The sequence below is a fragment of the Nitrospirota bacterium genome (genome assembly GCA_016207885.1).
Taxonomy (GTDB): Bacteria; Nitrospirota; Thermodesulfovibrionia; order UBA6902; family UBA6902; genus JACQZG01.
Genome location: JACQZE010000003.1, coordinates 173015 through 229213 on the forward strand (window position 1 = coordinate 173015; position 56199 = coordinate 229213).

The window sequence follows — 56199 nt, forward strand, 5'->3', positions numbered from 1 at the left end:
TAGGCCTCAGAGATGCGATACGCCTCCTCGGAGTAACCCTTTCAGGGATCAAAGGCTCAGAAGACCCGGCGCAGCTTAACCTGCTTGGAGACCATGTAAAGAAGGAGAACCTGCTCAAGACAGCAGACAGCATCAATGACAGGCACGGCGACTCCACCGTCTCATGGGCAACATACATGTCCCACCGCTCCCGCCCCGCCGTGATCTCGCCCGCATGGCGTCCCGCGGGAGTGCATAGGACGAATGTGTAAAAGATGGGAATTTTATGCTTGTAACATTTACAGCAAACTAATATACTTTTCTTATCCCAGCAAATACGGCTGGCTGTATTAATTGTTAATCGTTTAAAACATGACTGCAATCTTTACACAGACTGGAGGAGCTAGACTGGACAGCTTTAACGCAAGCTGGCCATTTGCCACGTTGTCGGTGAGCCAAGAAGAATTGCGACTTTCGTGTTTGGGCCGCGATTATCAATTCCCGCGTCACAGCATCCTGAATTTGCGTCGGCATAGGGGAATCTTCTCTGTCGGCCTGCGTATAGAGCATCAAGTGCCATCGGTGCCTGATTTTGTTGTTTTTTGGACTTCTATCTTTTTTTGGACTTCCGGTTTTAGAATACTCAAGGCCCAATTGGAGAGCCTCGGTTATACACTCCAGGATTAACAAGCCGAACCAGACACTGGCAGCGTACGCAAAGGACCCAATGACTGATGCAACTCGTTAAATGCAAAACAAAACAAAAACATTAACGATCCAATGGCAAAGGCTCATAGACGAGACCGGCGAAACCTGCAATAGATGCAGGGATACAGGCAGCACTGTTGAAGCCGCATTCAAGAAAGTTCAAAATGCGCTGGCAGAGATTGGCATAAAAACAGAATTGGAATCAAAAACAATAGACCCTGAAGCATTTAAAAAAGACCCGCTTCAATCGAACCGGATCTGGATCAGCGGAAGGCCGCTGGAAGAATGGATCGGGGCTGCTGTGGGCCAAAGCCAATGCTGCGATGCCTGCGGCGACTCCGAATGCAGAACGATAACGATCAACAAGGATACGTTTGAAACCATACCGGAAGAATTAATTATCAGAGCCTGTCTTCTGGCAGCAGCAGAACTATTTAAAGATCAAAAAGAGAAATAACAGTTTCCTCTTCTTAAATCCGGCGATGTGATATAAAATATAAATGTCAGGATCAAGCCGACAGGAGGAATAAAAAATGAAACAGATAATTATAGCTCTCTTTTTTTTCTTCGTATTATTTCATACAGCAACTTACGGTGATACTGCCCCTGCGCCAAACGGGATCAACATCCCTGATGGGTACAGAAACTGGAAGGTCATCGCCCCTTCATACCGTTCAGACAACAATACAATAAGGGTAATACTCGGAAATGACATAGCTATCAAGGCCGCAGAGAAACATGAGACAAACCCTTGGCCTGACGGTTCCGTAATCGCAAAAATTGTATGGAAAGCTGAAAAACACGAACAGTGGCAATCCGCAAGCGTTCCCGGTGAATTTGTACATTCTGAATTCATGGTCAAAGACTCCAGGAAATACCCTGACACAGGCGGCTGGGGATTTGCCCGATGGACAGGCATGGAACAGAGGCCGTATGGAAAGGATATCTCCTTTGTGCAAGAATGTTTAGGCTGCCATACGCCGGTGAAGGATAATGACTATATGTTTACCGTACCTGCGAAACTGCCGTAAAAATATGTTTATTCGCCGCAAGTAATGCCGGCAAAAAAGCGTACGGCGCTCCTGAATCAGAGGAAACGCATACCGCTTGATCCGGGACATTTTTTCTTAAAGGTTATATCATCAATGATGAGACTTTATTTTATAGTTATCCTGCTCTCGATCCTGCCTTTGGCCCCTTCAGGCGCATATGCACAGAATGCCTCTACGATAGATGAACTGGCTGAGATGTACAGCATTAAAAAATGTTCAGTATGCCACGAAGAAAAACACAAAGAATGGAAGGACTCCTCAATGGGCAACTCCGTTATCGACCCCAGGGTGCTGAGGGGATGGAGGACCTTTATAAAGCTGGAACTTGATGCAGATGGCACGATGAGCAGGAAAGACCTGCGAATATGCATGGAATGTCATGTGCCTCAGATAAAGGACGCTACAGATGAGCTTGTTGTACATATAGCCAACCTTGTCATGACATCGGTTGAAGATGCTGACGAAGCAAAAAAGAATGCCGCCGTCAAAGAGCTTTCAAAACTTAACCTCAACTGCCTGGGATGCCACAACCTCAGGGCATTAGGTTTGAACGGCGATCCCAAGCCGGATACTATTTATGTCCCGGATGAGATAGACGACTCGGCGCATAAAGAGGCCGGATTTCAAACTGTTACATCGAGCCTTTTAAAGACCTCCGGGTTCTGTGCACAATGCCACCACTGCCCGCCAAACGTGCCCTGGGAGAAATGCCCGACATTATATACGACCTATGTCGAAGGGTTTTTGAGCAAAGGAAGAACAGAGACCTGCCAGGGCTGCCACATGGAGGGTGAAAAAAAGAGCCACCGCTTCCCGGGCCCTGATGACCCTGATTTAATGAAAGATGCCGTTACTCTCAATATCAACGCAAGGCCGACAAGATACATTGACAACTACAACGGAATGTTTCTGCCCGCGATTGCTGTAGAGATTGATGTCACAAATAATGCCGGGCATGTACTCCCTCACGGATGTGCGGTACTGCCAAAAACAGTATTGGACATAAGCGTGAAAGATCAGGATGGGAAAGAGTTATTCACAAGACAAAAAGAATACTCTGTTAATGATCTCTACTTCAAAGGGGGTAAAAAGGTTGCCATGGCTGAATGGGATATAACAGCCACAGAACATATGGATCTCGGCCTGAAACCTCTTGAGACCGATAAAAATATATTTATCATACCGTTAGAAACAGGGACAAGATTTGTTGAGGTTGAGGCTGTTCTAAAATACCTCTACACCAGAGACAGCTCTTTTACAATGAAAAATGTGATACGGAAAGTTGATATTGAAGATGCGCCTTAGCTGCTATGCCCTAACCTGCTTGCGGTTAAGGTTCTTAAGATAGTCCTTTTTCAGCCTATCAACCAGCTTGTTCCTCTTATTAAGCAGCCCTGACTGAGCACGCGGCTTAGCCTTGTTCAATATATAGCTCACAAACAAAGGCAGCATGAAACTGCAGTCGCCGTATGAGACTATGGTCTTGGAGAGCGCGCTCGGGTCTATCTTGCCCCATGAGACAGCTTCTGAAGGCGTGGCTCCGCTCAGGCCGCCTGTGTCTGGACGGGCATCGGTGAACTGGATAAAGAAGTCATGGCCTGCCTCTTCCAATCCGAGGACTTCCTGTATATGCGGCTCGGTCTGCAATACAAAGTTCTTGGGGCTGCCGCCGCCAAGCAGAAGCACCGCGCTCTTGCCGCCTTTCTGTTTTATGTCATAGACATAGCTTGTCACCTCATTGATATCAAGATGCGTGTCGATATTGACCGCTTTATCTTCAAGCATCAAAGCCGCAACATTCATGCCTATGCTTGAATCCGCAGGTGATGAGGTATGAATAGGAATGCCGCATTCATATGCAACGGCAAGTACGCTCTGATCCTTCATGGATGGCCTTAACTTCGCTATCTCCCTTCCGAGAACCGCATGTATCTCAGCGCTGGAACAGGATTCTGAACGGCCTGAAAATTCACGGCGTATCGTCTCGCGCACAAAATTATCAGTATCCAAAAGAGCATCATAGTCAAGAAAGATATCATAGATCCTGATGATCCCGTCATCCCTGAGCCGGGCATCATCAGCAACAGCGTGCCCTCTGCAAAATTCATAGCCGAGTGATAGATGTATGTCATGATAAAGGTTGGCTCCGGTGGATACCATCCAGTCGATCATCCCCGCCTTCATCATTGGGATAAGGCAGCTTCTGCCTATCCCTGCAGGCACAAGCGCGCCTGCGAGAGAAACTCCGATTCTTACATCCTTCTTTACTATATGGCCGGCAAAAAGCTCACATGCCTTTCTGAATGACCCGGCATTGAATGAGAACATTGAGCTTTCAATTATCTGGTCAGCCGTCATCCCTGCCTTTAAAGGCTTCGGGTTAAGCAGCGAGCGGCATTTAAAATGAGGGCGTTTCTTCTTGTTATTCTTCACTGAACTCTCTTCCTTTTAAAAAGTTTCCCGGTAATTATATCACACCGCATAATAACAAAACCAAGCTTCTTCGCAGCCATATTAATTTTAAACAAGCCGGATAGTTGATGATAAATTCAGAGACATTGCCGGGTGACAATGCCTCTGTCAAAACGCGAAAATATCTTATGGTGGAGGCGCCGGGAATCGAACCCGGGTCCGGAAGCACTACATCGCAGCGTCTACATGCTTATTCTGCCATTTGGAACTTCAGCTTCAGAATCGCCGGCAAAAAGGCTGCTCTGTCACCTATCTCTTTTTGTCTCGCCCAAAGCACAGGAGAAGAACCCCAGGCCAGCCCGCTATCGGCGTTTCTTCCGGCTCGCAGGCATTTACCGGAGAAACGTCACCGCTTATTTAAGCGGCAAGAGCCAATTCAGTGTTGGCGTTTGTGTTTGTTTGCCTTTTAACGTGATGGCACACGGCATGCAACCCCGACTTCGAAACCCCCGTCGAAGCCTGTCGCCCCCTCTGACATTTCCTGATCTATTATAACATTAATACCGAAACCGTTTATCATTCCAGCAATAAACCTTCCCCTTTGATAAAATATTCAACAGGTTAACAATAATGATCTTAATAAGCGCATGCCTTATCGGCATAAACACAAGATACGACGGAAATAACTGCGAAAAAAAACGTTTCAAAGGCCTTGTCGCAGAAGGCAATGCTATTCCTATCTGCCCTGAACAGCTCGGAGGCCTGCCGACGCCGAGGGAAGCTGTTGAGCTTATCGGAGGAGACGGCAATGCGCTTTTAAATAATGATTCAAGAGCGATTGGAAGCAAATCAGGCAACGATTATACACATAATTTCCTGAGAGGAGCCAATGAGGTACTTAAGATCGCTCATATGCTGAAGATTGAAAAAGCCATCCTGAAAGACGGAAGCCCTTCATGCGGAAGCACCTATATTAAAAGAAAAGGAAAGAAGGCAAAGGGCATAGGCGTAACTGCTGCTGCGTTATTAGCGGCCGGGATAGAAGTTGAATCAGATGAGATGAAGAGGCCTGTCGGCAAAAGATGATACCGTATAAAGACGACAACCCTACCAGCACCTTCCCTTTTGTAACGATAATGCTGATCGTTGCGAACATGTATGTATTCTTCTATACGATTACACATATGTCGAACCCTGATGATTACAAGAACATCGTGTATTCCTATGGAGCGATCCCTTCATACCTTCTCTCATTTGATAAGCTGCAGCCCATCCACCCGTCGCTTACAGTCTTTACCTCAATGTTCATGCACGGCGGATTCCTACACCTCGGGAGCAACATGCTCTACCTGTGGATATTCGGGAATAATATAGAAGATACACTTGGCCATTTCATGTTTTTGATATTTTATATCCTTTGCGGCATCGCAGCAGCATATGCCCACGCTTTTACCGCTCCTTCGTCTCTCATGCCGATGATCGGAGCCAGCGGCGCAGTCTCAGGGGTGCTCGGGGCATACATCCTGATGTTCCCCCGGGCAAAGGTCTACACATTGATATTCCTTGGTTTCTTCATCCAGGTCATAAGGCTTCCCGCCTACTTTGTGATCGGCTTCTGGATAATTATTCAGCTGTTAAATGGAGTTGTAAGCAAGGGGGTCGCGGACCAGGGCGGGGTCGCATGGTTTGCCCATATAGGAGGATTTCTTTTTGGTTTGGCGCTGATGATGCTCTTCTTCAGAGGTTATAGAAACAGAAGATATTCTCTTTAGGCACGTTACAAGAATAGGTTACTATCTGCCTCAGTCATTTTTTATATTGCCGATTGCCTTGTAATATTTCCTTGATTTTGCTAATATCTTACTTGTCTTTTGGCACTCTTGATAATGGAGTGCTAACAATACCTGTCAAAGGTATTGAATAGGCAAAAAAATAGTTGTATAACTTTTTTAACTAAAAGAAAGGAGAAACAGAGATGAAGTTCAAACCGCTTAAAGACAGGATATTGGTTAAATATTCTGAAGAACCGACAAGAAGTGCAGGAGGCCTTTACATACCTGATTCAGCTAAAGAGAAACCTCAAAAGGGTGAGGTCATAGCTGTTGGCCCGGGCAGGGTTACAGATGACGGCAAGCTGCAGAAGGTTGATGTCAAGAAGGGCGACGTTGTTCTTTTTGATAAATACTCAGGCTCAAAGATCAGCATGGACGACGTTGAATACCTTATTATCAGGGAAGATGACGTACTCGGCATCTTGGGATAATAACGCATAAAAACAACTTAATAATACCAGGAGGAATAAATGGCTAAGCAGTTACTTTTTAATGAAGAAGCAAGAAGATCATTACTCAACGGCATAACCGTATTGAGCGATGCTGTTAAGGCAACACTTGGACCAAAAGGAAGAAACGCGATACTTGACAGGAAGTTCGGCGCGCCGACGATCACAAAGGACGGCGTAACCGTCGCTAAAGAGATCGAGTTGAAAAACCCGTTTGAGAATATGGGCGCCCAGCTTGTCAGGGAAGTTGCCAGCAAGACATCCGATGTCGCCGGCGACGGCACAACAACAGCTACCGTGCTTGCCTATTCAATATTCAAAGAAGGCATGAAGCATATGGTATCAGGCGCGAATCCGATGGAAGTCAAAAAGGGCATTGAAAATGCCGTTGCCGTGGTTGTTCAGGAGCTCCAGAAGCTCAGCAAGACCGTCAAGGATAAAAAAGAGATAGCGCAGGTAGGCACAATCTCCGCGAACAATGACTCTGAGATAGGCGACCTGATAGCCGATGCCATGGACAAGGTAGGCAAGGACGGCGTCATAACCGTAGAAGAGGCAAAGGGCCTGGCAACAACCCTTGAGGTTGTTGAAGGCATGCAGTTTGACAGGGGATATATATCTCCTTATTTTGTGACCGATGCCGAGAGGATGGAGTGCGTTCTTGAAAACGCGCTGATCCTTATCCATGAAAAGAAGATAAGCGCAATGAAGGACCTGCTCCCTATTTTAGAGCAGACAGCCAAGATGGGACAGCCTCTTCTCATCATCGCAGAAGACGTCGAAGGCGAAGCTCTTGCAACCCTTGTTGTGAACAAGCTGAGGGGAACGCTTCATGTATCAGCAGTAAAGGCTCCCGGTTTCGGCGACAGGAGAAAGGCGATGCTTGAGGACCTCGCAATTCTTACAGGCGGAAAGATGATCACTGAAGACCTCGGCATGAAGCTTGAGAAGGTTCAGTTATCAGACCTCGGCAAGGCAAAGAAGATCACCATTGACAAAGAGAACACCACTATTGTTGAAGGCGGCGGCGATGTAAAAGCGATAAAGGGCCGTGCAAGCCAGATAAAGGCTCAGATAGAAGAGACAACTTCTGACTATGATAAAGAGAAGCTTCAGGAGCGTCTCGCCAAGATAGTCGGCGGAGTTGCAGTTATCAATATAGGCGCGGCAACAGAGACCGAGATGAAGGAGAAGAAGGCGCGCGTAGAGGATGCGCTTCACGCTACGAGAGCTGCTGTTGCAGAAGGCATAGTCCCCGGCGGCGGAACCGCTCTCCTGAGGGCGCTTCCTGCGCTTGAGAAGATGAAGGTTGAGGGCGATGAGAAGATAGGCCTTGATATCATTAAGAGGGCTATCGAAGAACCTATCAGGCAGATCGTGGCAAATGCCGGCCTTGAGGGTTCCATCATCGTTGAGAAGGTAAAATCAGACAAGAACAAGAATTTCGGCTTTGACGCAAATTCTGAAAAATACACTGATATGCTGGAAGCAGGCATCATCGACCCGACAAAGGTCACCAGGTTTGCTATACAGAACGCGGCATCAGTAGCAGCGCTTATGCTTACTACAAGCGTTATGGTGGCTGATATGCCTGAGAAAGAAAGCGCACCGGCAATGCCTGATATGGGCGGTATGGGCGGCGGCATGGGTGGCATGGGCGGAATGTACTAAACCTCATCAACCTGAAACAACTACAAAAAAGGGGCAGGATTCTTCCTGCTCCTTTTTTTATTCTTCCGGAAAAAAGGCGTTACATTTTATTCCTGCTCATCTTCGAATAATATTCCATCTCAAGAAGCCGCACCTTCTTTTCAACGCCTGCGGAATATCCGCCTATGGAGCCGCTTGATTCAACTACCCTGTGGCATGGCAATACTATCGGTACGGGATTCTTTGAGAGCGCCTGGCCTACCGCCCTTACGGCAGAGGGGCTGCCTATCTTCTCGGCTACCCATTTGTACGGCCTTGTTTCACCGTACGGGATATCCTTGAGTGAGAGCCAGACACTCTGTTCAAAGTCAGTCCCCTTTAGAAAATTTATATCCTGATGGAATTCAGTCTCAACTCCGCTGAAGTAAGACGCCAGTTCCTTAATAAAACTCTTGGGCGCAGCGCCTTTTTTATAAGCAGCCTTCAAGGGTTTATGAAAAGAGACCTCGACAAGAGACCTTCCGGAAAAAAGCAAAAAGAGAGTGCCTATAGGAGTTTTAATAATGTCATAGAATATGGAGGGCTTTTGCATTTAACTTATTTTGAACTGGTCCTCTTTGCCTCAAGAACTCCATTCACCCCGGAGAGCTTTTTAATGACGCTGTCAAGCTGGGCCTTGTCCTTTACCTCAAGAGTAAAGTTGAAACGCGCCCTCTTCTCATGAGTTGTTGTGGCATCGATATGGCTTATATTAACGTTGTCACTTGAGATGACCGCGCTCATATCCGCAAGCACACCCGGCTTGTCAACAGTGTACACAACGACCTTTACAGGATAAGTGACCGAATCTTCTCCTGACCACTCAACATCCACAAGACGGTCCACGTCAATCGAATTCACATCAAGGGTTGCGCAGTCTGCCGAATGTATGGAGACCCCTCTGCCTCTTGTGACAAAACCCGCGACCTTCTCTCCCGGCAGCGGATAACAGCATTTGGCGCGGTTGAACATTATGTCATCAATGCCTTTGACGCTTATCCCGGCAGCCTTCTTAGGCTTCTCGTCTGCTGTTTTTCTGGAGACCTTTTCATCCTTCACCGGCTCCGGCAGAAATTTATTTATAGCCTGTACTGCGGATATCTTGCCGTAACCGATGGCGATGAATAGATCCTCATGGGTCTTGATCTTATACTGTTGGGCAGCTTCTAATAATTCTTTTGATTTCAAAAGGTCTTTGCTGAGCCCATGCTTCTTCAGTGTCTTTTCAAGAAGCTCTTTCCCCAGCTCAAGGCTTCTCTTCCTCTCCTCTGTCTGTACCCAATGCCTTATGCTTGTCTTTGCCTTCTGGCTCTTGACAAACTTAAGCCAGTCCCTGCTCGGATTCTGAGATGCGGAGGTCAAAACCTCGACCGAGTCGCCGTTCTCCAGCCTCTGCCTTAACTGAACAATCTTTCCGTTAACCTTGGCGCCGGAGCATTTGTTGCCTACCGCCGTGTGTATGCTGTATGCAAAATCAACAGGAGTTGAGCCCTGGGGAAGCTCGATGATATCGCCCTTTGGAGTAAAGACATAAACAACGTCCGGCAGGATATTGCCCTTGACCGCTTCAAGAAACTCCCTTGCGTCAAGTGTATCCTTCTGCATGCGGACGAGCTCCCTCAGCCAGGCGATATACTCTTCATCCCTCCTTCTTGAAGACCTGGCATCTTTATACCTCCAGTGAGCAGCGATGCCTCCCTCCGCGATCCTGTCCATGTCCTCTGTCCGTATCTGAAACTCTATCTTCTCTCCCCTCGGCCCGATTATGGTTGTGTGAAGAGACTGGTAGAGGTTTGATTTGGGAGCGCCTATGAAATCCTTGAACCTGCCGGGAACCGGAGTCCAGAGAGAATGTATGAGCCCCATTATCGTGTAGCAGTTCTGCTTGGTGTCGGTTATGATCCTGATAGCGATAACATCATACACGAGCTCAAAAGGTATCTTCTGTTTCTGCATCTTTGAGAATATCCCGTAAAGATGCTTCACCCTTCCAAGCACCCTTGCCGGTATCCCCGACTCTTTGAGATGGGCCTCAACTATCTTGGCTATCTCATCAAGATACTCTTTCTGCTCCTTGCCTTTTTTGGTGACCTTGCGTTTCAGTTCCTTATATGTATCAGGCATAAGGTACATGAAGCTCAAGTCCTCAAACTCGGTCTTGAGCCCGCCCATACCGAGCCGGTTCGCAAGCGGGGCGAATATCTCAAGCGTCTCCTGCGCGATGCTCAGCCTACGCGCTTCCGGGAGGTGCTCGAGCGTGCGCATATTATGAAGCCGGTCGGCAAACTTTATAAGCATGACCCTGATGTTCTCAGCCATTGCGAGGAACATCTTTCTGAAGTTCTCAGCCTGCGCCTCATCCTTATTCTTCAGCTCCATCTTGCCGAGCTTTGTAAGCCCTTCAACAAGAAAGGCTATGTCATCGCCGAAGAGCTCCTTTATATCCTCAACAGTGGTCTCCGTGTCCTCAACGGTATCATGAAGAAGTCCGGCTGCGATGGTGTTGCTGTCAAGGCGCATGTCGCTTAATATGGCTGCGACTGCAAGCGGGTGCTCGATAAAAGGCTGGCCGCCTTTTCTCTTCTGTTTCAGGTGTGCTTCACAGGAGAATGCGTACGCCCTGCGCAGGATATCAAGGTCTGCCTCAGGGTTATACTGAAAGACCTTATCTATGAGGCCGTTGATAGTGCTTACTTCCTTTGATGCGGTCATGGTCTTATTATACAAGATGAGCCTGTTGCATCAGTAATGCAGCTCACTCAAGGCCGTATCTCTTGAGTTTCCGCCATAAAGAGACCCTGTCTATGCCAAGCGCCTGCGCAGCAGCCGTCCTGTTGCCGTGCACCTCTTTCAATGTCCATTTAATATATTCGATCTCCTGGTCCTCAAGCGACGGAATTACATTGTCTTTTTTTCTGAAGGTCTTTACGCTCAAGGTCCTGATATCTTCCGGCAGATGCCTCTCATCTATAACGTTGCTGCTGGAGAAGGCAACCCCCCTCTCTATGATATTTTCAAGCTCTCTTATATTGCCGGGAAAATCATAGTTCATAAGTATCGAGATCACCTCAGGCGAGATCTCCGTGACATTCTTCTTCATGAGCGCGGAGTACCGCTTCAGAAAATAATAGCTCAGCATGGGGATATCATTCCTTCTTGCTGAAAGAGGCGGGATATTAAGGGCAACAACATTGAGCCTGAAGTACAGGTCTTCCCTGAATTGGCCGGCCTTTATCACATCCTTGATATCCCTGTTGGTTGCCGCGATAAACCTTACGTCAGCCTTTATCGGCTCTGTGCCTCCAAGCCTCATGAATTCCTTCTCCTGTATCACCCTCAAAAGTTTTACCTGCATGGCAGGCGTCATCTCTGTTATCTCGTCAAGAAAAAGAGTCCCGCCGGATGCTGTTTCCACCAGCCCTTTTTTAAAAGTGTTCGCGCCTGTGAACGCCCCTTTTTCATGGCCGAAGAGTTCATTGGAAAGAAGCTCCTCTGTCAGGGCTCCGCAGTTTATGGCTACAAAAGGCCTTTCCGCCCTGCCGCTGTTAAAATGTATGTATCTTGCGACCAGTTCTTTTCCCGTACCGCTTTCACCGGAGATGACCACATTGCAGTCGGTCGGAGCCACCTGTCTCGCTGTTTCGAGAAGCTTCTGCATTAAAGGGTTCTGGGTTATTATCTTTGCCTTGCCTTCGAACTTCTCTATCTGCTCTCTTAGCAGCGCATTCTCTTTCTTAAGGTTCACCTTCTCCAATGCGTCCTTTACAACTTTTCTGACCTCATCCAGCTTGAAAGGCTTTGCTATATAATGATATGCGCCTTTCTTGATCGTCTCCACGGCAGATGTAATGGTCGCGTATGCCGTTATCATAATGACCTCTGTGTCGGGATGCGTCTCTTTGGACTTCTCAAGTATCTCTATGCCGTCAACCTTCTCCATCTTCAGGTCTGTCAAAACAATATCGAACTCCTCACTCTGGAGCAGCTTGATGCCCTGAGGGCCGCTTGATGTCGCGACAACCTCGTATCCCTCTTTTTTCATTATATGTTCCAGATTTCTCAGGGCAACCTTTTCATCCTCAACGATCAATATCCTGCCGTTATTCGCCATATCCTTCACTCCTTGGGAAATATTTCAATAATGAAGCTCGTGCCGTATCCGGGCTCGCTCTCAACAATGATAGAGCCGCCGAGCTCCTTGATAATGTTATGGACTATAAAGAGCCCAAGCCCGTAGCTCTTTTTTGTTTTCTTGGTTGTAAAGAACGGGCTGAAGATATTCTGTACCATCTCTTCGCTCATGCCTGAACCGGTATCGGATACAACGATCTCTATCCGTCCGTTCTCAGGGATCTTCTTCGCGGCGATAACTATCTTACCCTCATCGCTGATAGAGTCCACACTGTTCTTGATCAGGTTTATGAATACCTGCTGGAGCTTCTGCTTGTCAGCGACAAACTCGATGTTCCCGGGTATCTTTATCGAGAGCTGGACCTTTGTCGGGATATCGCCCCTGAGAAAGTGAAGTGTCTCGTCAACCGCCTTTTTAAGGTTCACCATCTCCTTGTCGCTCTTCCTTGAGTAGCCGAGCATGGAGTTGACGATATTTTTCGCCCTGTCTGTTTCATCTTCAATCTGCGTCAGGAGCTCTTTCTTGTATTCATCATCGCCGCTCTCTATCTCCTCCCTTAATATCTGGGCTGAAGTGGAGATATTGGAGATAGGGTTATTAAGTTCATGTGCGACCCCGAAGAGCAGCGTGCCGAGGGACGCGAGCTTTTCCGATTGCACAAGATATCCCTTCCTCTCTTCAAGTTCATGCAGCATCCTGTTAAACGCGCTGTTGAGCGATATCATCTCCTTGTCCCTGGTCTCGATCGGAACAGGCGAGAACTCGCCCATCGAGACCCTCTCCATATGCTCTTCAAGTATCCTCAGCGGCTGTATCATTTTTTTATAAAACAGTATCGCGCCTATTGAGCCGGCAGCCATAAAGAACATTATTGAGAGAAGCACCTTATGCCTGGCTGACCACAGCGTTTCCTGCATGATCTCCCGTTCAGTCTTTGACAGCTTCTCCGCTGCCGTAACAAGCCTCCGTCCGACTTCCCGCAGTATCTCCTCACTGCTGCTGATATCTGTATCTATGGAAGGCAGCGCTTTCAACAGCTCCTTGTACCGCTGCAGGTCTTTTCCGATCTCAAGCAGCTCATCATTTTTTGCAAATACCCCGAGCGAGCTTCTGTTGTTTGCCAGAAGGCCTTCAGCCTTGTTCACATAAATAAACAGCTCACTGTAATCCTCATCTTTTTTATATAAGAAATAATTTTTCTCAAATCTTTTTATCTCAAGGGTTGTATCAAAGAGATCCGAGACTATCGCCCCGGACTCCACCATCTTCTCGACTTCACCGAGGCTTGTACGGTTCACAATGATGACCACTGCCATCAATATCAGGGCAACAACATAGAACAATGCCAGTTTCTGTTTAATGCTGCTGGGCGCGCGAACCATAAAATTATAATAATAATAATCGTTGCAAATTGCAATCAACAGACACTTATCTGCAACACTTGCCTCCCGCATTAAATACATAGGCGTTTTAAAAAAATCATAAAAAATTATTGCATTATGCAACAAATCAAAAAAAGGCCATTTTTACACACTGTCAAAATTGCTTTAAATACCAATGGGTTACAGACTGAAAAATACTGGCACGGAAAGTGTAATAGATAATGCAAAAGCTTTTTGAAAAGGAGGAAGGAATGAAGGGTATATCAAAGAAATTTGAACAGATATTTTCAGCCGCAGCCTTTGCGGAAGAAGGGGAGTTTGAGACTGCGAGGGAGATTTCAAGAGGAGGGCAGACATTGGCCGGCAAGATCAAAACCCTTAAAAGTGAAGTTGAACTCTCGGTTGATAACCTCGTGGCAATGGCTGTCACATTTGCAGAAGCAGGGGAGCATGACAAGGCGCTGGAGATCATGAAAGAGGCAGAGGAAAAACTTGCGGGTTTAAACCAGGAACTGCAAAGAGACTTTGTATCTTTATCCACATCAGCCGGTTCAGCCCATGTTTAACAGATCTATAAATATCAAAAAAGGAGGAAGGCAATGAAGACTATCGCAGAAAAATTCGAACAGGTATTTGCCGCTGCGGCGTTTGCGGAAAGCGGAGAGCATGAGACAGCGAGACTCATAATGAAAGAATGCGTGCCGGCGAAAACCGGGAACCGGAAGCACATCCCGGCAAAAGACAATATCCTGACCCGGCCTGTAAAGGCGAATTAAGCACAAAGGGAATATGAAAAGATTACAAAAAAGATTCGAAGACATCATGTCAGCAATAACCTTTGCTGAAGAAGGCGAGTTTGATACGGCGAAAGAGCTTCTCAACGAAGGCAGAAGAGTGCTGTTCGCGGTAAAGGAAGGACAGGACGACGGCAGGGCGTTCAGGTACGCCCTCAATGTGTGCAGCAGGATCGGAGCAAGCCTTGACATACTGTATGTCTCTCCAAAAAAGATCGTCAGCCCGCTCATAGACCAGTTTGTCGCCGAATTAAAGAATCAGGGGATCAGACACAGCTTATTTCACACGAACGGCTGCCTGAAAAACCAGATAATCGATTATACGGATAAAAAGAAAGGTATCCTTTTTGTAATTGTCGGGTCATCAGAAAACCTTGCGGTTGACTGCAGAAGAAAAAATAAAAAACTGTCAGATGCGTGGGACAACCTGAGATGCCCTTTAGTGGTGGTCTCTGATCTTGAAACAGCTTAATAAAAAATAAGGAGAAAATATGGCAAAAAATTATCAATCAAAGAAGCCGGTCGGAAAGATGCTCTTTATGGGCATAATTTCCACAGCGCTTTATGTCGTGCTGCTTTCACAGCAGGACATGCTTAACGAGTATTTCGGAAAGGGCGGGGTATACGCGTTCCTTCCGATAATCACGGCTTTTCTTTTTTCATTTATACACGGTACATTCACGGGCGACTTCTGGACTGTCCTTGGGATAGAGGCAGCCAGGAAGAAAAAGGAGGTGAAGTAAGATGCACGACACAGTTAACGCAGTTGCCAATTTCATCAATCTTGATACAGCAAATATTATCTATCTCTTTCTTGTAGGATTCGTCGGCGGACTTGTAAGCGGATTCATAGGTTCAGGCGGAGCATTCGTTCTCACCCCCGGCATGATGAGCCTGGGTGTGCCGGGGCTCGTAGCGGTGGCAAGCAATATGTGCCACAAATTCCCGAAGGCGCTTGTCGGAGCGATCAAGCGCGCAAAATACGGGCAGGTGGATGTCAAGCTCGGCATCGTACTCGGCATCTCAGCGGAGGCCGGAGTCCTTTACGGAGCGCATATACAGGAGAGCATTAAAAAGTCATTTGGAGAAGCCGGGTCAAACCTGTATGTCAGCGCGGCATTTGTAGTGATCCTTGCCGTTGTCGGCGGATTTGTATTGCTTGACGCATGGAAGACTTACAGATCTGGCAACGCTCATGAAGAGGAAAAGGTCACCAAGCTCGCGCGCTGGGTGCAGTCAGTCAACATCCCGGGAACAATGGTCTATTTCAAAAGCATCGACGCAAAGGTCTCCATACTCTTTACTATTCCGCTCGGTTTTGCAACCGGAATGTTAGCCGCAACGATCGCGGTCGGAGGTTTCATCGGAGTACCGTCAATGATATATGTATTAGGCGCGCCAAGCCTCATGGCATCAGCGACAGAGCTTGTCATCGCATTTGTAATGGGATTGGGCGGTTCATTTAAATTCGCGATGCACGGGCTTGTTGACATCCGCCTCGCGATGATCATACTCGGAGGTTCCCTTTTCGGCATCCAGTTAGGCGCGATAGGAACAACCTATGTAAAGCCTTTCATGATTAAGGTCGTCATGGGCGTGATCATGGTAACGGTGCTCTTCAGCCGCGCCCTGATGGTTCCGGTCTATATGTCACAGCTCCATCTTATACAGGAGATCAGTGAAGGCACGGCAAAATCATTAAAGAATGTAAGCTTCGGCATTATGATTTTCGCCCTCGCGCTCGGCGCCTTTATCGTCCTGAGGGCCATGTGGCAGGGGCGCAAGGCTGAGAGGCTTCAGCATGCGGGAGAGGTTTTAGGACACGGGAAGGTATAACACTATGGGAAGATATAGAAAACTCCTGGTAGCGGTTGACGGCTCGGAATCAAGCATTCATGCCTTAAAAGAATCCTTTAAGCTTGCGACAAATGAAGGAAGCTGGATAACCGTTGTATCTGTGGTTCCGCCATACATGGGCGACCTGGACCTGGTTGCCGTGGGAAATGTCCTTGCATCTGCCGGAAAGCCATGTGAAGAAGCGCTCGCGCAGGCAAAAAAGACCGCAGAGGCTGAGAGGGCGCTGATAAAGACGGTCTGTGAGGAAGGAGAGATACACGAAAGGATAGTTGACCTTGCGGACGCGGAAAACTGTGATCTCATAGTCATGGGAAGAAGAGGAATGAGTCGGCTTGAAAGGGCGCTCCTCGGCAATGTCACTGCGAGAGTTATCGGTTACAGCCATAGAGATGTCCTTGTTGTGCCGAGAGACACCACGGCAGGATGGCAGAAGATACTCGTTGCGACCGACGGTTCAAAATTCAGCAAAGCCGCCGCCGAAAAAGCGATAGACTTTGCGAAATCATACGGCGGAGAACTCATGGCCATATCGGTTGTGGATGTTCCCACAGAGTTTTACGGTGAAGCGCCTCAGATCGTTGAGGATATGGTCAGGAAAGCAGCGGGCTATGTGGAAGACATAAAAAAACAGGCGGATTCAGCAGGTATAAAAGCAGAGGGTTTTGTCAGAGAGGCGGAGGCATATCAGGCAATCACAGACATGGCAAGGGAACAGAACGTGGATACTATAGTGCTGGGCTCACACGGCAGGACCGGATTAAAGAGGCTTCTTATGGGGAGCGTCGCGGAGAAGATCATAGGACATTCCCCCTGCCCTGTGCTTGTGGTTAAATCCTGATTCAATTAGAATTTCGGATAATAATACCCGGTAAAAAAGCCCCTTGGAATATCTTAAGGGGCTTTTTTATTTATTCGTTGAGTTAGAATAATAAAATTATGTCATTAAAGAAAAAGATAATCCTGAGTTTTCTGGTCAGCGGATTTATCATCACACTGCTCTCAATATTTTTATACCTGAATTTTATAGAAATAAAAAAAGAGACCGCCTTTCTTGAACTTACCGATACCATACGAAGCAAATCGCTGCAGCTAAGGCGGCATGAGAAAAATTACTTTCTTTACGCGCCCGCGAAAGCTGAAGAAGAATCAGAAGCTATCTATGAGTATCTCAGTGAGCTTGATGACATTCTCAAAAGCATTGACCCTTCTTCAATGGATCGGACAGCCTCCCTGAAGACGCTTGTGCGTGAATACCGCGAACAATTCGGCAAAATAGAAAGATTGCTGGGTACGGCAATGGCTGAATCGGAAAGATTGAAAATATCTTCCCCGGCATACTTGAAGATCAGCCGTCTAATAGAGTCTAATTTCCTGGATAAACCGCTTGAAGATGTGAATTATCTGCAGGAGGTCTTTGCGCTGAGATCAGACCATAACCTCATATCCTGCCTGAATGAATTTGACGCTGAGATCAGCGCCCTCAGAAAGACCGGTGAAAACATCCTGGCGAGTTCCAAAGAGCTCGATAAAACAGCAAGGGAAAAGGTAGACAGCTTTATCAATATGTCCCGGACTGCCATTCTCGTATTCTTCCCTCTCTTCCTGATCGTGGGATTCGGGGCCATTCTGTTCATAATCAGCAATGTTGTAAAGCGGCTGCAGCTGATCACGGATCTCATAGAAAAGACCGGAAAAGGTGATTTTACCCATACCTCCGAGCCTGCATATAAATGGGGCAAGGATGAGGTGGGGCATCTCATCAGGAAGTTCAACGATATGGAAGAGCTGCTTTCCCATAGGGAAAAGGAGTTGCTCCGGAGCAAGAAGCTTTCAGCGATAGGCATGCTCGCATCAGGAGTCGCGCATGAACTCAATAATCCGCTGAATAATATCTACACCACTGCCCAGCGGCTTACGAAAAAGTCAGGTGATCAGATCCCGTTATCTGTTAAAAACGGGCTGGACGATATCTTCAGCCAGTCCTTGAGAGTCAAGGGCATTGTCAGTGATCTCCTTGAATTTGCAAGAGGCAGGGAGCCGCATATTATGGCCGTAGAACTGCGAAGCTTCATATCCGGAGCATATAAACACCTCGGCAGCACAATAAGCACGGGAAACGTACGGTTCACACAGGAACTGCATCCGGATGAGATAGTCATGTACGCAGACCCGGAACAGCTGGAGCAGGTCTTCATTAACCTTTTCACCAATGCTGTTGACGCCATGTCCGGAGAAGGGGCCCTGACAGTGAAAGCAGAGGAAGAGGACAGCCTTGTAAGGATAAGGGTATCTGATACGGGAAAGGGGATATCACGTGAAACACTTGAAAAAATATTCGAGCCTTTCTATACCACAAAGGATAAAGGCACGGGCCTCGGACTTGCCATTGTTTACAATATTATCCAGAAACATCACGGCGAGATACAGGCCGAGAGCGAAGAAGGCCGAGGGACGACATTCATCATAACTTTGCCAAAGGAGAATGCATAGCTATGTCTTTCAACATACTTGTCGCAGAGGATGAAGAGATAACACTCAACAACATTATCGATACCTTGCAGGAAGAAGGCTACAGCGTTTCCGCGGCAAAGGACGGAAGAGAGGCGCTTCAGAAGATCGAAGGCGGATACTTTGATGTCCTTATCACTGATATAAAAATGCCTTACATCAGCGGCATTGAGCTCCTTGAAAAGATCAAAGAGAAGAACCTCGATACAGAAGTGATCATAATCACCGGGTTCGGGAGCATCGGCTCGGCGGTTGAGGCCATGAAGAAAGGAGCCCATGATTATATTACAAAGCCTTTCGACCTTGATGAACTGTCGCTTCGGTGCAGAAAACTCTATGAGCAGAAGACGCTCAGAAAAGAGAACATCGCGTTAAAGACCTTCCTGGGAATGAACAAAGAAGTTCCTATCATCGCAAAGAGCGAAGGCATGAAGAAGGTATTGTCTGTCGTTGAAGGGATGAAGGATTCGGATTGCAGCGTCTTTCTCACAGGGGAAAGCGGGGTCGGGAAAAATCTTATCGCAAAGATAATCCATTCAAGCAGCAGGAGAAAGAACATGCCCTTCCTCTCCATAAACTGCGCGACCCTGACAGAAGAACTTCTTTCCAGTGAATTGTTCGGGCATGAAAAAGGAGCCTTTACCGGAGCTGTGATGACAAAACAGGGGCTTGTTGAGATAGCTGATACAGGAATACTTTTTCTTGATGAGATAGCAGAGCTGTCGCCGAGCCTTCAGGCAAAACTTCTGAAGGTTGTCGAAGAAGGGGAGTTCTACAGGGTCGGAGGGACAAGGCCCAAAAAGGTTGACGTCAGGTTTCTTGCCGCCACAAACCAGAATGTTAAAAATATGATATCTGAAGGAAGGTTCAGGGAGGACCTCTATTACAGGTTGAATATTATGGAGATATTCATCTCACCGTTAAGGGAACGTATCGATGACATAAAACCCCTGAGCGCGTACTTCCTTCAAAAGCATCTTCCAAAGTCCAATAAAAAGATAACTGGAATCACCAAAGAGGCGATGGACATTTTAATGAATTACAGTTTCCCCGGAAATGTCAGGGAACTGGAAAATATTATTGAACGCGCCATCATCCTCGAAAAGAGTCCCATGATAACGCCTGAGAGTATCCCCCAAAGCATCCGCCTTCTGCAGATAGAGACCCTTGATCCTGACAGACTGAAGACCGCTGATGAACTCGTTAAGGAATATGCCGAAAAGGTTCTCAAGATGTTCAGCAACAACAGGACAAAGGCGGCAGAGGCGCTGGGTATGTCAAGGACAAGCTTATGGAAGATATTGAAAGAAGATTAGTGTTAACACTGTTCACATTCTAAACGCTGCAAAATACTTCCTGTTAATTCATTCATTCCGTTTTTAAATCAATTAATTAGCGTTATATTTTTTCTGCAAAATCTGCAAAATCTCCTGTTTCTCACTGTTTGCATTCTAAACACATTTTTTTACCCTCTGAATTTAGCCTTTAATTTCAACATGTTTCACATGGCATGTTTAGTGCATTGCCTTAAGTGAAGCATAAGGAGGGTGAAAATGAGAAAACAGATCTTATTCGTTACATATGAGAATGAGGATTTTGATGAAGGCCTTTCATATGCCGTTGATCTTGCAAAGGCGATGAATGAGGATCTGACGATACTCATGGCCAAGAAAAAAAGTCTGATGAGAAGGTTTGAGGATCTTATGACCGCAGTCACCTTTGCCGAGGCCGGCGAACACGAAACAGCGCAAAAAATTCTCTCTGATAAGATGGGCCGCCTGTCACAGAACAGGCTTGATCAATTTCTTGAGAAATGCCAGAACGGGGGCATCGCTACTCAGGTCTATACGGTGGAGTTAGACGCGCTCTCGGCGATAAAGGATTTTCTCAAGGAGAAAAATACAGTTGATATGGTCTTGTTGAGCCCGAGCGTTATTGAGAACGGAAACATTACATCACGCGACTTGCAGAGGCTTGTAAGGACAGCTTCAAGGCCGATCGTGACAATGGCGCGGCAGATCTATGCGACGTAACTTTTAATGACAAGGACAAAATTTCAGGAGGAGAAGGTTTCATGAATTTTATGTATCTGTATTTACCGGTAGCATTGACAAGCATTAATATTGTAATCCCTGTCGGGCTCGGGCTCGCTGTCGGATTGCTCTCAGGCCTTTTCGGAGTCGGCGGAGGATTTTTGATGACGCCGCTTTTGATCATGTTCGGCATCCCGGCAACTGTCGCCGCCGCAACGGATTCAAACCAGATAGTCGCGGCGTCAACATCAGGGACATATGCCCACTGGAGGGTCGGCAACGTAGATTTCAAGATGGGGCTTTATCTTCTTGTCGGTGGCTTTATCGGCGGGCTTATCGGAGTTCAAAGCATAAAGGTTCTTCATGCTATGGGCAACGCGGACTTTGTTATTAAAATGACCTATATCTTCATGCTCGGAATAGTCGGCACATATATGTTAATTGAAAGCCTGAACAGCATGAGAAAGAAAAAGGCCGCAGAGGCAGAGGCGGAAAAGGATTCAGCCTTCACAAGATTTCTAAAGTCGCTTCCGCTTCAGACACATTTTGAAAAATCAGGGGTAACGCATTCCCTGCTGCTCCCGGTTCTCTTCGGCGGTTTTGTCGGCGTGCTCGCCGCGATCATGGGAGTCGGCGGCGGGTTCTTAATGGTCCCTGTGATGGTGTATATATTGAGAATGCCGATGCATGTTGTTGTAGGCACAAGCCTTTTCCAGATATTGTTCAACTGCATTGAGGTCACATTTCTCCAGGCATATACAAATCACAGCGTGGATTTTATCCTTGCGGTGCTTCTGCTGCTGGGTTCCACTGTCGGAGCGCAGATCGGCGCTGTATTTGGAAGGAAATTAAAAGGCGAACAGCTCAAAGTAATACTTGCAGTCATAGTGCTTGTTGTTACCGTAAAGATAATTTTCGACATTACATTAACGCCGTCATTACTTTTATCGCAGGCAGGAGGACACTAATCATGAAAGCGGTCAGCAATCAGCAATCAGCAGCCGGAATTATTTATCACACCATCTTCACATTAATGATTTCAATATTCATTTTAACCATATCAACAAACAATGCGTCAGCGGAATTGTCAATGAAGGCGAATCATGACGATATAAAGATCGACTTCTTTTATCACGGCAGCACCGTGAGCGTTGCCGGGGAGGCGGATGCCGGCACTGACCTGATCATCAAGATCGCTTCTCCTGAAGGGCATGAGGTGCTGAAACAGAAAGGAAAGGTGGCCGGCTTTTTGTGGATGAATACCGGAACACTGAATTTTGAAAAGACGCCGAACCTCTATTCCATCTACAGCACAAAAGATATTGATGCTATCCTGGGCGCGGATGATATGGATAAATATGTTATCGGATACCCCGCGTTAAGCAGGCATGTAGAGATAGCCCCGGTTTCAAATGAAGACGAAAGAACAAAATGGTTTAATGAGTTCGTGAAATACAAAGAATCATCAAACCTTTACAAGGCCTCCTCCGGCAAGATATTGATCTCGGAGAAAGACGGCAGGCAGTCTTATTATATTTTGACAAGCTGGCCTTATCAGGCCCCGCCGGGAGATTATCTTGTCACTATATATTCAGTAAAAGACAAAAAGATCATTGAACAGAAAGAAGCAAAGGTGCTGGTTGAACAGGTCGGCATCATAAAGACACTCGCCGGTATGGCTAAAAACAACGGGGCGCTATATGGGCTTTTATCAATTGCTGCGGCATTGGGAGCTGGTTTTGGAGTAGGCCTGGTCTTCAGAAAAGGCGGAGGGGCGCATTAATCATGTATAAAAACATATTGGTAGGCTTTGATGATTCACAATACAGCAAGGCAGCGCTGATCGAGGCGGCTAACTGGATAAAAAGACATGGTGGAAAACTGATCCTGGCTCACGCAGTCTTCTTTGACACTGAGGAATTCGGGATCGCGCCTGAACAGCTTGATAAACGCCTAAAGATCGGCGAAAAGGTGTGCATCCAGACAAAGGAAATGCTGACTTCTGAATTCGGCATAGAGGTACAATCCCTGCTCTGCCATGGTGAACCGCCAGCAGTCATAGTTGACATCGCAAGAGAGAAGAAGGCTGATTTAATAATGCTGGGCACATACGGAAGAAGGGGGCTTAACAGATTGCTCATGGGCAGCGTTACATCACAGGTTGTTGTGCATTCCCCAGTTGATGTGCTGATAGTGAAAAAACCGTGTACTGAATGCACGGGGGAATATAAATCCATCTTAGTTCCGTTTGACGGTTCGCCCTCCGCTCAAAAGGCATTAGAGCGCGCCTGCCATCTCTCAAAGATCGATAATGCGGAGATAAAGATCCTGTATGTTATTCCCCGCTATGAAGAGATGGTGGAATTTTTCAAAAGCAGTTCAATAAAGACAAGCCTTTTTCAGGAGGCGCAGAAGATCATTGACACTGCAAAGGGAATAGCCTCAAAGCTTGGGGCGCCTGCAAGAGATGAGATACAGGAAGGGAATGCGGCGGAGAAGATCATGGAAGCCTCAAAGAAACTTAAGAACGGCTTGGTAGTCATGGGAAGTTACGGATATACAGGCATTAACAAGGCGATTATGGGGAGCACGGCGGAAAGGGTGATCATGACCGCCTCATGTCCAGTGCTTGTGGTGAGGTAAATACAATGAGAGGTTTCAGAAAAATATTAATAGCAGTGAACGGTTCAAAGGATGTCCTTACACAAGGTTTGAAACTGGCACACGATGAAAAATGCTGGGTAACGGTCGTCAAGGTGCTGCCTCCAAACGAAGGCGACCTGAATCTTGTGGGGATAAAGAACATAGAGGATCTATTAAACAGCGGCTGCGCTAAAGAAGCTGCTGAGATAAATTCCATAGCAAAGACCGAGGGGGCGCTGATCAAGACAAGATTTGAAGAGGGCGCGCCTGACAAGAAGATCGTGGAGGTCGCGGAAGAGGAAAGATGCGACATTATCATAATGGGTATGAAAAAACGCCATTGGCTGAGAAAACTTTTCGGCGACAACACCGTCGGGAAGGTCATCAATCACGCACCCTGCCCTGTGTTTGTTGTCGGGAACTGAATACAGCCTGCTGTAACAGAGTAAAAAAGGCATGTAGTATAATATTTACATGCCTCCTGAAGATAAGAAGTCTGTAAAGGTCCGCAACCGCCGCGTCCACATGGCAAACGAGAGGACATTTCTCGCGTGGATAAGAACGAGCATAGGCATAATGGCATTTGGTTTTGTTGTAGAGAAATTCGCCCTGTTTGTAAAGCAGCTTTCATATTATCTGGGCAAAGAGATCGCTCCCCCATCTCACGGCTATTCGTCAATCTTCGGCATATTCCTTGTCGGCCTCGGCGCCTTAATGGGCGCGCTTTCATTTATCAGATACAAGAAAGTTGAGAAGCAGATCGATGAAGATACTTACCGGCCGTCGCGGATCCTTGACATATTGCTCGCCATATCTGTACTCGCGATCGGTATTTTTCTTGTGATCTATCTGATCCACAGCATCTGACACTGTGATGGATAATGCAAAAATAAAGGTTGTTCATGTATAGCCCGTACTACAGGCTTCAGATAACATCAAGCAGTTTTATTCATTGGCCATAAGTTTAAAAGCGATGAAATCAAGGATCATATTTGCCACACTGTTAATAGTAATGCTTACAATGAGCTGTGAGTGGTGCCGCGCCGAGTCTGATATGAATTCTAATCCGGCTGCATCCATTCTGCTGATCCCGCGATCTTCCGTATTCGATATAGATAAAGTACCGCAAGGCGCTGCCGGGTTTACTGCTTTGATCGAAAACAAGGGAGCCACGGCAATAACGATTGCTCACCCGTCTATCTGCTTCCCCGCCGGCTACGGTCAAGGTGAAACAAGACACTTTAGTGATTCCCACGGGAAGTCAGAGATCCTGTTGAAAATAACAAAACCTGACAACACTGATATCGTTCTGCGTGACGGGCACCTTTATTACTTTGATCCCGGCAATATTCCTTTTATAACGATCCCGCCGAACGGGACCGGATCATTTGATGTAGGATGGTTCTTCGAAAATGCAAGAGGCAGGTGGGAAGATGATGATAAAGCTGCAAAGGTATTCCTGTTGAGAGGGACGTATAAGATCAGCATCCTGCTTCGCAATGTCTTTCCCAAAGCGGCGTTGTATGATGAGATCACCAGGGAGAACAAATTTATTGATGTCTGGACCGGAGAAATCGAATCCGCGGTGACTACAATTGAAGTCAGATAATCCATAACAAGCCAGTAAGGTATCTTTGTCCCGTTCCATTCATTTATCGACGGCGTGAAAGCGCTGTCAAAACCAGTTGATGCCTCTATGTCCTTGATGAGTCCGCCTGTCGGTTAAAACTTGTCTGATATTCTTCTATTGTGGACAGATGAATAATGTGCATAAATAGCTAATATTTTGTGCTCTTGACAGGCATATACTATTTCGCTATTATATGCCTAAAGGAGATACATATGAGAGCAACGATCGACATAGACGACAAGCTGTTCGAAGAAGCGAAAAAATTGACATCAGTGAAAACCAAGAAGGATCTGATCCATCTTTCACTGAAAGAGCTTGTACGAAAGAAACGGGTCGAACATCTGCTAAGCCTGTACGGGACATCTTCCGTGGATCTGACAAAAGAAGATGTGAAAAGGTTCAGGAAGGATGAAGGCTGACCGGTATCTCGTCGACACGACCGTGTGGGTGGCATACCTGCGCGGAGGGGATGCATCGCTCAAGGATCGGCTTGGGGCGCTTGTGCGTGAAGACCGGGTGTTTATGAGCGAGATTGTTCTGACGGAAATTCTTCGGGGCGCCAAATCCGACAAAGACTACGCCATACTCCGCGAGGATTTTCTCGCCCTGCCGCAACTCGCAGTAACGAGAGACGTATGGGAAACAGCATGGCATACGGCGTATCATCTCAGGAAGCGCGGCGTCACCACGCCCCTTACGGATACGCTCATAGCCTCCGTCTGCATCCATTACAAATGTTCGCTAATCCATGCGGACAAACACTTCAATTTGATCGCGAAACACACAGACCTCAAAACGGTTGAGCTGTAAAGTCCTTTTACCCGGCCGGCCTCAACGCCTTGAGCTTCAACTGAAGTATCTTCGTCCCGTTCCATTCATTTATCGACGGGGTAAAGGCGCTGTCGAAAACAGTTGATGCCTCTATGTCCTTGATGAGTCCGCCCTTGTTAAAACCTATCGTATCCATGTATATCTTCTTCTGCTTGGTTCTCACCTTCAGGTGATTATTGCCTACGATCCTCGCATCTATGAGCTCAACGCCCTTTGCGCCCAGCACAGGCTCACTGTTTGTGGCGCCCAGCGGTTCAAGAAGGTTCAACTCTCTTAGGAGGTTGAAGTTGATATCAGAGAGCTCCACGCCTGCGTCTATTTCCAGCATCGGTATCATATCTTCATCACTGAGGCTCCGCGCAACCACCTGATTTATCCTCTCCTTAAAAAGAGGCAGGTTCGCAAGATTCATCTTTATGCCGGCTGCCTGCTCATGGCCTCCGAAATCCAGAAGATGTTCGGCGCATTCGCTGATCCCGTTGTAAAGATTAAAGGGCGGGATGCTGCGGGCTGACCCTTTTGCTATCGAGCCCTTTACGGCAAAAAGGAATACGGGCCTGTAGAACCTGTCAACAAGCCGTGACGCCACTATGCCGATAACGCCGGGATGCCAGTCAGCAGATGCGAGCACAATGGCATTGCCGGGTTTGTCAGGATCGATCATGGCGAGCGCGGATTCCAGAACCTCTTTCTCAATCTTCTGCCTCTTCCTGTTATGTTCCTCGAGAAGCGCCACTGTCTCATCAGCCTTTGTCCTGTCATCTGTCAGCAGAAGCTCTACAACATCTCCTGCGTCACTGAGCCTTCCGGCGGCGTTGATCCTGGGGATCAGGGTGAATGAGAGCATGACTGAGTGCAGCTCCGTGTCCGCCCTGAAAGCGTCCTTCATAGCCTGAATGCCTGTCCTGCATGAAGGCTTGTTTATCTCCTTAAGTCCGTAAGCGACAAATATCCTGTTCTCTCCTATGAGCGGAACAGAGTCAGCAACCGTGCCGAGCGCTACAAGGTCAAGAAAATGCTCAGGCAGAATATCCGCACTGTTGCTTCCAGGATCTTCGAGCAGCGCCTGAACAAGTTTATACGCTACACCTACCCCGGCAAGAAATTTAAACGGATACCCTGAGTCTCTTCTGTGAGGGTCTATGACGGCGACAGCTTCAGGCATCTTCTCTGGAACCTCATGATGGTCAGTGATGATGACATCTATACCTGATGCATTTGCTGAGGCAACAGCATCGAACGAGCTTATGCCGCAGTCAGCTGTAATTATGAGCCCGGCTCCGCACGCCTTTGCCTTCTCTACGCCGGTATTTCCGAATCCGTAGCCTTCTGTCTCTCTGTTGGGTACATGATAGAAGGCCTTTATGCCGAGCTTTCTGAATGCGGATACAAGAAGCGCTGTTGACGTCAGCCCGTCAGCATCATAGTCGCCGTGGATCAGCACCATCTCGCCTTTGTTCATGGCGGCCTTGACCCTCTCTACAGCCTTTGACATATCAGGCAGCAGCAGAGGATCGTGAAGATTATCAAATGAAGGATTGAGAAATTCTTTTATCGCGTCAGGGTCTTTTATTCCCCTGTTCACAAGGATCTGGGCGAAGGTTGTTGATATGGATGCTTTATTTGAAAGGTACCTGAGAAATTCAGGGTTGGTCCTGTTTACAAGCCAGCGTCTATTCATTATATTTTTGACAGGAATACAGAATGCAGAAACCGGCTATACGGAATGATAAAACTATATAATTTATCTACTGTCCTAAATCCAATATCCTGCCTGTTTATTTCTTGTTGCTGAAGGCCTTGTCCTTCCCAAGCATCACCACGACCGGGCTTGCGACAAATATTGAAGAGAATGTGCCGACTATTACTCCCAGCATGATCGCAAAGGCAAAATCGTGGATCACCTCGCCGCCGAAAATAAAGAGCGCCACCGCTGTAAGAAAGACTGTGAGCGATGTAACAATGGTCCTTGAAAGCACCTCGTTTATGCTGTCGTTGACGATCTCAAAGGTATGTTTCTTGAACCTGTCCTTCATGTTCTCTCTTATCCTGTCAAATACGACCACCGTATCGGTAAGCGAGTAACCCGCTATTATCAGAAGCGCGCTTATCAGCAGAAGGTTTATCTCCTTGCCTATGAGATAAAAGATGCCGAGAATGGCGAGCACGTCATGTAATGTAGCAACGGTGGCGCCGACACTGAACCTGAATTGAAATCTGAATGTTATATAAATAAGGATGCCGAGCATTGCAGCCATGACAGCCCACAAGGCGTCTCCTCTCAGCTTTGACCCTACCTTGGGCCCTATCTCTGTTGTTGAATCTACCACTATATTGCTGTTGGAAAATTTCTGCGACAGAACGGTTATTATCTTTCCGGAAAGTTCGCCGACCTTCTCGCCGGTCTTTTTTACGCGGATAAGGATCTTTCTTTCAGTCGGCAGTTCCTGGAGGTCAAAATCCTTTATGCCGCCTTCTTCAAGCGCCTTTCTCACTTCATGAAGCACAACCTGTGTGTTGAATTTGATCTGCACTGATGTGCCGCCTGCCAGGTCAATGCCGAGATTCGCGCTTCCCCTGGCAACCTGAACAGCTGCTACCAGCCCGAGAACTATCAATATCGCTGAAAAGGTCAGGGCGATGAACCTCTTGCCCATAAAATCGATCTTCGTATTTTTAACAAGTTCCATCATATGCTGAGCCTTTTTATATCATATTTTGAAGTGATCAGATCAAAGACCGTCTTGGTCCCGACAAGCGCGGTAAAGAGATTTATAAGAACGCCCCATCCGAGTGTGACGGCAAATCCCTTTATCGGCCCTGTTCCGAACTGGAAAAGGACAACGGCTGTTATAAGGGTTGTGACATGAGAGTCAAAGATGGTCCAGAAGGCCTTGTCATAACCTGAATCGATCGCAGACCTCGGGGTCTTGCCAAGCCTTAATTCATCGCGCATCCTTTCAAACATCAGAACGTTGCTGTCAACAGCCATTCCTATCGCCAGGATTATACCCGCGATGCCCGGCATCGTAAGAGTCGCTTTGAATACGGAGAGAACGCCGATAAGAAATACGATATTCAGCACAAGCGCAAAGTCGGCGATCAGGCCGGAAAGTTTGTAATACACTATCATGAATATAATGACCAGCAGGGCTCCGATCAGGCCTGCCTTGATACCTGCGTCAATAGAGTCCTTTCCAAGAGATGGGCCGACGGTGACATTTTGAAGCATCTTGAGCGGTGCAGGAAGTGAACCTGACCTCAGCACGATAACAAGGTCTTTTGCTTCTTCCATAGTATAGCTGCCGGTTATCTGTGCGCTGCCGTTTGGAATAGGCTCATTGATGGAAGGCGCTGAGTAGACATTATTATCAAGGATAATGGCAAGCCGCTTTTTAACATTATTAGTTGTTATCTGTTTAAAGATCTCCGCGCCGGTTGAATTAAATTCGATACCTACATACGGCTGGTTGCCCCTCTGGTCTATATTTACACGCGCCTCAGTAAGGAAATCTCCGGTCATCTGCGCCTGCTTCTTAACAAGGTATACCCTTTTAATTGTATTTCCTAAATCGTCAGAGACCTTTTCAAAAAGTATCTCATCACCTTCAGGTATCCTGCCGGCATATTGAGCAAGCAGCTCCGCTTCCTTATCAGCTTCGATAGAACCCGGCAGTTCCAGCGCAAGGGGATTCTCTTCATCAAGCAGTTTGAACTCGAGCACAGCGGTCTTTCCTACAAGCTCGATAGCCCGGTTTGCGTCTTTCACGCCAGGAAGCTGGACAACTATCTCGGATGCGCCCTGTCTCATTATTGTCGGCTCAGACACGCCGAATGCGTCTATCCTGTTCCTTATCGTCTCAAGCGCCTGGTCAGCCGAGAGATCCTTTATACTCTTAATCTCCTTGTCGCTCAGCTTGTAACTAATCATCCCTTCAGTCTTTGTGACCAGTTCCAGGTTAGGATAGCTCTCATTTATTACATTCTCTACCTTATCGCCGCCGGGCTTTACAGTTATCTCAAGATTGAGGAGTTCCGCCTTTGCATCAACGCCCTTCTCCTTGAAGATGTTCGTCAGGCTTCCCGCTATCCTCTCGGCGGTTATCTCAGCAGCCTTGTCTCCATCCACTTCATAGACAAGATGGACGCCGCCCTGAAGGTCAAGGCCGAGTATCAGGCCGTAATCCTTCAGCCATTCAGGCATTGATGAACGCAATGATGTTGACGGAAGGAAGAAAAGTATGGAAAGCACCGTTGCAGATAAAATCAATGAAACACGCCAGAAAAAATTCTTCTTCACTTAAGCCTTACTCCTTTTCCCTTAATCCTGCTATGAAATTCCTGCTGACCTTGACCTTTGTATCGTCCTTGACACCCACCTTGAGCGTCAGCACATCACCGTCAATCTCCTCAACGATGCCGTGGATGCCGCCGCTGGTTATGACCTTGTCGCCCTTCTTGAGGTTGTCAAGCACCTCTTTATACTCTTTTGCCTTTTTAGACTGCGGCCTGATGAGAAGAAAATAAAATATGGCAAATATGAATACTAACGGCAGAAAAGATGTCAGCATGGCGCCCACACCCTGCGGCTGTGCCCCTGCTCCCGGCGCGCCTCCCATTGCATAAGCTATATCTGAAAACATTATTGCCTCCGTTAGAAAACTGTCCTGTCAATTTGAAAAGCTTATTAATATACCTTTTCAGGGACATTTATTCAAGATACTTTCTGAAAATAATCTTTATTTTTATGATGTAGTGATTATGACCTGTATCATATACCAAACAAAACATATGTGGCATAATAAAACAAAAGGAGAAGATAAATGTTAAAGGATACCTGCCCGGGAAGCAATGAAATAAAACAGCCGAAGCCTGAAGATATAAAATGCCGCAGCTGCGGCGGCACGGTGGAGATATGGAGTGATGAGACCGAGGCCAAATGCAAAAAATGCGGCAGCGTTAACTCGCGCATATTAGGCCCGTCATGCATAGACTGGTGCGCGTTCGCAAAAGAGTGCCTGGGAGAAGAGAAGTACAAGAGGCTGAAGTCAGGGCAGACAGGGAAGAATTAAGCCATTACTCCGCAGTTTTCTTCTTTACATTTAAAAGAACCGACGCCCAGATCCCGATCTCATACAATATGATTATCGGCACTGCCATGAGTGTCTGGTTAAATGCGTCAGGCGTTGGCGTAAGGAATGCGGCGAGGATGAATGCTATAAGAATTGCATACTTCCTGTTCTTCCCCAGAAACTCCGTTGTCACTATCCCCATCTTCGTCAGAAAGACCAGTACCACCGGCAATTCAAAGACAATGCCGAAGCCCAGGATAAATTTCATGCAGAAGTCTATGTATTTGCCGACTGAAAGCATAGGCTTCAGATTCTGCGTCTTATAAGTGAGCAGGAAGTTCATTGCAAACGGAAGGACAATTATAAAGCAGAAGAGAGCGCCTGCTGAAAAAAGGAAGGTAGTGACCAGGACAAAAGGAAGGGCGTACCTCTTCTCTTTCAACAAAAGGCCGGGAGAGATGAACTTCCAGATCTCATAAAATATAACCGGCGAAGATAATATGAACCCGGCGATGAATGATATCTTGAAGTGCATCCACAAGGCTTCCGCAGGCTCAAAAAAGAAGAGCTCGATCTCAGGATTATTGGCGGGCTCAAAAGCGAAATAAGGCTTGGCCAGAGAAAACTTCAGGATGTTATGCAGAGGCATTGTAAGGAGGCTGAATATATCTTCGGAATAATAGAAGCATATGCCGAAAGCTGCCGTAAGAGCGGCTAATGAAATGAGGATCCTTTTTCTAAGGTCTCCCAGATGCTCTGCAACCGGCATCTTATCCATTCTTGCCGGTACCTGACTCTTCTTTATATTTTGGATCGCTTGGATCCTTCAGCTCTTCCCCGGCTTTTGCAGGCTCTTTTCCCTCCCCTTTTTCTCCGAGGTCTATCTTGCCCTCTTTCATAAGGCTGTTCACGACATTCTCACGCGCCTTCCTGATCTCTTCCTCTACCCCGTCCACATCTATGCTCTCTGTCACGCCGCTTAAGGCTGACTTCAGCTCCCTGATCCCTTTCCCGAGCGTCCTGCCGAGTTCAGGCAGCCTCTTCGGGCCGAATACAATTAGGGCGACTATAAAGATTATGATCAGTTCCTGCGTGCCGATATCAAACATAATTAAGTTAAAGGTATCAGAACTAATGAGCCGGTGTCAATTTTTCAGAGGCTTGACCTAACCCGGAAAATTACTTAAACTTAATGACCAAACTAAAAAAGAGGTGAGATAAATGTTTAAAGGCTCTATTGTAGCAATAGTTACACCGTTTAAAAACGGCAAGGTCGATGAAAATGCCCTTGGTAATCTTATAGAATGGCATATCGCTGAAGGAACCGATGCAATAGTGCCCTGCGGCACTACAGGAGAGTCTGCCACGCTTGAATATGATGAGCATTACAGGGTCATTGAATATACGATCGAAGCGGTCAACGGCAGGATCCCGGTCATAGCCGGAACCGGCGCCAATTCAACAGACGAAACGATCAAAATGACCGCCAAGGCAAAAAAGCTCGGGGCTGACGGAGCCCTGCTCGTTTGTCCTTATTACAACAAACCCACTCAGGAGGGCATATTCCAGCACTATGAGAAGGTGGCAAAAACAGTTGATATCCCGATAATCCTGTACAATGTTCCCGGACGCACGGCTGTTAATATCCTGCCTGAGACTGTCGCAAGGCTGTGCGAGATAGAGAATGTGGTCGCTATTAAGGAAGCCACGGGAAATATGGCCCAGGCCAGCGATGTGCTACGCCTTTGCGGAGACAATATTACAGTCCTTTCCGGCGATGACTTCACGACATTTACAATGCTGGCGTTAGGCGGCAAAGGCGTGATATCCGTTGTTGCCAATATAGCGCCCAAAGATGTCTCAGACATGATCAAAGCATGGAATAACGGGAAGCTGGAAGAAAGCAGGAATATCCACTTCCGGCTTGAACCTCTTAATAATGCCATGTTTATTGAGACTAACCCGATACCTGTCAAGACAGCACTAAGCATGATGGGCAAGATAAAAGAGGAGTTCAGGCTGCCGCTTTGCCCTATGAGCAGCGCCAATAAAGATAAGCTGAAACAGGCTGTAAAGAATTACGGGCTCATATAAGCTTATATATAGGCATATAATTTTGTTTCTGTGATATAATATTTCAAAAGGCAAGTTGCCTGCCTTGTTCGTGAAAGGAATAAAAACTTGTTCCGACAATTTTTCTTTTTTGGGAGCCAGCGTAAGGCAAGTGTGAGCGGCCCGGATTCCCGGGAGAGTATGCCTGATCCTGCCTTCAAGGCGCCCACCTGTAATAACAGGGAGGCAAGTTTACTCCTGCACGGCAAGGTGGGTCTTAAAATCTCGCAGAAGCGGGATATATTAAATTTTCTTGGTCTTGACAGTTAAGGTTTCCCGGGTATGTGTTATATAAAGCTTTTCAGCCTCTTGAATATTTTATTAACTTGTTGTAATCTTTCGCAAATCAAGCTTTTTGAGAGAGATCTGACAGGGGCTGATACTATAGAATCTAAAGCGCCTGATATATTCAGACCACCCGTGTAATACCCTTCTGTCACAGGCCATCTTTGGGTTTCTGCGCCCGGCGCTTTAATGCCGCAGGATCTGGTTTATTAAGATGGACTTATTCAATCCGGACAAAAGCGCTCCTCTTGCGTGGAGGATGCAGCCCGCTGCCTTGGAAGAATTTCTGGGGCAGTCCCATATTCTCGGCAAAGGCAAGCCCCTTAGAGAAGCTATTGAGAGAGACTCGATAGTATCACTCATTCTATACGGCCCTCCCGGAACAGGGAAGACTGCGCTTGCCCATATTATCGCCAAAAAGACCAATGCCCTGTTTATTGCCCTGAACGCGGTCACTTCAGGCGTCAGCGATATTAAAGACGCTTTAAAAGAGGCCAAGGGATCCGGCAAGACAATACTCTTTGTAGACGAGATCCACAGGTTTAACAAACTCCAGCAGGACGCGCTTCTGCCTGATGTGGAAAGCGGGAATGTCAGCCTTATCGGGGCCTCCACACAGAACCCTTTCTTCTCAATAATCCCGGCACTTTCTTCAAGGTCGATGATCTTCCAGTTTCTGCCTTTAAGCAAAGACGATATAAAACAACTTGTCACAAACGCCGTAAATGACAATGAAAGGGGCATCGGAAGTTTCAATATAAAGATCGAACCTGATGCCATGGATTTTATTGCTGAAGCTTCGGAAGGAGACGCGCGCAAAGCGCTTAACATAGTTGAACTCGGGGCATTTGTTTTAAACAGCACAGAAAGATCCGGCTTTGATATAGGGCTGGCCAAAGACCTGTTACAGCGCAAATCCATATATTACAGCGAAGACGAGCACTACAATACTATTTCCGCATTCATCAAGAGCATGAGAGGCAGCGACCCGGATGCCGCGCTATACTGGCTTGCCAAGATGATAGAGGCAGGCGAAGACCCTTTATTCATTGCAAGAAGGGTCATGATATGCGCGTCTGAGGATGTAGGAAACGCCGACCCCAGAGCGCTTCAGCTTGCTGTTGCCGCAAAACAAGCTGTGGAATCGATCGGCATGCCGGAAGGACGCATCCCTCTCGCACAGGCAGTGATCTACATATCGGCCGCGCCTAAAAGCAACGCCTCTTATCTGGGGATAGAAAATGCACTGGCAGATGTAAGAAAGGAAAGGCTTGCGCCTGTGCCGAATCATCTTAAGAGCGCTAATTACAAAGGCGCGGCAAGGATCGGCGCCGGTATCGGATACAAATACCCGCATAATTTTGAAGGACATTTTGTTGAACAGGAATATGTCACAAAGGGAAAGGCCTTCTTCCACCCAAGCGGGGAAGGCTATGAAAAAAACATTAAAAACAGACCACAGAAAGGGGGATCAGATAATGGCTAACATCATAATGTACGTTGTTGCTGCTCTTGCTGCCGGGCTTGTCACTGGAGCTGTTGTATCTGCCGCATTCCAGAAGAAAAGCGCCGAGAGCAAGATAAAAGATATCGAAAACAAATCCGGTAAAGCTCTGGAAGAAGCTATTAAGGAAGCGGCCACGATAAAGAAAGAGGCGCAGCTCGAAGCCAAGGATATAATTCTGAAGGTAAAGTCCGAGTCTGAAAAAGAAGAGAGAGAACGCCGTCTTGAACTTAACCAGCTTGATAAAAGATTACATCAGAGGGAAGAGACTCTGGACAGAAAACTCGACCAGATGGACAAGAAAGAGATAAGGTTCAACCAAAGGGAAACCGACCTTCTCAACAAAGAAAAGGCGATGCAGAAAAAGCATGAGGACCTGGAGAAGATGACTTCCCAGCAGACCTTGATACTGGAGCGCATCGCAACTATGAGCGCTGAAGAAGCTAAAAGAGAACTCTTTCAAAAAGTGGAGGAAGAGTCAAAGTTCGAGATCTCAAAGCTGACCAAAAGGCTCGAAGATGAGGCCCTCGAAGCTTCAGACAGAAAATCAAAAAAGATAATCTGCACAGCCATACAGCGTTATTCAAGCGACTATGTGAGCGAGAACACAGTCTCCACAGTCGCCCTCCCAAGCGACGAGATGAAAGGAAGGGTAATAGGCAGGGAGGGGAGAAATATCAGGGCGCTCGAAGCAGCTACAGGCGTGGAGTTCATTATTGACGATACACCTGAAACCGTACTGCTATCCTGTTTCGACCCTGTAAGACGAGAGATAGGAAGAATATCCCTCACGCGCCTTTTGGCAGACGGAAGGATACACCCCGCAAGGATCGAGGAGATAGTTTCAAAGGTGGAGAAGGAGATCGCCGCCACAATAAAAGAAGAAGGGGAAAAGGCGGTCTTTGACCTCGGGCTGCACGGCATACATCCTGAACTGATCAAGCTCATAGGCAGGCTGAAATACCGTACATCCTACGGCCAGAACGTGCTTCAGCACTCCAAAGAGGTCGCTCACTTTGCAAGCATAATGGCTGCCGAGCTCAAGGGAAATGTAAAACTTGCCAAGAGGGCCGGCATCCTTCATGACATAGGCAAGGCGATAGATCATGAGATCGAGGGGTCGCATCAGGTCATCGGCGCTGATTTCGCCAAGAAGTACGGTGAGAACGATAAAGTTGTTAATGCTATCCTGGTCCACCACGAAGAGGGCGACCCGATAACCATCGAGGCCACGCTTGTCGCGGCAGGGGATGCGCTTTCTGCCGCCAGGCCCGGGGCAAGAAAAGAGTCTCTTGAAGGATACATAAAGAGGCTGGAACGGCTGGAGGAGATCGCCACATCTTTTGAAGGGGTAAGCAAATCCTACGCGATACAGGCCGGCAGAGAAGTAAGGATACTGGTTAAACCAGAGGACATAAGCGACGAGCGTTCAGCGCAGATATCAAGGGACCTTGCCAAAAAGATAGAGGAAGAACTTACTTATCCGGGGCAGATAAAGGTCACTGTTATCAGAGAATCAAGATTCGTGGAATACGCAAAATAGGTTGATAGTTTAAGCCTGAATTATGAAAATATTGTTCATAGGCGACATTGTAGGGAAGCCCGGCAGAACGGCGTTAAAGAAAGGCCTGCCGCAGCTCAGGGCCAAATTCGATATTGACCTTGTTATTGCCAATGCAGAGAATGCGGCAGGAGGCTTCGGAATTACAGAACAGGTCGGCAAAGAGATATTGGCGCTCGGCGTTGATGTGCTGACTTCAGGCAACCACATCTGGGACAAGAAAGACGCCATAGAATATATCGCAAAGGAGAACCGCCTGCTCAGGCCGGCCAATTACCCTGACGGCGTACCCGGCCACGGCACAATAATAGTAAAGACGGGTAAAGGCGAAAAGGCGGCAGTCCTGAATATTTCAGGAAGGGTATTTATGAACCAGCTTGATTCGCCTTTCACTGTTTCCAAAAAACATATTTCTGTCCTGAGACAAGAGACGAATATCATCATCGTTGATATTCATGCTGAAGCGACCTCTGAAAAGCAGGCCATCGGCCTTTACCTGGACGGCGAGGTCAGCGCTGTCATCGGAACACATACACATGTGCAGACAGCGGATGAACAGATATTGCCCAACGGCACAGCCTATTTAACAGATGTGGGCATGACTGGGCCTACAGACTCAATTATAGGAGTGCAAAAAGATCTTGTGCTTAGCAGGTTCCTCACCGGCATACCGGCCCGATTCGAGACGGCAAACGGCGAATCTGTACTGTCATGCGCATTGGTTGATATTGATACCGCGACAGGAAGATCAACAGCCATAGAGCGGATACAGCTCAAGTTCCAGTAATTATTTTCTCAAGGGACTCTATAAAAAGATCCCTTGAGAAGATATCTGTCAACAGCTATTTTATCGCCTGCTTTAAAACTTTGCCGGCAGAAAATTTAGGGGTCTTTGATGCGGCGATCTCGATCTCATCGCCTGTCCGTGGATTACGTCCCTTCCTTGCCTTACGCTCCGCAACGGAAAAAACACCAAACCCTACAAGGGTCACCTTCTCTCCTTTTTTCAGCGCGTCTGTGATCCCGGCTATCACGGAATCAATCGCTTTTAAAGCATCCGCCTTTGAAAGATTCACATCATTTGCCACTGATTCTATTAGTTCAGCTTTAGTCATAAGCAGGTCTCCTTGTGTTGAAAATATAGGCTCGAAAAATAAAGTAGATATAGAGGATACCAGCAGCAGGGAATTTTAGTCAACAGCTATGTTTATTAAATATCCTGATCTTACTTCTTCTTGCCTTTGGCCTTTTGTGCGCTTTTCTTTTTTGCGGGGTTTACTGCTTTCTTCTTTACTGTTTTCTTCGCAGCAGTTTTTTTCTTGACCACTTTATGCTTTATTTCTTTCTTCACGGCAACTTTTTTCTTTTCAACTGTCTTCTTTATTGCCGGCCTCTTTTCAACAGCCTCTTCCGGCTTGGCCGCGGCTGGAACTTTATTATTCAGCTCATGCTCCATTAATGAGTGCGGCAGCGTCTTATCCAGTATCCTTTTAAGCTCCATGGCATTCTGTGGGGCGTATGCATTTGCGTCATTATTATAGAATATATAAACATCCTTGCCCTTCTTAAGATATTCCTTTATCTTATTTGCATCCTCTTTGATCTGTTCCGCGCTATAGCTTAAAGCATAATTCCCACCGGGGCCGTGCCGTTGAATATAGACAAAATCCGCGGTTACAGGCAGGTCATTAAGAAATTCAGGCGAGTCAGCCATACATATAGCTATATTTGATTCAGAAAGGAGTTTTATGACCTTTTTATTAAGCCAGCTCGCCTGTTTGAACTCAAAGACATGCCGGACAGGGTACTTGCTTATAACTTCAATAAAGCCCTCAAGGTTCTTTATGTTAACCTTAAGGTTAAGAGGAAACTGCCAGATAACAACCTCGAATTTCTCATGAAGAGGCAGGGTGACATTAAAAAAAGTTTCAAGAGGCAGAGTAACATCCTTCAGCTTCTTGATATGAGTAACAAACCTGCTTCCTTTAAGGCAGAAAGCAAAACCCGGCGGAGCCTCTGAATACCACCTTTCAAACGCCTCTTTCTTTAACAGCCTGTAAAAAGTGATGCTAAGTTCAACGGAATCAAGCTTTTTTACATAATATGAGAGCCATCTTTTCTGCGTCAGTCCCTCAGGATAAAAGGTGTCCTTCCATGAATCATACAAGAATCCGCTGCAACCTATTTTATATTTAGGCATAGTAGGATGATTATACACTGAAATCGTCTGAAAGGGAACAAAAATCCAAAAAAATGCTTATTTTTCATTAATTCAGGAGATTATTAATGATCGATATCAACCACATTTTTATGCTGTATAACCCCCCCGCCGATTACAGTGTCACCATCATAAAAGACCGCGCTCTGCCCGGGGGCAGGGGCCCACTGCGGCTCATCAAATTCAACATTAACGGAATCACCGTCAGGCATTAATGTTGACTGAGCCTCTGTCATGGTGGAGCGAACCTTTACCTTTGCCCTTAAGGGTTCTTTCAGTTCTTCTATGGAGATCCAGTTCAGGCAGTTCACCTTAAAACTCTTCCGCAACGCATCCTCTCTCCCTCCGATCGTTATTATATTTTTTTTAGGGTCAATATCAATGACATAAGAAGGCATCAAAGACTGTATGCCAAGCCCCTTTCTCTGGCCTATCGTATAAAAGGCGATGCCCTTGTGCTCTCCCAGAACCTTGCCTTCCATATTCAATACCTGCCCCGGGATCAGCGTCCCTGGCGCATATTCCTTTATGAAATCCGCATAATGGATATCACCTACAAAACATATCTCCTGGCTCTCTGCCCTTAACGCATTAGCAAGCCCGAGCTCTTTGGCGATCTCCCTTGTCTTATCCTTTTTCAGGCCGCCCAATGGGAACACCGTCTTTGAAAGCTCCTTCTGTGTCATTGCGTAAAGAACGTAAGACTGGTCTTTTTTAGGGTCGATCCCTTTAAGCAGTAAGTGGCGATCAGCGGGTTCTGGATTTCTAACTATTCTTGCATAATGGCCTGTTGCTACTATATCAGCATCAAGCTCCTCAGCCTTCTTTAGAAGAAAATCAAACTTGATGAACTTATTGCACAGGATACACGGGTTCGGGGTCAGCCCTTCAATATAGGAGGCGCAGAAACTTTTAATAACATCTTCGTAGAAATTGTCTCTCACATCAACAGTGTGATGTTCGATCCCGAGGTCTTGAGCAACCTTTCTGGCGATATTGATCGTCTCAATAGAACAGCATGCGTCAAGATTCGTTATATCTCTCTTGTCCCATAGTTCAAAGCTCAGGCCGATAACCTCATAGCCGTCTTTCTGAAGCAGATACGCTGCAACCGATGAGTCCACGCCTCCGCTCATCGCAACTATCGCTTTTTTCTTTGATTTGTTCATCATATTAATGGTTATTCAAGTTATAAATTATCCATTCATATTAACATATGCGGTTCCCTGGCCACTCTTTTTTCATCATCAGCTGCCTGCCGCTGATTTATCATGCGTAACCATACTGATTTATGTTATATTTTCTGGTATGAGCAGCAAGACAATTGAAGAATCCAAAAAATATCTGATGAATACATACGACCGTTCTCCTATCATCCTCAGGAAAGGCAGAGGCATGAAGGTATGGGGGGCTGACGGCAAAGAATATCTTGATTTCGTCGGAGGCGTAGCTGTCAACTGCCTCGGGCACTGCTATCCGAAAGTTGTGATAGCGCTGCAGAAACAGGCACAAAGGCTGCTGCATGTCTCAAACCTGTATCACATTGAACCGCAGATCAAACTTGCAAAACTGCTCGTGACAAACTCATTTGCTGACAAGGCATTTTTCTGCAACTCAGGGACTGAGGCTGTTGAAGCAGCCATCAAGCTTGCCAGAAAATATTCAAAAGACCATACCCTCCCTGAAAAATATGAGATCATTACTGCTGAGAACTCATTTCATGGGAGAACCCTTACATCACTAAGCGCTACAGGCCAGGAAAAGCTTCAGAAAGGTTTTGAGCCGCTCACCCCGGGTTTCAAACATGTGCCCTTCAATAATATAGGCGCATTGAAGAACGCTATCACAAGGCACACCTGCGCTGTTATGCTTGAACCCATACAGGGAGAGGGCGGTGTCAGGGTGCCTGACAAAGACTATCTTAAACATGTCCGGGAGATTTGCAACGACCACGGGCTCCTTCTGATACTTGATGAGGTCCAGACCGGCATGGGCAGGACAGGAAAGTTATTCGCGTATGAACACTTCAATATGGAACCTGACATAATCTGCCTTGCAAAAGGGCTGGGCGGAGGAGTGGCTATCGGCGCTATGCTTGCAAAAGACTCTGTCGCAGCTTCATTCACTCACGGCTCTCATGGGTCCACATTCGGAGGCAACCCGCTTGCCTGCACCGCTGCTGTTGCTACAGTCGAGGCGATACTGGAAGACGGCTTCATACTTGATAACTGCAGGCGGATGGGAGAGTACTTCATGAAAAACCTTGTGGAACTAAAAAAAGAGTTCCCGTCAACTGTGCTGGATGCAAGAGGCATGGGACTGCTCCTTGGGCTTGAGATAACAAGGTCAGGCAGCGAAATAGTAAGGGCATGCGCCGAAAGAGGGATACTTATTAACTGCGTCCGGGGCAACGTGCTCCGTTTCATCCCTCCTTTAATAGTGGTCGAGAAGGAGATAGACCAGCTTATGGATGTGCTCGCAGAAGTTTTAGAAAGGATATGATATAGGGCTGTTCTCGCCTGAAGATCAAAAAACTATTTATTATGAAGAGAGATTATCTTACATTTCTGGACATCACGGCAAAAGAGGTTGAGGCACTTATCAACAGGGCCATTGAACTTAAGGCCGGCAAGGACGCGTCAGCCTGCCCCCTCATCGGCAGGAGTATAGGGCTCCTCTTTGACAAGGCATCAACAAGAACGAGGATATCCTTTCAGGCAGGCATATACCAGCTTGGCGCGCAGGGTATCTATATCAATGCAGCTGAACTCCAGCTCGGAAGGGGAGAAACGATAGAGGACACAGCAAGGGTCCTGTCGAGATATCTTGATGCCATCGTTATAAGGACATTCGCGCATGAGACGATCGAAAAGTTCGCGTCTAACGCTGCCATACCGGTTATCAACGGGCTGACAGACCTGCACCATCCCTGCCAGGCGCTCGCTGATATCATGACTATCAAAGAGAAGAAGGGAAGGCTCGCCGGGATAAAGATCGTATACATCGGAGACGGCAACAACGTTGCGAACTCATTGATAGAGGCGGCTATGCTTACAGGTATGGACCTTACCATAGCCTGCCCTGAAGGCTATGAGCCTGACAGTAATATATTAAAAAATGCGGTCTCCAATAATGCAAAAGTGCAAGTCACCAGCAACCCCAAAGACGCGGCAAGGGATGCTGACGTGCTTTATACTGACGTGTGGGTGAGCATGGGCCAGGAAGAGGAATCTGAAAAGAAGAAGAATGTCTTCTCTGATTATCAGATAAATAAAGGCCTGCTGGCTTTGGCAAAAAAGGATGCGATAGTAATGCATTGCCTGCCTGCCCACAGGGAAGAAGAGATAACGCATGATGTTATAGAATCAAGCCAGAGCGTTGTATTTGACCAGGCAGAGAACAGGCTCCACACGCAAAAGGCGCTTCTTGAGACGCTTCTTAAATGAACAAGTTTTATAACTCTTTTTGATGTTTCATCATAATAAAAACACCTACTGTTGCCTTGCATTGTATAAGTATTAAGCCTTATAATTCCTCTATGCAATCAACAACAGTCAGCCATTTAATATCTAACAGCAAAACTTTTTTCGGGCTTGAAGGTCTTGTTGCATTATATGTCTATGGCTCCCTGATTTCCGGAAAGCTCCGAGAAGAGAGTGATATTGATATAGCTATTCTGCCATGTTATAAGACTACAGACGATGAAAGAATTGAATTGATCTCAAAGGTTGAAGGCTGCGTCAGCAGCATTCTTAAAGATACCGGTGTGCAGAGAGAGGTGAGCGTGCTTGACCTGAGAGGGAAATACGTATCTTTATTATTACAGTACAAAGTGATTACTGAGGGAATTATTTTGTATGAGAACAGTAAGGAAGAAAGGTTCGAATTTGAAAACGCTGTAAAAGGCGAATATTTTGATTTTGTGCCGTTTATTGAGTCGTTAAGAAAGAGGAGCCATGGAGATATATTCCAGAAAGTTTGACTTAATAAAAGACTGTATCAATAAATTATCTGTAATAAAGAAAGAAAATTCCACCCTCGATAAGTATAGAACCACCTGGAAAGATAAAGATTCCGCTGAAAGAAATATTCAAAAAGTTGTTGAAGCGATAATTGATATAGGTAAAATGATTGTCTCTGAAAAAAAACTTAGAGAACCCTCTAACAACAGAGAGGTCTTTATTATCCTTGAGGAAAACAATATCTTTCCTTCCGGGTTCATCTCTCTCATAGATAAAATGGTCGGCATGAGAAATATCATTGTTCATAGCTATGACAGGATAGATGATGCCATTGTTTACGGAGTCCTTGAGAAGAATCTCGATGACATTAAAAAACTGACCACTATCCTAAAGAAAGCATGTCTCCCGACATGAGACCATCCGTCCTCATAGTCCTTGACGGATGGGGCATAGGAAGCGACCCGGAAATAAACGCTCAGGAAAAAGCAGACATCCATTTTTACAAAAGCCTCCTCAAAGAATATCCACATACATCACTTCAATGTTCAGGAGAGTCTGTCGGGCTGCCTGAAGGCACGATGGGCAACTCTGAGGTCGGGCACCTAAACCTCGGCGCAGGCCGTATCGTGTATCAGGATCTCACAAGGATAAACAAGGCGATCAAAGACGGCTCTTTTTATAATAATGCCGCATTTAATTCGGCAATTGATGCGGCAGTCAAAAACGGAAGTGCGCTTCATCTTCTCGGCCTGCTCTCTGACGGAGGAGTCCACAGCCACATCAGCCATCTTTACGCGCTGATAGACCTTGCGCTTAATAAAGGTTTAAAGAAGATATTCATACACGCATTCATGGACGGCAGGGACACGCCGCCAGAGTCAGGGATAAACTATATAAATGCGCTTGAAGACTTTATCAAAGATAAACCATCTGTAAAGATAGCCACCGTCATCGGCAGATACTGGGCTATGGACAGGGATAAAAGATGGGAGCGGGTTGCGCTTGCGTACAAGACGCTTGCGAATGGCGAAGGGAAAAGATGTAGATCTGCGAAAGAGGCAGTTGAAGAAAGCTACAGGATAAATGAGGCCGATGAATTTATAAAACCCTGCGTGATAGTTGACAAGAGCGGCATCATCGGAAATATAACGGACGGGGATTCCGTCATATTCTTTAACTTCAGGGCGGACAGGGCAAGAGAGATAACCATAGCGCTTACTGATAAAAACTTTAACGGCTTCAATAGAGAGAAGCTGCCTGAGCCGGGCTCTTTTGTAACGATGACTATGTATGAAGAGGCCTTTCCATTCCAGGCTGCATATCCGCCTGTCAGGCTCACAAATATATTAGGCGAAGTACTGAGCAGAAATAGCATGAAGCAGCTCAGGATCGCCGAGACAGAGAAGTACGCGCATGTAACTTACTTCTTTAACGGCGGAGAAGAGGAACCATTCCCCGGCGAAGACAGGGCGCTTATCCCTTCTCCAAAAGAGGTCGCGACCTATGACCTGAAGCCTGAGATGAGCGCGTACGAAGTTACAGATGAAGTTTTGAAGAGACTTGATACAAAGGCATACGACTTCATCCTGCTGAACTTTGCCAACCCTGACATGGTGGGGCACACCGGCATTATGAAGGCTGCTGTGAAAGCATGCGAGACGATTGATAAATGCCTGAAGAAGATCGTTGAAAAGGTGTCTTCTATCGGAGGGCTTGTCATCATAACATCAGACCACGGGAACTGCGACCGGATGATGGACGGCAAAACTCCGCACACAGCGCATACCACCAACCCTGTCCCTTTTATCCTCTTGAAGCAGGGCGTCAGGCTCAGGGATAAAGGCATTCTCGCTGATGTTGCTCCCACGTTACTTGAACTCATGGGAATTGAGAAGCCCGAAGAGATGACAGGTGTGAGCCTGATTGTAAAATAAAGAACAATTACCGATGCTCAACAAAATCCTGAACATCCTCTTTCCTGAAACCTGCCCTGTTTGTAAGAAGCCTTCATCTGACCATAAAACAGCCCCCATCTGCGCCAACTGCTGGGCAACTGTCATGCCTTATGAAGGCCCTTCATGCCTCAGATGCGGAACGCCTCTTGCCTCTGATCTTTCATCAACCTGCGGAGAATGTCATAAGAATGAGCCGTCCTTTGATAATGCGCAATGCTTCGGCCTGCATGAAGGCGCTCTGCAGAAAGCTATCAGCTTATTTAAGTTTCATGGCATAAAACGCCTCTCATATCCTCTGTCAGAAAAGTTACTGCTCAAACAACTCCCGCAGGCTGACATACTCCTGCCTGTGCCTCTGCATAAAAAACGCCTGAAGTACAGAGGCTTCAACCAGTCCGCGCTTCTTGGAAAATATATCGCACAAAGATCGGGTATGCCTTTAGCGCTGAATACTCTCGTCAGAATAAAGAACACAGTTCCGCAGGTCGGGCTAAGCGCGGCTGATAGAGAACGCAATATCAAAAACGCCTTTGATGTGATCTCAGAAGAAAAGATAAAGGGCAAAAAGATAATGCTCGTTGATGATGTATTCACAACAGGCGCAACCGTGCGGGAATGCTCAAAGTTTTTAAAAAGAGCCGGGGCTGATAAAGTTTATGTCGTGACACTGACACATGGGAAGTTGGATTAATATTCCCCTCTATCAAGAGGGGTGCAGGGGTGTGTTATCTCCCCACTTTAGTAAAGGGGGGCAAGGGGGGATTTTATGATCATTAAAGATTTTTGTTTACAATCTCCATAGAAATACAATATATTTAATTCACATGCTTTATTTGCAATACATCTGGCACTACAGATAAAACACTATAAGAAAAGGAAAACCTATCATGTCATTTAGCAAAGAACGACAAGACTATCATTTAACACCACATGGGTGGGTAGAGGGTTCATTTGAAGGCGATGCTTTAGGAGGAACAAAACATGCTGACGTTCCTATGGATCGCTTGTTGACTGTTTCGTGCTATGACGAAAAGGCTTCTCCTTATTCAGAGCCATTTTTTTATGACAAGCTAACTTGGCAAACTGACGACAAAGATAAAATCGATGCTTCAATCAAAAAATACGGCGATAAACCGGACTGGTTTGGATACAAGAAAATAAAATAAGATTTTATAACAAAGAGATTGAATGTAGGTGAGCTAAGTATTAAGTATAATGTTGTTCAAATATTTAAAAATCATTAACTGCATTAAAGAATAATAAAATGAAAATTTGGCAGGTAGCAGCAGGCGATGGCAGCCGCGATTATGCGGATGTCTTTCTAAAGTTCGGAGTAATTCTCGTTGGTCCTGGTTCCGAAGGTAACTACTTCTCGAATCAAGACACTTATAATAATCCTGATAGTTGGGCTTATCGCCCATTTATCAAGACACTATCAGAGGAGCTTGCCAAAGGTGATCTTGTAGTATTGAAGCGTCCCAGCGGTTACAACTGGGAAATCGTTGCAGTCGGGGAAATCACATCAGACTATCTCTTTGAAAATGTCTTTGGTGACGTGGACGGATGGGATCTTCAACATTGCCGAAGAATAAGCTGGAAGACACCAGTTTTGCAAACCATCATTAGTGGCCTTCGCCGCGGAACTCTTGTTGGCGTTAATCATCAACAAGCGGTCGGGGAAGTGAACAAAGTCTGGTCGAGTGGACTCCAAGTTGCCTCTATTCCTATTCCGATTGAACCAGAAGAAATAAGCGTCGATCAGCTTATCGATTCACTAATGATCGAAGGCTTACCAGGACAAAATGCTGAACTCATTGCAAACACGATTTGGCGCCTTCGAAGAGTCGCAAAGTGGTATAGCTCCCATGGTTCAGATGTCGGTGAGCATGAAATACGAACATTTCTGATAGTACCTCTTCTTACATCTTTAGGGTGGGCTGAGCAAAAAGTAAAAATCGAATGGAATAACATCGATGTTGCGCTTTTCGACACACCATACTCCAAACAGAGCAAGCCACTTGTAATCATCGAATCTAAGCGCCTATGGGATGGTCTGCGCTATGCTCCAGACCAGGCTATTAGTTACGCACAGTCATATCCTGCTTGCGACAGATTCATTGTCTCAGACGGTATTCGCTACAAACTTTTTCGAAGAGAAGGCGATCAGTGGAGCTATACTGCCTATATGAACTTGCTGGCTCCAAAACGAATTCACCCCTACGAATCTGGTGTTGATGGTGCTGTATCATTTTTTCTTGCACTGATCCCAAAGGGGGCAATCTAAGAAAATAGTATAGGGTCTAGACTTGACTATGACATTTACCACACCCCTCACTCCGCCGCTGTAATATACAATAAAATCACAACAATTTGACTCCAATACCTATGTGGGTTATTATAGCTATAATGAACCACATTATTTGGAGGAAACTATGCGAACAATTCAAATGACTTTAGACGATGACCTGGTGGCAGCCGTTGATACGGTTGTGAAAAAACTTAAGACATCGCGTTCAGCTTTTACACGAAAAGCATTGAAGGATGCTATCAAGCAGGTGAATATCAGCGCACTTGAGAAAAAGCATAAAAAAGGATATGAGCGTTATCCTGCCGACAAAAAAGAATTCAGCGTTTGGGAATCAGAGCAGGAGTGGGGTAATTAATGAAGCGGGGTGAGGTGAGATGGTATAAGTTTAAAGCCCCTGACAAAAAGCGGCCGGTAGTTATTTTGACAAGAAGTTCCATATTGGATTATCTGGATGAGGTTACAATTGCACCGATAACCTCAACGATCAGAGATATACCGAGCGAAGTGCTTTTGTCGAAACGGGACGGCATGCATAATGATTGCGCTATTAACTGTGACCACTTGCAGACAGTTTCAAAAGATAAAATCGGATCGTTGATCACAGCTTTACCTAAAGAGAAGCTGTTTGAAATACGAAATGCCATCAGTTTTGCTTTAAATCTTTGATGGAAGCCTTAATTGTATCAACTTCAGTCGTAGCGATTGCAGAGATGGGGGACAAGACCCAGCTGCTGGCGTTTGTTCTTGCTGCGAAGCTGAAGCATAGAACGGCGATCATCATGGGCATCTTCGTTGCCACACTCGCAAATCATTTTTTCGCAGGGTCTATGGGAGTCTGGCTTGCAAGCCTCATCTCTCCTCAAACACTGAGATGGGTTGTGGCTGTCTCTTTTTTTGTATTTGGCGTGTGGGCATTGAAACCTGATGAACTAAATGAAGATCAGAATCTTAGAGGCACAGGGGTATTCATCACCACTCTGATCGCATTTTTTATTGTTGAGATGGGCGACAAGACCCAATTGGCAACGATAGCGCTCGCAGCACGTTATCATTCATTGATCGCGGTAGTTACGGGAACAACTCTGGGCATGATGATCGCAAACGTGCCAGCGGTATTGATAGGTGAAACGCTGGCTCATCGGGTCAACATGAAGGTGATGCGCTGGATAGCGGCTGCGTTATTTATTCTGCTGGGAATTGCGGCATTGTTCGCGCCGATCTCAAAGCCTTAACTTCGAAAATATCTCACCTGCAGCTTCCTGAGAAACATCTGTATCGGAATAAGCGTTAATGACAGTCTCCGCCTCAAGATCCTCAAGAATATACGGAGAGCAGAAACCTATGACGATGGAGTACTTTGAAGCCTTTATGCTCTTTTTGAGGATATCCATTAACTCAGTGGTGATACCGCTTCTGCCCTTCCACGCGGCTACGCTGGAAAAGACTGCTGCTATAAGGATCGTGTCTTTGATGGATGGAGAAAGTTTTTTCTTCTTGTTGTTAACGTAAAAGGAACTCACATCCTTCAAACGGCCTTTTACGGTTTTAACAAATTCCTTCCCTGACATTCTGTCGTCGTCATCAATTACCAGCAGAGATATCTTCTCACCGGAGAGGATCTTAACTTTTATATCATTGATCGCCTTCTTTGCAAGTTCATGCGCTGTTTCACGATTAACTCTGCTGCCGACGGTTCTGATATTTTGTGATGAAGCTTTACGAAATTTCTTTTTTGCCTGCAATACTCTTTTATAAGATTCATCAACTCTTTTTGTTATAGCCTCAGAATTAGCGGAAAGATGATCAATTACATATTCAGGATCAGACGGATGAAGGATTATGTCCGCGCCTGCGAGAAGGGCTTTCATGCACGCCTCGCCCTCAGACTCCTTTGTCTTTCCGCTTACCGCCTGCATGTTCATCGCATCTGTGATCACAAGCCCTTTGTATCCCATCTTCTTTCTTAAAAGACCTGTCATAGTTTTGCGAGATAAGCTTGAAGGCAAGCTTAGGTCAATTGCCGGAACCATCAGGTGGCCTATCATAAGCATCTTCACATCTGCCTTTATCGCCTCTGCAAAAGGATATAGTTCGATCTTATTAAGCCTCTTCATGCCAGCATTTAAAACCGGGAGTTCCCTGTGGGAATCAACAGATGTATCGCCATGCCCCGGAAAGTGTTTTGCGCAGGCGATGATGCCTTCTTTCTGCAAACCTTTTATAAACTCTTTTCCAAACCATGAGGCCTCTTCAGGCTTGTCTGAAAAAGCCCTTGTGCAGATTATCGGATTTTTCGGATTTATGTTTACATCCATGACAGGCGAGAAGATGGTGTTGATGCCGACAACTTTAGCCTCTTCTGCCATCACCTTGATAGCCTTTCTTAAAAGCTCGACATCTGCCCTCTTCTTTCTGTTGACGGCATGTGCGATAGCCATCGCATGAGGGAAAAGTGTGCCGCCTTCAATATGCTGCCCAAGCCCGCGCTCAAGGTCTGAAGATATAAATAGAGGAATATCAGCAGCCTTCTGAAGTTTATTAATCCCGTCTCTCACATCTTTCGCATTGCCGCCGAAGATGATAAATCCGCCGATGCCTTTTTTAACAAGAGAATCATAATAGCTGAACCTTTTCTTAATATCATTGCCATCAAGCCTGGCAATTATGAGTTGGGCTGTCTTTTTCCTGTCCATGAGCATAAGGTAGCATCAGGCTTTATCAGTTGTCAAAAGATATTTGAATTTTCTGCATGAAATCGTTTAAAGTTTCTCATCATAATAAAAGGAGTTAATGAGTGGTTACTGTCGGGCCTGACGGACTTGTAATGTTGTTTTTTGTCTTTTTTGTAACTATCGCAATTCCTGCGTGGGTCACCCTGTTTGTGAAGAAGAAGATGCCTGGAAAGCTCTGGGCCGGGCTGGCTTTAAGCTTTTTCTTTCCTCTGATAGGCCAGCTATATCTTGACGGGGCAGCGTTATATATCTTCATTCTGTTCATCATTGCAGTTATCATTAAGATAGCCTTGTCCGGCGTGAGCGTCTGGTTTATCATTAGTCTCATATCCGCGCTGACGATGTATGTCCGGTTCAGAAAACTGGCAGCTTCAACAAAGATGCCTGATAATACTGACAAAGCATAGCCCCGAAAATTTGCAATCACATTTTAAATGAATTATATTTATTTGTAAGCGTTAACTCATTGGTTGTCATTCCGGCTTGTCCGGAATCTTCCCCTTATTCACCTGAAAAAGAGATTCCGGACAAGCCGGAATGACAGAATTGACAGGAAAGAGCATGAATAAAAATCTGCTATTGATTACGACAATTTGTTTAATTTCCGTTTTAGCCGTTAGCTGCACCTCCCTTCTCCCAAGCTCCAAAACAACCACTGAATCTCCTTGGGAGACCTTTGACGACGCAAAGAAGAACTTTGACAGGATATTGCCGTACAAGACAAAAAACGAGGACCTCAAAGCGCTCAGCTTCCATCCCTACGCAACAGAGAATGTCGAGATACTCACCTACCTCGATATCATTCAGCGTTTCATGCCCAACCCTTCCATACAGATGAAAGACCTTGACCCCGGGCTGCAGGATTGCCTTAAGTATAAGGAGCTCTGCTACGCTTATGAGATCAATATTCAGAACATGAAGAGCAAGCGCTTCGGCAATGTCGTGCTGGACCTCTTCAGCTTCAAGAGAAAGAGTGAAGATTACGGCTGGAACTTCAAGGCGCTTATCGTGCTGAATGAAGACCTTGTTATTTATAAACTGTGGGGCGGCAAACCCAATACGCATGAGTTTCGTGAGCACAATAAACCATTGGGCCCGCTGCAGGAATCAGAGTCAATCCTGCGCGGAGTAGTCCCTACACCGTAACATTCCACCGCTTATCCGGCGCCCGCTTTGAAATATCAAAAAAAGTATTTTTAGCTTATAATATCTCTCAAATGAACAACCTTTGGGGCAACATATTTAAGCGTCAGCAAAGAGAAGGTGTCAGGGACATACTTAAAAAGGTTCCTGTCTTTGCGGATCTGAGCAACAATGATATATCACATATTGAGCGCATACTGCATTGCAGGGAATACCAGCCGGATGAAGTTGTCTTCAGCCAGGGAACGCCCGGATTCGGTATGTACATTATCGAAGACGGCGCTGTAACCATAGTATCTGAACCTTCAATGAAGGTGCTTGCTGAACTGCAGGGCGGAGATTTCTTCGGGGAACTTGCCCTGCTTGACGACTCTCCGCGGAGCGCGACCGCAATGGCGAAGACATCATGCAGGATGCTCTGCTTCTTTCAATCCGACCTCTTCGAACTTATCAGCCAGAAACCGCGGATAGGTGTTAAGATACTTCAATGCCTCGCCAGGACTATCGGCGAACGCCTGAAAAGAGCTAACGAAGAGATACACGCCCTTCATAAAAGATCAGAAGCCCGGAGTTGACGGTATAAAAATTGGAGAGCCAGGAAGAAAATAAAGGCGGGCGCTGGTTCAGGGTAATACTAATTCTGATACTCTTCATCGCAGCGGCATCCGCCCTTTCATTCATCAGCGATGTAGTAAAGATCCTTATCATCTCGGCATTGCTGGCATTTGTCCTTGACCCTTTGGCGCTTTTGCTTGAATCACGCGGGATGAGCCGCACCCTTGCGACAGCGACACTCTTTCTCACTATAAACCTGGCCGGCATCATCTCAATCCTTCTTCTGATACCTCTCTTTTTCGGAGATATCACCGCGATCCAGATCAATCTGGATTCTGCCCGGACAACCGCAATGATCGAAAAGATCGAACACCTCATTGAGAATGACCTCTCATTCCTAGGCATTAAAGATATTCATCTGATGGCAAAGATCCAGAAGACCATCGGCAGCCTGGGTGAATGGTTTGTCAACCATATTCTCGATATGGCATCTCTCATGATTGACTTATTTCTGATACCTTTTATAACCTTCTTTTTTCTTAAAGACGGCAGGGCATTCAAAAAGGCATTTGTCAGCATGGTGCCCAACAGGTATTTTGAATTCACACTGCGCCTGATCTATAACCTGGAAAATCAGGTCTCAAACTTTCTGCGCGGCCAGTTAATTGACGCTATGGTCGTCGGCGTCCTCTCTACGATAGCGCTCTGGATAGTCGGCGTGAAATATTTTCTCTTCATAGGTGTCTTTGCCGGGCTTGCGAACTTCATGCCTTACTTCGGGCCCATAGTCGGAACGGCTCTGGCTGTGCTTGTTTCTCTCCTGAATAACGGAAATTTTGAAACGGTATTTTCCGTTATCCTTGCCTTTGCCGTGGTAAAGCTCATAGACGATATGGCGGTGCAGCCGTACGTCGTAGGCAAGAGCGTCAACATGCACCCGCTGATAGTATTGCTCGTAATCATTATAGGCGGCAAATTCTTCGGCATACTCGGCATGTTCCTATCAGTGCCTGCAGCCGGTTTCATAAAGGTCGTGCTGCAAGAGAGCATCGGCAATCTCCGCAAATATGGGGCTATCTGATCAAGAAGCCGTCACCCCTGCCGCTTTTTTAAATAATATCTTTTCTCCCTCAATATCCGCCTCTATCATGTCGCCTTCACTGAAGCTTCCGTCAAGGAGCTTTGTGGCAAGAGGGTTAAGTATCTCCTTCTGTATCGCCCTCTTAAGCGGCCGCGCACCGTATAACTGGTCATAACCCACATCCGCAAGATACGCCTTGGCCCTGTCAGTCAGCGTAAGGTCAACACGCCTCTCTTTAAGATAACGCTTCATCTGTTCAAGCTGGATATCCACTATTCTGACAAGAAGCTCTTTGTTCAGCGGATGGAATATTATCGTCTCATCCACCCTGTTTAAAAACTCGGGCCTGAAGAACTTCTTAAGGTCATCTGTAACGCTCTTGCGCATCTGGCCTTCATCGCTCCACTCTGTGAGCATCTCCTGTATATGCTGGCTGCCTATGTTCGAGGTCATGATAACGACCGTGTTCCTGAAGTCAACGGTGCGCCCGTGCCCGTCCGTTAGCCTGCCGTCATCAAGCACCTGCAGAAGGACATTGAAAACCTCCTGATGCGCCTTCTCTATCTCATCAAAGAGTATGACCGCGTAAGGCCTCCTCCTTATCGCCTCGGTAAGCTGGCCGCCCTCGTCATAACCAACATATCCCGGAGGCGCGCCTATGAGCCTTGATACCGTATGCCGCTCCTGATACTCGGACATGTCAATCCTTATCATGGAATCTTCATCATCAAAGAGGAACTCCGCGAGCGCCTTCGCAAGTTCTGTCTTCCCAACGCCTGTCGGCCCGAGGAATATGAATGAGCCTATCGGCCTGTTCGGATCCTGTATGCCCGCCCTCGCCCTGCGTACCGCATCTGAAACAGCGTTTATCGCCTCCTCCTGCCCGACAACTCGGAGCTTCAGCCTCTCTTCCATCTTAAGAAGCTTCTGCACCTCTCCCTCAAGCATCCTGCTGACCGGCACGCCTGTCCACTTTGATACTATCTTCGCGATATCCTCGTCATCCACTTCTTCCTTAAGCATCCTGTTCTTACCATCCTCTTCCAGTGACCTCTTCTGCTCTTCATTAAAGGATTTCTGCAGTTCGATAAGTTTTCCATATTTAAGCTCAGACGCCTTGCTCAGGTCTCCCTCGCGCTCAGCCTTTTCCGCTTCTATCTTTACCTTCTCTATCTCCTGCTTGATAGCGCTTATCTTCTTGATAGCATCCTTCTCGCGCATCCACTGCGTCTTCAGCATATTGCGTTTCTCGGTAAGGTCGGCTGTCTCCTTGTTCAGCTTTTCAACCCTCTCCTGCGAAGCCTTGTCCTTCTCTTTCTTCACAGCCTGCTTCTCCATCTCATACTGCCTGAGCTTTCTTTCGATCTCATCAAGCTCAACAGGCATGCTGTCTATCTCCATCTTGAGTCCTGATGCTGCCTCATCTATAAGGTCGATCGCCTTGTCAGGAAGAAACCTGTCTGATATATACCTGTTGCTAAGCACTGCGGCTGCAATGAGCGCGGAGTCCTTTATCCTTACGCCGTGATGGACTTCGTAGCGCTCTTTCAGTCCCCTGAGGATAGAGATCGTGTCGTCAATGCTCGGCTCCTGAAGAAAGACCGGCTGGAACCTTCTCTCAAGAGCTGGATCCTTCTCAATATATTTTCTGTACTCATTCAGTGTAGTCGCGCCGACACACCTGAGGTCTCCTCTTGCAAGGGCAGGCTTGAGCATGTTTGATGCGTCTATCGCGCCCTCTGCCGCGCCCGCGCCCACTACGGTGTGAAGCTCATCTATGAAGAGTATGACCTTGCCCTCTGCCTGCTCAACCTCCTTCAGAACAGCCTTGAGCCTCTCCTCAAACTCTCCCCTGTATTTCGCGCCCGCGACAAGCGCGCCCATGTCGAGTGCAACGACCCTCTTGTCCTTGAGTGAATTGGGCACATCGCCAGAGGTTATCCTCTGTGCAAGCCCCTCTGCCGCAGCGGTCTTGCCGACTCCCGGCTCGCCGATAAGGACAGGATTGTTCTTCGTCCTTCTTGAAAGCACCTGGATCACCCTTCGTATCTCATCATCCCTTCCTATGACAGGGTCAAGCTTTCCCTTGCGGGCAAGTTCGGTAAGGTCTTTCGCGTACTTTTTCAGAGCCTGGTATTTGTCTTCAGGCGCCGGGTCTGTGACACGTTGTGTGCCTCTTATATCCCGCATCTTCTCAAGTATGCCTGCTTCCGTGATTCCGTATCTGGTAAAGAGCTTCTCTGTCCTGCCTTTTGACTTGATAACCGCCAGAAGCAGGTGCTCGACGCTTACATAATCATCCTTCAGATGCTCCGCCTCTTTAAGCGCCCTCTCAAATATATCCTTCAGTTCCTGTGTTACATAGAGCTGCCCCATGGGCGTGGAGCCGAGAACTTTTGGAAACCTCTCTATCTCAGCCTCAACATCCTTTCTCAGCGCATTCACATCCACACCAAGTAACTTTATAAGCTCAAACGCTATCCCCTCATCCAGAAGAACATATAGCAGGTGTTCAACATCAACCTGCTGATTGCCCTTTCCCTCGGCATACTGCTGCGCCTTCTGAACAGCCTCCTGGCTTTTAACTGTGAATTTATCGAATCTCATCACTCTTCCTCCTCAAATATCTCTCTGATTCTCTTTTCAAAATCGCTCCTGATGCTGCTTTCTATATGAGCCATCATCTCATCCATCTCCCTGTGCAGCGCTTCCATCCTGTGCCTCATCCTGAGGATTATATCCACTCCTGCCCTGTTCACGCCGAGGTTCTTTGTAAGGTTCAGTATCCTCCTGATACGGTCAACATCCTCTGCCGAGTAACGCCTTGCGCCGCCTACCCTCTTCGGATGTATGAGCCCCTCTCTCTCATAAATGCGGAGCGTCTGCGGATGTATATGGAACATCTCGCAGACAACGCCTATCATAAAGAGCGGGTGTTTCCTGTCATCCATCAGAATATCACCTTACTTCTCATACGCCTTCTCAATCTCTTTCAAAGCCTCTTTTGCCTTGTCATTTACTGACTTTGGAACAACGATCTTTATGACCGCATACTGGTCGCCTTTATTTCCTGTCTTCTTATTCGGGATGCCCTTGCCTTTGAGTTTGAACTTCTTTCCGCTGTCCGTGCCTGAAGGAAGAGTCATCGTAACAGAACCGTCAAGCGTCGGAACCTTGATCTTCCCGCCGAGTATCGCTTCATTAACGGTCACAGGAACGTCTGCATAAAGGTCATCATGCTCCCTCTTGAATACAGGGTGCGGCTTTACCGTCAGGTCTATATAGAGGTTTCCCGCAGGGCCGCCTTTCATGCCTGCGCCGCCCTTGCCTCTGATCTTCAGCCTCATGCCTGTGTCAGCGCCGGGCGGGACTTTTACATTCAAAGATTCAGTGGCCATTGTGAGACCGCTGCCGCCGCATGCGCCGCATGCCTTAGTGATTATCTTTCCAGTGCCTCTGCATGACGGACAAGGCTGATTCATGTTGAACATCCCTCTTCCCTGTTTTATAACACCTGAGCCTTTGCAGTTTGAGCACGTCTGTGAAGACTCAGCCCCGCTCCCTCCGCAGCTCTTGCATGTTGCTTCTCTTCTTAATGAGATAGGTTTTGTCACTCCCCTGTACGCGTCTTCAAGCGTTATCTCAAATGATGTAACGAGGTCATGCCCCATTGCGGGCCGCTCTCTCTGTCCAAAACCACCGCCGCCAAATAGGTTTGTGAAGATATCTTCAGCGCCCTCAAATCCCCCGCCGAAGCCGCCTCTGAATTCCTGGCCTCCG

General features: G+C 46.7%; 63 protein-coding genes and 2 other RNA genes (2 of these 65 only partly in view). 46 read left to right on the forward strand and 19 right to left on the reverse strand.

The window, feature by feature from the left end; all coding sequences use genetic code 11:
• From dinB to HY807_00880, 4 genes are all read left to right on the forward strand, one after another.
• Nucleotides 1-251 carry the final stretch of a DNA polymerase IV gene (dinB, locus tag HY807_00865; GenBank protein MBI4824961.1) on the forward strand. The gene continues 967 nt to the left of window position 1, outside the view, so 251 of the gene's 1218 nt are visible here — the last part of the coding sequence; its start codon lies off the left edge, out of view; its stop codon occupies nt 249-251.
• 476 nt (nt 252-727) lie between these two features.
• The gene (locus tag HY807_00870; protein ID MBI4824962.1) at nt 728-1144 is read left to right on the forward strand and encodes a DUF2703 domain-containing protein; all 417 of its coding nucleotides are present in this window, start codon (nt 728-730) and stop codon (nt 1142-1144) included.
• A 76-nt stretch (nt 1145-1220) separates the two neighbouring features.
• Entirely contained in the window at nt 1221-1718 is a 498-nt protein-coding gene (locus HY807_00875) for a cytochrome P460 family protein (protein ID MBI4824963.1), read from the forward strand.
• A 24-nt stretch (nt 1719-1742) separates the two neighbouring features.
• Nucleotides 1743-3044, forward strand: a complete 1302-nt coding sequence (locus HY807_00880) for a hypothetical protein (GenBank protein ID MBI4824964.1) — start codon at nt 1743-1745, stop codon at nt 3042-3044.
• A 3-nt stretch (nt 3045-3047) separates the two neighbouring features.
• Here the strand turns inward: HY807_00880 and HY807_00885 are convergent, their stop codons facing one another.
• Both HY807_00885 and ssrA read right to left on the reverse strand, forming a co-directional pair.
• On the reverse strand, nt 3048-4172 hold the full coding sequence (locus HY807_00885; protein MBI4824965.1) for a deoxyhypusine synthase: 1125 nt from the start codon (nt 4170-4172) through the stop codon (nt 3048-3050).
• Nucleotides 4173-4340: 168 nt separating this feature from the next.
• Nucleotides 4341-4681, reverse strand: a transfer-messenger RNA (tmRNA) gene (gene ssrA, locus HY807_00890).
• Between the two features lie 100 nt (nt 4682-4781).
• Here ssrA and HY807_00895 point away from each other — a divergent pair.
• The 4 genes from HY807_00895 (at nt 4782) to groL (ending at nt 8103) form a co-directional block, all read left to right on the forward strand.
• Complete coding sequence (locus HY807_00895) at nt 4782-5237, forward strand: DUF523 domain-containing protein (protein ID MBI4824966.1); 456 nt, start codon at nt 4782-4784, stop codon at nt 5235-5237.
• Nucleotides 5234-5923, forward strand: a complete 690-nt coding sequence (locus tag HY807_00900; GenBank protein MBI4824967.1) for a rhomboid family intramembrane serine protease — start codon at nt 5234-5236, stop codon at nt 5921-5923. The genes HY807_00895 and HY807_00900 overlap by 4 nt, the downstream gene beginning before the upstream one ends.
• A gap of 203 nt (nt 5924-6126) precedes the next feature.
• Nucleotides 6127-6414 carry a co-chaperone GroES gene (locus tag HY807_00905; protein ID MBI4824968.1) on the forward strand — a complete coding sequence of 96 codons (288 nt, stop codon included), beginning with the start codon at nt 6127-6129 and terminating at the stop codon, nt 6412-6414.
• 39 nt (nt 6415-6453) lie between these two features.
• Entirely contained in the window at nt 6454-8103 is a 1650-nt protein-coding gene (groL, locus tag HY807_00910; GenBank protein MBI4824969.1) for a chaperonin GroEL, read from the forward strand.
• Between the two features lie 79 nt (nt 8104-8182).
• On the opposite strand, the gene HY807_00915 is transcribed toward groL, so the two are convergent.
• From HY807_00915 to HY807_00930, 4 genes are read right to left on the reverse strand one after another with little or no spacing between them, the layout of a single operon-like run.
• Nucleotides 8183-8674: a methylated-DNA--[protein]-cysteine S-methyltransferase gene (locus HY807_00915; GenBank protein MBI4824970.1), complete on the reverse strand. Its 492-nt coding sequence runs from the start codon at nt 8672-8674 to the stop codon at nt 8183-8185.
• A 5-nt stretch (nt 8675-8679) separates the two neighbouring features.
• Nucleotides 8680-10833, reverse strand: coding sequence for a bifunctional (p)ppGpp synthetase/guanosine-3',5'-bis(diphosphate) 3'-pyrophosphohydrolase (locus tag HY807_00920; GenBank protein MBI4824971.1), 2154 nt, complete (start codon nt 10831-10833; stop codon nt 8680-8682).
• 43 nt (nt 10834-10876) lie between these two features.
• Nucleotides 10877-12232 carry a sigma-54-dependent Fis family transcriptional regulator gene (locus HY807_00925; protein ID MBI4824972.1) on the reverse strand — a complete coding sequence of 452 codons (1356 nt, stop codon included), beginning with the start codon at nt 12230-12232 and terminating at the stop codon, nt 10877-10879.
• 5 nt (nt 12233-12237) lie between these two features.
• A complete protein-coding gene (locus HY807_00930) occupies nt 12238-13635 on the reverse strand; it encodes a HAMP domain-containing histidine kinase (GenBank protein ID MBI4824973.1) in 1398 nt (465 codons plus the stop codon).
• 251 nt (nt 13636-13886) lie between these two features.
• On the opposite strand from HY807_00930, the gene HY807_00935 reads away from it, so the two are divergent.
• The 17 genes from HY807_00935 to HY807_01015 all read left to right on the forward strand — a co-directional run bounded on the left by HY807_00935 (nt 13887) and on the right by HY807_01015 (nt 25910).
• Nucleotides 13887-14201 (forward strand): hypothetical protein, encoded by a 315-nt coding sequence (locus HY807_00935; protein ID MBI4824974.1) that lies wholly within the window; start codon nt 13887-13889, stop codon nt 14199-14201.
• A gap of 33 nt (nt 14202-14234) precedes the next feature.
• Nucleotides 14235-14411 carry a hypothetical protein gene (locus HY807_00940; protein ID MBI4824975.1) on the forward strand — a complete coding sequence of 59 codons (177 nt, stop codon included), beginning with the start codon at nt 14235-14237 and terminating at the stop codon, nt 14409-14411.
• A 13-nt stretch (nt 14412-14424) separates the two neighbouring features.
• Nucleotides 14425-14901: a universal stress protein gene (locus HY807_00945; protein ID MBI4824976.1), complete on the forward strand. Its 477-nt coding sequence runs from the start codon at nt 14425-14427 to the stop codon at nt 14899-14901.
• Nucleotides 14902-14920: 19 nt separating this feature from the next.
• A complete protein-coding gene (locus HY807_00950; GenBank protein MBI4824977.1) occupies nt 14921-15172 on the forward strand; it encodes a hypothetical protein in 252 nt (83 codons plus the stop codon).
• Nucleotide 15173: 1 nt separating this feature from the next.
• Nucleotides 15174-16265 (forward strand): sulfite exporter TauE/SafE family protein, encoded by a 1092-nt coding sequence (locus tag HY807_00955; GenBank protein ID MBI4824978.1) that lies wholly within the window; start codon nt 15174-15176, stop codon nt 16263-16265.
• A gap of 4 nt (nt 16266-16269) precedes the next feature.
• Nucleotides 16270-17124: a universal stress protein gene (locus tag HY807_00960; GenBank protein ID MBI4824979.1), complete on the forward strand. Its 855-nt coding sequence runs from the start codon at nt 16270-16272 to the stop codon at nt 17122-17124.
• Nucleotides 17125-17222: 98 nt separating this feature from the next.
• Complete coding sequence (locus tag HY807_00965) at nt 17223-18776, forward strand: HAMP domain-containing protein (GenBank protein ID MBI4824980.1); 1554 nt, start codon at nt 17223-17225, stop codon at nt 18774-18776.
• Between the two features lie 2 nt (nt 18777-18778).
• Nucleotides 18779-20110 (forward strand): sigma-54-dependent Fis family transcriptional regulator, encoded by a 1332-nt coding sequence (locus HY807_00970; GenBank protein MBI4824981.1) that lies wholly within the window; start codon nt 18779-18781, stop codon nt 20108-20110.
• Between the two features lie 237 nt (nt 20111-20347).
• Nucleotides 20348-20827, forward strand: a complete 480-nt coding sequence (locus tag HY807_00975) for a hypothetical protein (protein MBI4824982.1) — start codon at nt 20348-20350, stop codon at nt 20825-20827.
• A gap of 41 nt (nt 20828-20868) precedes the next feature.
• Nucleotides 20869-21795, forward strand: a complete 927-nt coding sequence (locus HY807_00980) for a sulfite exporter TauE/SafE family protein (GenBank protein MBI4824983.1) — start codon at nt 20869-20871, stop codon at nt 21793-21795.
• Between the two features lie 2 nt (nt 21796-21797).
• Nucleotides 21798-22610 carry a TIGR02186 family protein gene (locus tag HY807_00985; GenBank protein ID MBI4824984.1) on the forward strand — a complete coding sequence of 271 codons (813 nt, stop codon included), beginning with the start codon at nt 21798-21800 and terminating at the stop codon, nt 22608-22610.
• Nucleotides 22611-22612: 2 nt separating this feature from the next.
• Entirely contained in the window at nt 22613-23470 is an 858-nt protein-coding gene (locus HY807_00990; protein ID MBI4824985.1) for a universal stress protein, read from the forward strand.
• A 5-nt stretch (nt 23471-23475) separates the two neighbouring features.
• A complete protein-coding gene (locus tag HY807_00995) occupies nt 23476-23895 on the forward strand; it encodes a universal stress protein (GenBank protein MBI4824986.1) in 420 nt (139 codons plus the stop codon).
• Nucleotides 23896-23944: 49 nt separating this feature from the next.
• Nucleotides 23945-24337: a DUF202 domain-containing protein gene (locus tag HY807_01000; GenBank protein MBI4824987.1), complete on the forward strand. Its 393-nt coding sequence runs from the start codon at nt 23945-23947 to the stop codon at nt 24335-24337.
• Between the two features lie 85 nt (nt 24338-24422).
• Entirely contained in the window at nt 24423-25079 is a 657-nt protein-coding gene (locus HY807_01005; protein MBI4824988.1) for a hypothetical protein, read from the forward strand.
• A 233-nt stretch (nt 25080-25312) separates the two neighbouring features.
• Nucleotides 25313-25519 (forward strand): type II toxin-antitoxin system VapB family antitoxin, encoded by a 207-nt coding sequence (locus HY807_01010; GenBank protein ID MBI4824989.1) that lies wholly within the window; start codon nt 25313-25315, stop codon nt 25517-25519.
• A complete protein-coding gene (locus HY807_01015; protein MBI4824990.1) occupies nt 25509-25910 on the forward strand; it encodes a PIN domain nuclease in 402 nt (133 codons plus the stop codon). Before HY807_01010 ends, HY807_01015 begins: the two co-directional genes overlap by 11 nt.
• Nucleotides 25911-25917: 7 nt before the next feature.
• Here HY807_01015 and recJ read toward each other — a convergent pair whose 3' ends face one another.
• The 4 genes from recJ to yajC all read right to left on the reverse strand — a co-directional run bounded on the left by recJ (nt 25918) and on the right by yajC (nt 30574).
• Nucleotides 25918-27612 (reverse strand): single-stranded-DNA-specific exonuclease RecJ, encoded by a 1695-nt coding sequence (recJ, locus tag HY807_01020; protein MBI4824991.1) that lies wholly within the window; start codon nt 27610-27612, stop codon nt 25918-25920.
• Between the two features lie 97 nt (nt 27613-27709).
• On the reverse strand, nt 27710-28621 hold the full coding sequence (secF, locus tag HY807_01025) for a protein translocase subunit SecF (GenBank protein MBI4824992.1): 912 nt from the start codon (nt 28619-28621) through the stop codon (nt 27710-27712).
• A complete protein-coding gene (gene secD / locus HY807_01030) occupies nt 28621-30231 on the reverse strand; it encodes a protein translocase subunit SecD (protein ID MBI4824993.1) in 1611 nt (536 codons plus the stop codon). The genes secF and secD overlap by 1 nt, the downstream gene beginning before the upstream one ends.
• Before the next feature lie 7 nt (nt 30232-30238).
• Nucleotides 30239-30574 carry a preprotein translocase subunit YajC gene (gene yajC, locus HY807_01035; GenBank protein MBI4824994.1) on the reverse strand — a complete coding sequence of 112 codons (336 nt, stop codon included), beginning with the start codon at nt 30572-30574 and terminating at the stop codon, nt 30239-30241.
• A 180-nt stretch (nt 30575-30754) separates the two neighbouring features.
• Between yajC and HY807_01040 the strand changes: the two genes are divergently transcribed.
• Nucleotides 30755-31003, forward strand: a complete 249-nt coding sequence (locus HY807_01040) for a hypothetical protein (GenBank protein ID MBI4824995.1) — start codon at nt 30755-30757, stop codon at nt 31001-31003.
• A 4-nt stretch (nt 31004-31007) separates the two neighbouring features.
• Here the strand turns inward: HY807_01040 and tatC are convergent, their stop codons facing one another.
• Complete coding sequence (tatC, locus tag HY807_01045; protein ID MBI4824996.1) at nt 31008-31781, reverse strand: twin-arginine translocase subunit TatC; 774 nt, start codon at nt 31779-31781, stop codon at nt 31008-31010.
• A complete protein-coding gene (gene tatB / locus HY807_01050; GenBank protein MBI4824997.1) occupies nt 31774-32112 on the reverse strand; it encodes a twin-arginine translocase subunit TatB in 339 nt (112 codons plus the stop codon). Before tatB ends, tatC begins: the two co-directional genes overlap by 8 nt.
• Nucleotides 32113-32224: 112 nt before the next feature.
• On the opposite strand from tatB, the gene HY807_01055 reads away from it, so the two are divergent.
• The 5 genes from HY807_01055 to HY807_01075 all read left to right on the forward strand — a co-directional run bounded on the left by HY807_01055 (nt 32225) and on the right by HY807_01075 (nt 37252).
• Entirely contained in the window at nt 32225-33097 is an 873-nt protein-coding gene (locus HY807_01055; GenBank protein MBI4824998.1) for a 4-hydroxy-tetrahydrodipicolinate synthase, read from the forward strand.
• Nucleotides 33098-33150: 53 nt separating this feature from the next.
• A non-coding RNA gene (gene ssrS, locus HY807_01060) (6S RNA) lies at nt 33151-33336 on the forward strand.
• A gap of 278 nt (nt 33337-33614) precedes the next feature.
• The gene (locus tag HY807_01065) at nt 33615-34886 is read left to right on the forward strand and encodes a replication-associated recombination protein A (GenBank protein ID MBI4824999.1); all 1272 of its coding nucleotides are present in this window, start codon (nt 33615-33617) and stop codon (nt 34884-34886) included.
• Nucleotides 34876-36447: a ribonuclease Y gene (rny, locus tag HY807_01070; GenBank protein ID MBI4825000.1), complete on the forward strand. Its 1572-nt coding sequence runs from the start codon at nt 34876-34878 to the stop codon at nt 36445-36447. Before HY807_01065 ends, rny begins: the two co-directional genes overlap by 11 nt.
• A 22-nt stretch (nt 36448-36469) precedes the next feature.
• Nucleotides 36470-37252: a TIGR00282 family metallophosphoesterase gene (locus HY807_01075; GenBank protein ID MBI4825001.1), complete on the forward strand. Its 783-nt coding sequence runs from the start codon at nt 36470-36472 to the stop codon at nt 37250-37252.
• A 55-nt stretch (nt 37253-37307) separates the two neighbouring features.
• Here the strand turns inward: HY807_01075 and HY807_01080 are convergent, their stop codons facing one another.
• The 3 genes from HY807_01080 to mnmA form a co-directional block, all read right to left on the reverse strand.
• The gene (locus tag HY807_01080; protein MBI4825002.1) at nt 37308-37580 is read right to left on the reverse strand and encodes an HU family DNA-binding protein; all 273 of its coding nucleotides are present in this window, start codon (nt 37578-37580) and stop codon (nt 37308-37310) included.
• Nucleotides 37581-37690: 110 nt separating this feature from the next.
• Entirely contained in the window at nt 37691-38665 is a 975-nt protein-coding gene (locus HY807_01085; protein MBI4825003.1) for a DUF72 domain-containing protein, read from the reverse strand.
• 83 nt (nt 38666-38748) lie between these two features.
• On the reverse strand, nt 38749-39855 hold the full coding sequence (gene mnmA / locus HY807_01090) for a tRNA 2-thiouridine(34) synthase MnmA (GenBank protein MBI4825004.1): 1107 nt from the start codon (nt 39853-39855) through the stop codon (nt 38749-38751).
• A 136-nt stretch (nt 39856-39991) separates the two neighbouring features.
• On the opposite strand from mnmA, the gene HY807_01095 reads away from it, so the two are divergent.
• The 11 genes from HY807_01095 to HY807_01145 all read left to right on the forward strand — a co-directional run bounded on the left by HY807_01095 (nt 39992) and on the right by HY807_01145 (nt 48140).
• Nucleotides 39992-41185: an acetylornithine transaminase gene (locus HY807_01095; protein MBI4825005.1), complete on the forward strand. Its 1194-nt coding sequence runs from the start codon at nt 39992-39994 to the stop codon at nt 41183-41185.
• 41 nt (nt 41186-41226) lie between these two features.
• The gene (gene argF, locus HY807_01100; GenBank protein MBI4825006.1) at nt 41227-42129 is read left to right on the forward strand and encodes an ornithine carbamoyltransferase; all 903 of its coding nucleotides are present in this window, start codon (nt 41227-41229) and stop codon (nt 42127-42129) included.
• Between the two features lie 92 nt (nt 42130-42221).
• Nucleotides 42222-42665 (forward strand): nucleotidyltransferase domain-containing protein, encoded by a 444-nt coding sequence (locus tag HY807_01105; GenBank protein MBI4825007.1) that lies wholly within the window; start codon nt 42222-42224, stop codon nt 42663-42665.
• Nucleotides 42640-43059 (forward strand): DUF86 domain-containing protein, encoded by a 420-nt coding sequence (locus tag HY807_01110; protein MBI4825008.1) that lies wholly within the window; start codon nt 42640-42642, stop codon nt 43057-43059. Before HY807_01105 ends, HY807_01110 begins: the two co-directional genes overlap by 26 nt.
• Nucleotides 43056-44579, forward strand: a complete 1524-nt coding sequence (locus HY807_01115; GenBank protein ID MBI4825009.1) for a 2,3-bisphosphoglycerate-independent phosphoglycerate mutase — start codon at nt 43056-43058, stop codon at nt 44577-44579. The genes HY807_01110 and HY807_01115 overlap by 4 nt, the downstream gene beginning before the upstream one ends.
• A 13-nt stretch (nt 44580-44592) precedes the next feature.
• Complete coding sequence (locus HY807_01120; protein ID MBI4825010.1) at nt 44593-45291, forward strand: ComF family protein; 699 nt, start codon at nt 44593-44595, stop codon at nt 45289-45291.
• A gap of 196 nt (nt 45292-45487) precedes the next feature.
• Complete coding sequence (locus HY807_01125; GenBank protein MBI4825011.1) at nt 45488-45766, forward strand: hypothetical protein; 279 nt, start codon at nt 45488-45490, stop codon at nt 45764-45766.
• Nucleotides 45767-45864: 98 nt separating this feature from the next.
• Nucleotides 45865-46884 (forward strand): hypothetical protein, encoded by a 1020-nt coding sequence (locus HY807_01130; GenBank protein ID MBI4825012.1) that lies wholly within the window; start codon nt 45865-45867, stop codon nt 46882-46884.
• A 148-nt stretch (nt 46885-47032) separates the two neighbouring features.
• Nucleotides 47033-47263 carry a ribbon-helix-helix protein, CopG family gene (locus tag HY807_01135; protein MBI4825013.1) on the forward strand — a complete coding sequence of 77 codons (231 nt, stop codon included), beginning with the start codon at nt 47033-47035 and terminating at the stop codon, nt 47261-47263.
• Nucleotides 47263-47574, forward strand: coding sequence for a type II toxin-antitoxin system PemK/MazF family toxin (locus HY807_01140; GenBank protein ID MBI4825014.1), 312 nt, complete (start codon nt 47263-47265; stop codon nt 47572-47574). The genes HY807_01135 and HY807_01140 overlap by 1 nt, the downstream gene beginning before the upstream one ends.
• The gene (locus tag HY807_01145; protein MBI4825015.1) at nt 47574-48140 is read left to right on the forward strand and encodes a TMEM165/GDT1 family protein; all 567 of its coding nucleotides are present in this window, start codon (nt 47574-47576) and stop codon (nt 48138-48140) included. The genes HY807_01140 and HY807_01145 overlap by 1 nt, the downstream gene beginning before the upstream one ends.
• Here the strand turns inward: HY807_01145 and HY807_01150 are convergent.
• The gene (locus HY807_01150) at nt 48129-49607 is read right to left on the reverse strand and encodes a hypothetical protein (GenBank protein MBI4825016.1); all 1479 of its coding nucleotides are present in this window, start codon (nt 49605-49607) and stop codon (nt 48129-48131) included. The two genes, HY807_01145 and HY807_01150, sit on opposite strands and share 12 nt — an antisense overlap.
• Before the next feature lie 95 nt (nt 49608-49702).
• Here HY807_01150 and HY807_01155 point away from each other — a divergent pair, with 95 nt between their 5' ends.
• From HY807_01155 to HY807_01170, 4 genes are all read left to right on the forward strand, one after another.
• A complete protein-coding gene (locus HY807_01155; protein ID MBI4825017.1) occupies nt 49703-50047 on the forward strand; it encodes a hypothetical protein in 345 nt (114 codons plus the stop codon).
• Nucleotides 50048-50201: 154 nt separating this feature from the next.
• Nucleotides 50202-50786, forward strand: coding sequence for a hypothetical protein (locus HY807_01160; GenBank protein MBI4825018.1), 585 nt, complete (start codon nt 50202-50204; stop codon nt 50784-50786).
• A gap of 71 nt (nt 50787-50857) precedes the next feature.
• Nucleotides 50858-51358, forward strand: a complete 501-nt coding sequence (locus HY807_01165; GenBank protein ID MBI4825019.1) for a cyclic nucleotide-binding domain-containing protein — start codon at nt 50858-50860, stop codon at nt 51356-51358.
• Nucleotides 51359-51369: 11 nt separating this feature from the next.
• On the forward strand, nt 51370-52419 hold the full coding sequence (locus HY807_01170; protein ID MBI4825020.1) for an AI-2E family transporter: 1050 nt from the start codon (nt 51370-51372) through the stop codon (nt 52417-52419).
• On the opposite strand, the gene clpB is transcribed toward HY807_01170, so the two are convergent.
• The 3 genes in view from clpB to dnaJ are tightly spaced (at most 12 nt apart) and all read right to left on the reverse strand, a layout consistent with a single transcriptional unit that may run on beyond the window.
• Entirely contained in the window at nt 52420-55026 is a 2607-nt protein-coding gene (gene clpB / locus HY807_01175; GenBank protein MBI4825021.1) for an ATP-dependent chaperone ClpB, read from the reverse strand.
• On the reverse strand, nt 55026-55370 hold the full coding sequence (locus HY807_01180) for a MerR family transcriptional regulator (GenBank protein MBI4825022.1): 345 nt from the start codon (nt 55368-55370) through the stop codon (nt 55026-55028). The genes clpB and HY807_01180 overlap by 1 nt, the downstream gene beginning before the upstream one ends.
• Nucleotides 55371-55382: 12 nt before the next feature.
• Nucleotides 55383-56199, reverse strand: the 3' portion of a protein-coding gene (dnaJ, locus tag HY807_01185; GenBank protein MBI4825023.1) for a molecular chaperone DnaJ. Its footprint extends 254 nt past the window's final position; 817 of the gene's 1071 nt are visible here — the last part of the coding sequence; its start codon lies off the right edge, out of view — the gene reads right to left on this strand; it ends in the stop codon at nt 55383-55385.

Coding starts and splice junctions, on each gene's coding strand:
- HY807_00870 (MBI4824962.1), top strand. CDS start 728: ATGCAAAACAAAACAAAAACATTAACGATCCAATGGCAAAGGCTCATA.
- HY807_00875 (MBI4824963.1), top strand. CDS start 1,221: ATGAAACAGATAATTATAGCTCTCTTTTTTTTCTTCGTATTATTTCAT.
- HY807_00880 (MBI4824964.1), top strand. CDS start 1,743: ATGCCGGCAAAAAAGCGTACGGCGCTCCTGAATCAGAGGAAACGCATA.
- HY807_00895 (MBI4824966.1), top strand. CDS start 4,782: ATGATCTTAATAAGCGCATGCCTTATCGGCATAAACACAAGATACGAC.
- HY807_00900 (MBI4824967.1), top strand. CDS start 5,234: ATGATACCGTATAAAGACGACAACCCTACCAGCACCTTCCCTTTTGTA.
- HY807_00905 (MBI4824968.1), top strand. CDS start 6,127: ATGAAGTTCAAACCGCTTAAAGACAGGATATTGGTTAAATATTCTGAA.
- groL (MBI4824969.1), top strand. CDS start 6,454: ATGGCTAAGCAGTTACTTTTTAATGAAGAAGCAAGAAGATCATTACTC.
- HY807_00915 (MBI4824970.1), bottom strand. CDS start 8,674: ATGCAAAAGCCCTCCATATTCTATGACATTATTAAAACTCCTATAGGC.
- HY807_00920 (MBI4824971.1), bottom strand. CDS start 10,833: ATGACCGCATCAAAGGAAGTAAGCACTATCAACGGCCTCATAGATAAG.
- HY807_00925 (MBI4824972.1), bottom strand. CDS start 12,232: ATGGCGAATAACGGCAGGATATTGATCGTTGAGGATGAAAAGGTTGCC.
- HY807_00930 (MBI4824973.1), bottom strand. CDS start 13,635: ATGGTTCGCGCGCCCAGCAGCATTAAACAGAAACTGGCATTGTTCTAT.
- HY807_00935 (MBI4824974.1), top strand. CDS start 13,887: ATGAAGGGTATATCAAAGAAATTTGAACAGATATTTTCAGCCGCAGCC.
- HY807_00940 (MBI4824975.1), top strand. CDS start 14,235: ATGAAGACTATCGCAGAAAAATTCGAACAGGTATTTGCCGCTGCGGCG.
- HY807_00945 (MBI4824976.1), top strand. CDS start 14,425: ATGAAAAGATTACAAAAAAGATTCGAAGACATCATGTCAGCAATAACC.
- HY807_00950 (MBI4824977.1), top strand. CDS start 14,921: ATGGCAAAAAATTATCAATCAAAGAAGCCGGTCGGAAAGATGCTCTTT.
- HY807_00955 (MBI4824978.1), top strand. CDS start 15,174: ATGCACGACACAGTTAACGCAGTTGCCAATTTCATCAATCTTGATACA.
- HY807_00960 (MBI4824979.1), top strand. CDS start 16,270: ATGGGAAGATATAGAAAACTCCTGGTAGCGGTTGACGGCTCGGAATCA.
- HY807_00965 (MBI4824980.1), top strand. CDS start 17,223: ATGTCATTAAAGAAAAAGATAATCCTGAGTTTTCTGGTCAGCGGATTT.
- HY807_00970 (MBI4824981.1), top strand. CDS start 18,779: ATGTCTTTCAACATACTTGTCGCAGAGGATGAAGAGATAACACTCAAC.
- HY807_00975 (MBI4824982.1), top strand. CDS start 20,348: ATGAGAAAACAGATCTTATTCGTTACATATGAGAATGAGGATTTTGAT.
- HY807_00980 (MBI4824983.1), top strand. CDS start 20,869: ATGAATTTTATGTATCTGTATTTACCGGTAGCATTGACAAGCATTAAT.
- HY807_00985 (MBI4824984.1), top strand. CDS start 21,798: ATGAAAGCGGTCAGCAATCAGCAATCAGCAGCCGGAATTATTTATCAC.
- HY807_00990 (MBI4824985.1), top strand. CDS start 22,613: ATGTATAAAAACATATTGGTAGGCTTTGATGATTCACAATACAGCAAG.
- HY807_00995 (MBI4824986.1), top strand. CDS start 23,476: ATGAGAGGTTTCAGAAAAATATTAATAGCAGTGAACGGTTCAAAGGAT.
- HY807_01000 (MBI4824987.1), top strand. CDS start 23,945: ATGCCTCCTGAAGATAAGAAGTCTGTAAAGGTCCGCAACCGCCGCGTC.
- HY807_01010 (MBI4824989.1), top strand. CDS start 25,313: ATGAGAGCAACGATCGACATAGACGACAAGCTGTTCGAAGAAGCGAAA.
- HY807_01015 (MBI4824990.1), top strand. CDS start 25,509: ATGAAGGCTGACCGGTATCTCGTCGACACGACCGTGTGGGTGGCATAC.
- recJ (MBI4824991.1), bottom strand. CDS start 27,612: ATGAATAGACGCTGGCTTGTAAACAGGACCAACCCTGAATTTCTCAGG.
- secF (MBI4824992.1), bottom strand. CDS start 28,621: ATGGAACTTGTTAAAAATACGAAGATCGATTTTATGGGCAAGAGGTTC.
- yajC (MBI4824994.1), bottom strand. CDS start 30,574: ATGTTTTCAGATATAGCTTATGCAATGGGAGGCGCGCCGGGAGCAGGG.
- HY807_01040 (MBI4824995.1), top strand. CDS start 30,755: ATGTTAAAGGATACCTGCCCGGGAAGCAATGAAATAAAACAGCCGAAG.
- tatC (MBI4824996.1), bottom strand. CDS start 31,781: ATGGATAAGATGCCGGTTGCAGAGCATCTGGGAGACCTTAGAAAAAGG.
- tatB (MBI4824997.1), bottom strand. CDS start 32,112: ATGTTTGATATCGGCACGCAGGAACTGATCATAATCTTTATAGTCGCC.
- HY807_01055 (MBI4824998.1), top strand. CDS start 32,225: ATGTTTAAAGGCTCTATTGTAGCAATAGTTACACCGTTTAAAAACGGC.
- HY807_01065 (MBI4824999.1), top strand. CDS start 33,615: ATGGACTTATTCAATCCGGACAAAAGCGCTCCTCTTGCGTGGAGGATG.
- HY807_01075 (MBI4825001.1), top strand. CDS start 36,470: ATGAAAATATTGTTCATAGGCGACATTGTAGGGAAGCCCGGCAGAACG.
- HY807_01080 (MBI4825002.1), bottom strand. CDS start 37,580: ATGACTAAAGCTGAACTAATAGAATCAGTGGCAAATGATGTGAATCTT.
- HY807_01085 (MBI4825003.1), bottom strand. CDS start 38,665: ATGCCTAAATATAAAATAGGTTGCAGCGGATTCTTGTATGATTCATGG.
- mnmA (MBI4825004.1), bottom strand. CDS start 39,855: ATGATGAACAAATCAAAGAAAAAAGCGATAGTTGCGATGAGCGGAGGC.
- HY807_01095 (MBI4825005.1), top strand. CDS start 39,992: ATGAGCAGCAAGACAATTGAAGAATCCAAAAAATATCTGATGAATACA.
- argF (MBI4825006.1), top strand. CDS start 41,227: ATGAAGAGAGATTATCTTACATTTCTGGACATCACGGCAAAAGAGGTT.
- HY807_01105 (MBI4825007.1), top strand. CDS start 42,222: ATGCAATCAACAACAGTCAGCCATTTAATATCTAACAGCAAAACTTTT.
- HY807_01110 (MBI4825008.1), top strand. CDS start 42,640: ATGGAGATATATTCCAGAAAGTTTGACTTAATAAAAGACTGTATCAAT.
- HY807_01115 (MBI4825009.1), top strand. CDS start 43,056: ATGAGACCATCCGTCCTCATAGTCCTTGACGGATGGGGCATAGGAAGC.
- HY807_01120 (MBI4825010.1), top strand. CDS start 44,593: ATGCTCAACAAAATCCTGAACATCCTCTTTCCTGAAACCTGCCCTGTT.
- HY807_01125 (MBI4825011.1), top strand. CDS start 45,488: ATGTCATTTAGCAAAGAACGACAAGACTATCATTTAACACCACATGGG.
- HY807_01130 (MBI4825012.1), top strand. CDS start 45,865: ATGAAAATTTGGCAGGTAGCAGCAGGCGATGGCAGCCGCGATTATGCG.
- HY807_01135 (MBI4825013.1), top strand. CDS start 47,033: ATGCGAACAATTCAAATGACTTTAGACGATGACCTGGTGGCAGCCGTT.
- HY807_01140 (MBI4825014.1), top strand. CDS start 47,263: ATGAAGCGGGGTGAGGTGAGATGGTATAAGTTTAAAGCCCCTGACAAA.
- HY807_01145 (MBI4825015.1), top strand. CDS start 47,574: ATGGAAGCCTTAATTGTATCAACTTCAGTCGTAGCGATTGCAGAGATG.
- HY807_01150 (MBI4825016.1), bottom strand. CDS start 49,607: ATGCTCATGGACAGGAAAAAGACAGCCCAACTCATAATTGCCAGGCTT.
- HY807_01160 (MBI4825018.1), top strand. CDS start 50,202: ATGAATAAAAATCTGCTATTGATTACGACAATTTGTTTAATTTCCGTT.
- HY807_01165 (MBI4825019.1), top strand. CDS start 50,858: ATGAACAACCTTTGGGGCAACATATTTAAGCGTCAGCAAAGAGAAGGT.
- clpB (MBI4825021.1), bottom strand. CDS start 55,026: ATGAGATTCGATAAATTCACAGTTAAAAGCCAGGAGGCTGTTCAGAAG.
- HY807_01180 (MBI4825022.1), bottom strand. CDS start 55,370: ATGGATGACAGGAAACACCCGCTCTTTATGATAGGCGTTGTCTGCGAG.